The sequence below is a fragment of the Micromonospora marina genome, assembly GCF_900091565.1.
In the GTDB taxonomy this organism is placed as follows: Bacteria; Actinomycetota; Actinomycetes; order Mycobacteriales; family Micromonosporaceae; genus Micromonospora; species Micromonospora marina.
Window position 1 is genome coordinate 1 of the sequence record NZ_FMCV01000017.1, and the last position, 56,757, is coordinate 56,757.

53 protein-coding genes (1 of these 53 only partly in view) are annotated in these 56,757 nt (G+C 73.4%); 21 read left to right on the top strand and 32 right to left on the bottom strand.

The window, feature by feature from the left end; translation table 11 throughout:
- The 3 genes from GA0070215_RS18875 to GA0070215_RS18885 form a co-directional block, all read left to right on the top strand.
- The coding region (locus GA0070215_RS18875) for a glycosyltransferase family 4 protein (RefSeq protein WP_091048047.1) at positions 1-1,260 on the top strand (1,260 nt) is incomplete at its 5' end.
- A 70-nt stretch (positions 1,261-1,330) separates the two neighbouring features.
- A complete protein-coding gene (locus GA0070215_RS18880; RefSeq protein ID WP_091048051.1) occupies positions 1,331-3,694 on the top strand; it encodes a serine/threonine protein kinase in 2,364 nt (787 codons plus the stop codon).
- Between the two features lie 117 nt (positions 3,695-3,811).
- Positions 3,812-4,621 carry a metal-dependent hydrolase gene (locus GA0070215_RS18885; RefSeq protein ID WP_018788327.1) on the top strand — a complete coding sequence of 270 codons (810 nt, stop codon included), beginning with the start codon at positions 3,812-3,814 and terminating at the stop codon, positions 4,619-4,621.
- A gap of 1 nt (position 4,622) precedes the next feature.
- On the opposite strand, the gene GA0070215_RS29190 is transcribed toward GA0070215_RS18885, so the two are convergent.
- Positions 4,623-4,802 carry a hypothetical protein gene (locus GA0070215_RS29190; protein WP_244167049.1) on the bottom strand — a complete coding sequence of 60 codons (180 nt, stop codon included), beginning with the start codon at positions 4,800-4,802 and terminating at the stop codon, positions 4,623-4,625.
- Between the two features lie 533 nt (positions 4,803-5,335).
- Between GA0070215_RS29190 and GA0070215_RS18895 the strand changes: the two genes are divergently transcribed.
- The 7 genes from GA0070215_RS18895 to GA0070215_RS18925 are packed head-to-tail and all read left to right on the top strand — an operon-like array spanning position 5,336 to position 12,741.
- Positions 5,336-6,382 carry a LacI family DNA-binding transcriptional regulator gene (locus GA0070215_RS18895; RefSeq protein WP_091048053.1) on the top strand — a complete coding sequence of 349 codons (1,047 nt, stop codon included), beginning with the start codon at positions 5,336-5,338 and terminating at the stop codon, positions 6,380-6,382.
- A gap of 40 nt (positions 6,383-6,422) precedes the next feature.
- Positions 6,423-8,018, top strand: coding sequence for an FAD-dependent oxidoreductase (locus tag GA0070215_RS18900; protein ID WP_091048057.1), 1,596 nt, complete (start codon positions 6,423-6,425; stop codon positions 8,016-8,018).
- 21 nt (positions 8,019-8,039) lie between these two features.
- Positions 8,040-9,323 (top strand): ABC transporter substrate-binding protein, encoded by a 1,284-nt coding sequence (locus tag GA0070215_RS18905; RefSeq protein ID WP_026268588.1) that lies wholly within the window; start codon positions 8,040-8,042, stop codon positions 9,321-9,323.
- An 11-nt stretch (positions 9,324-9,334) separates the two neighbouring features.
- A complete protein-coding gene (locus GA0070215_RS18910) occupies positions 9,335-10,282 on the top strand; it encodes a carbohydrate ABC transporter permease (protein WP_018788332.1) in 948 nt (315 codons plus the stop codon).
- The gene (locus GA0070215_RS18915; RefSeq protein WP_018788333.1) at positions 10,272-11,114 is read left to right on the top strand and encodes a carbohydrate ABC transporter permease; all 843 of its coding nucleotides are present in this window, start codon (positions 10,272-10,274) and stop codon (positions 11,112-11,114) included. Before GA0070215_RS18910 ends, GA0070215_RS18915 begins: the two co-directional genes overlap by 11 nt.
- A complete protein-coding gene (locus GA0070215_RS18920; protein ID WP_091048060.1) occupies positions 11,111-12,031 on the top strand; it encodes an ROK family protein in 921 nt (306 codons plus the stop codon). The genes GA0070215_RS18915 and GA0070215_RS18920 overlap by 4 nt, the downstream gene beginning before the upstream one ends.
- Entirely contained in the window at positions 12,028-12,741 is a 714-nt protein-coding gene (locus tag GA0070215_RS18925; RefSeq protein WP_091048064.1) for an N-acetylmannosamine-6-phosphate 2-epimerase, read from the top strand. The genes GA0070215_RS18920 and GA0070215_RS18925 overlap by 4 nt, the downstream gene beginning before the upstream one ends.
- 148 nt (positions 12,742-12,889) lie before the next feature.
- On the opposite strand, the gene GA0070215_RS29730 is transcribed toward GA0070215_RS18925, so the two are convergent.
- From GA0070215_RS29730 to GA0070215_RS18970, 10 genes are all read right to left on the bottom strand, one after another.
- Positions 12,890-13,072, bottom strand: coding sequence for a VOC family protein (locus tag GA0070215_RS29730; RefSeq protein WP_341844999.1), 183 nt, complete (start codon positions 13,070-13,072; stop codon positions 12,890-12,892).
- Between the two features lie 15 nt (positions 13,073-13,087).
- Positions 13,088-13,606 carry a VOC family protein gene (locus GA0070215_RS18930; protein WP_341845000.1) on the bottom strand — a complete coding sequence of 173 codons (519 nt, stop codon included), beginning with the start codon at positions 13,604-13,606 and terminating at the stop codon, positions 13,088-13,090.
- Between the two features lie 123 nt (positions 13,607-13,729).
- Complete coding sequence (locus tag GA0070215_RS18935; protein WP_091048068.1) at positions 13,730-14,062, bottom strand: TfoX/Sxy family protein; 333 nt, start codon at positions 14,060-14,062, stop codon at positions 13,730-13,732.
- 39 nt (positions 14,063-14,101) lie between these two features.
- Positions 14,102-14,695 (bottom strand): nucleotidyltransferase family protein, encoded by a 594-nt coding sequence (locus GA0070215_RS18940; protein ID WP_091048071.1) that lies wholly within the window; start codon positions 14,693-14,695, stop codon positions 14,102-14,104.
- A 140-nt stretch (positions 14,696-14,835) separates the two neighbouring features.
- Positions 14,836-16,509 (bottom strand): bifunctional 3'-5' exonuclease/DNA polymerase, encoded by a 1,674-nt coding sequence (locus GA0070215_RS18945; RefSeq protein WP_091048074.1) that lies wholly within the window; start codon positions 16,507-16,509, stop codon positions 14,836-14,838.
- A 132-nt stretch (positions 16,510-16,641) separates the two neighbouring features.
- Positions 16,642-17,442, bottom strand: a complete 801-nt coding sequence (locus GA0070215_RS18950) for a carbohydrate ABC transporter permease (RefSeq protein WP_244167058.1) — start codon at positions 17,440-17,442, stop codon at positions 16,642-16,644.
- A 169-nt stretch (positions 17,443-17,611) separates the two neighbouring features.
- Entirely contained in the window at positions 17,612-18,553 is a 942-nt protein-coding gene (locus GA0070215_RS18955; protein WP_091048081.1) for a carbohydrate ABC transporter permease, read from the bottom strand.
- A 22-nt stretch (positions 18,554-18,575) separates the two neighbouring features.
- A complete protein-coding gene (gene ngcE / locus GA0070215_RS18960) occupies positions 18,576-19,988 on the bottom strand; it encodes an N-acetylglucosamine/diacetylchitobiose ABC transporter substrate-binding protein (protein ID WP_018788342.1) in 1,413 nt (470 codons plus the stop codon).
- A 23-nt stretch (positions 19,989-20,011) separates the two neighbouring features.
- Positions 20,012-20,761 (bottom strand): SIS domain-containing protein, encoded by a 750-nt coding sequence (locus tag GA0070215_RS18965; protein WP_018788343.1) that lies wholly within the window; start codon positions 20,759-20,761, stop codon positions 20,012-20,014.
- Positions 20,758-21,705 carry a MurR/RpiR family transcriptional regulator gene (locus tag GA0070215_RS18970; RefSeq protein WP_018788344.1) on the bottom strand — a complete coding sequence of 316 codons (948 nt, stop codon included), beginning with the start codon at positions 21,703-21,705 and terminating at the stop codon, positions 20,758-20,760. The genes GA0070215_RS18965 and GA0070215_RS18970 overlap by 4 nt, the downstream gene beginning before the upstream one ends.
- Positions 21,706-21,861: 156 nt before the next feature.
- Between GA0070215_RS18970 and GA0070215_RS18975 the strand changes: the two genes are divergently transcribed.
- Positions 21,862-22,851 (top strand): N-acetylglucosamine kinase, encoded by a 990-nt coding sequence (locus GA0070215_RS18975; protein ID WP_091048084.1) that lies wholly within the window; start codon positions 21,862-21,864, stop codon positions 22,849-22,851.
- A gap of 354 nt (positions 22,852-23,205) precedes the next feature.
- Here GA0070215_RS18975 and GA0070215_RS18980 read toward each other — a convergent pair whose 3' ends face one another.
- Positions 23,206-24,501, bottom strand: coding sequence for an aspartate aminotransferase family protein (locus GA0070215_RS18980; RefSeq protein WP_091048088.1), 1,296 nt, complete (start codon positions 24,499-24,501; stop codon positions 23,206-23,208).
- Positions 24,502-24,638: 137 nt separating this feature from the next.
- Here GA0070215_RS18980 and GA0070215_RS18985 point away from each other — a divergent pair, with 137 nt between their 5' ends.
- Positions 24,639-25,601, top strand: coding sequence for a hypothetical protein (locus GA0070215_RS18985; protein ID WP_091048255.1), 963 nt, complete (start codon positions 24,639-24,641; stop codon positions 25,599-25,601).
- A 26-nt stretch (positions 25,602-25,627) separates the two neighbouring features.
- On the opposite strand, the gene murD is transcribed toward GA0070215_RS18985, so the two are convergent.
- Entirely contained in the window at positions 25,628-26,974 is a 1,347-nt protein-coding gene (murD, locus tag GA0070215_RS18990; RefSeq protein ID WP_091048258.1) for a UDP-N-acetylmuramoyl-L-alanine--D-glutamate ligase, read from the bottom strand.
- A gap of 87 nt (positions 26,975-27,061) precedes the next feature.
- Here murD and GA0070215_RS18995 point away from each other — a divergent pair, with 87 nt between their 5' ends.
- Positions 27,062-28,411, top strand: coding sequence for a MurL-like N-terminal domain-containing (locus GA0070215_RS18995; protein ID WP_091048092.1), 1,350 nt, complete (start codon positions 27,062-27,064; stop codon positions 28,409-28,411).
- Positions 28,412-28,439: 28 nt separating this feature from the next.
- On the opposite strand, the gene GA0070215_RS19000 is transcribed toward GA0070215_RS18995, so the two are convergent.
- From GA0070215_RS19000 to GA0070215_RS19010, 3 genes are all read right to left on the bottom strand, one after another.
- Positions 28,440-30,236, bottom strand: a complete 1,797-nt coding sequence (locus tag GA0070215_RS19000) for a PucR family transcriptional regulator (RefSeq protein WP_446686008.1) — start codon at positions 30,234-30,236, stop codon at positions 28,440-28,442.
- A 131-nt stretch (positions 30,237-30,367) separates the two neighbouring features.
- Positions 30,368-31,819 carry an argininosuccinate synthase gene (gene argG / locus GA0070215_RS19005; protein WP_018788352.1) on the bottom strand — a complete coding sequence of 484 codons (1,452 nt, stop codon included), beginning with the start codon at positions 31,817-31,819 and terminating at the stop codon, positions 30,368-30,370.
- 44 nt (positions 31,820-31,863) lie between these two features.
- On the bottom strand, positions 31,864-32,793 hold the full coding sequence (locus GA0070215_RS19010) for a TrmH family RNA methyltransferase (RefSeq protein WP_377468075.1): 930 nt from the start codon (positions 32,791-32,793) through the stop codon (positions 31,864-31,866).
- Here GA0070215_RS19010 and GA0070215_RS19015 point away from each other — a divergent pair.
- A complete protein-coding gene (locus GA0070215_RS19015) occupies positions 32,779-34,611 on the top strand; it encodes a thiamine pyrophosphate-requiring protein (protein WP_091048262.1) in 1,833 nt (610 codons plus the stop codon). The two genes, GA0070215_RS19010 and GA0070215_RS19015, sit on opposite strands and share 15 nt — an antisense overlap.
- Positions 34,612-34,615: 4 nt before the next feature.
- Here GA0070215_RS19015 and GA0070215_RS19020 read toward each other — a convergent pair whose 3' ends face one another.
- The 5 genes from GA0070215_RS19020 to GA0070215_RS19040 form a co-directional block, all read right to left on the bottom strand.
- The gene (locus GA0070215_RS19020) at positions 34,616-35,176 is read right to left on the bottom strand and encodes a dihydrofolate reductase family protein (protein ID WP_091048103.1); all 561 of its coding nucleotides are present in this window, start codon (positions 35,174-35,176) and stop codon (positions 34,616-34,618) included.
- Between the two features lie 149 nt (positions 35,177-35,325).
- Positions 35,326-37,518, bottom strand: a complete 2,193-nt coding sequence (locus tag GA0070215_RS19025; protein WP_244167052.1) for a transglycosylase domain-containing protein — start codon at positions 37,516-37,518, stop codon at positions 35,326-35,328.
- A gap of 91 nt (positions 37,519-37,609) precedes the next feature.
- The gene (locus tag GA0070215_RS19030; protein ID WP_018788357.1) at positions 37,610-38,413 is read right to left on the bottom strand and encodes a hypothetical protein; all 804 of its coding nucleotides are present in this window, start codon (positions 38,411-38,413) and stop codon (positions 37,610-37,612) included.
- A 129-nt stretch (positions 38,414-38,542) separates the two neighbouring features.
- A complete protein-coding gene (locus GA0070215_RS19035; protein WP_018788358.1) occupies positions 38,543-39,649 on the bottom strand; it encodes an SPFH domain-containing protein in 1,107 nt (368 codons plus the stop codon).
- Positions 39,650-39,654: 5 nt separating this feature from the next.
- Positions 39,655-40,128: an NfeD family protein gene (locus GA0070215_RS19040; protein WP_018788359.1), complete on the bottom strand. Its 474-nt coding sequence runs from the start codon at positions 40,126-40,128 to the stop codon at positions 39,655-39,657.
- Between the two features lie 98 nt (positions 40,129-40,226).
- Here GA0070215_RS19040 and GA0070215_RS19045 point away from each other — a divergent pair, with 98 nt between their 5' ends.
- Positions 40,227-41,537 (top strand): serine hydrolase domain-containing protein, encoded by a 1,311-nt coding sequence (locus GA0070215_RS19045; protein WP_091048110.1) that lies wholly within the window; start codon positions 40,227-40,229, stop codon positions 41,535-41,537.
- 99 nt (positions 41,538-41,636) lie between these two features.
- Here the strand turns inward: GA0070215_RS19045 and GA0070215_RS19050 are convergent, their stop codons facing one another.
- Positions 41,637-42,449 (bottom strand): DUF3097 domain-containing protein, encoded by an 813-nt coding sequence (locus tag GA0070215_RS19050; RefSeq protein WP_091048113.1) that lies wholly within the window; start codon positions 42,447-42,449, stop codon positions 41,637-41,639.
- Positions 42,450-42,610: 161 nt separating this feature from the next.
- Between GA0070215_RS19050 and GA0070215_RS19055 the strand changes: the two genes are divergently transcribed.
- Positions 42,611-43,405, top strand: a complete 795-nt coding sequence (locus GA0070215_RS19055) for a hypothetical protein (RefSeq protein WP_018788362.1) — start codon at positions 42,611-42,613, stop codon at positions 43,403-43,405.
- A gap of 21 nt (positions 43,406-43,426) precedes the next feature.
- Here the strand turns inward: GA0070215_RS19055 and GA0070215_RS19060 are convergent, their stop codons facing one another.
- The 7 genes from GA0070215_RS19060 to GA0070215_RS19090 form a co-directional block, all read right to left on the bottom strand.
- Positions 43,427-44,206: an HAD-IIA family hydrolase gene (locus tag GA0070215_RS19060; protein WP_091048117.1), complete on the bottom strand. Its 780-nt coding sequence runs from the start codon at positions 44,204-44,206 to the stop codon at positions 43,427-43,429.
- A gap of 33 nt (positions 44,207-44,239) precedes the next feature.
- Positions 44,240-45,271 (bottom strand): ferrochelatase, encoded by a 1,032-nt coding sequence (locus tag GA0070215_RS19065; protein ID WP_091048120.1) that lies wholly within the window; start codon positions 45,269-45,271, stop codon positions 44,240-44,242.
- Positions 45,272-45,406: 135 nt separating this feature from the next.
- Entirely contained in the window at positions 45,407-46,174 is a 768-nt protein-coding gene (fabI, locus tag GA0070215_RS19070; RefSeq protein ID WP_018788365.1) for an enoyl-ACP reductase FabI, read from the bottom strand.
- A 23-nt stretch (positions 46,175-46,197) separates the two neighbouring features.
- Positions 46,198-46,953 carry a 3-oxoacyl-ACP reductase FabG gene (gene fabG / locus GA0070215_RS19075; RefSeq protein ID WP_018788366.1) on the bottom strand — a complete coding sequence of 252 codons (756 nt, stop codon included), beginning with the start codon at positions 46,951-46,953 and terminating at the stop codon, positions 46,198-46,200.
- Positions 46,954-47,511: 558 nt separating this feature from the next.
- Complete coding sequence (locus GA0070215_RS19080) at positions 47,512-48,462, bottom strand: VWA domain-containing protein (protein WP_018788367.1); 951 nt, start codon at positions 48,460-48,462, stop codon at positions 47,512-47,514.
- Positions 48,459-49,406, bottom strand: coding sequence for a DUF58 domain-containing protein (locus GA0070215_RS19085; protein WP_018788368.1), 948 nt, complete (start codon positions 49,404-49,406; stop codon positions 48,459-48,461). The genes GA0070215_RS19080 and GA0070215_RS19085 overlap by 4 nt, the downstream gene beginning before the upstream one ends.
- Complete coding sequence (locus GA0070215_RS19090; protein ID WP_018788369.1) at positions 49,385-50,488, bottom strand: AAA family ATPase; 1,104 nt, start codon at positions 50,486-50,488, stop codon at positions 49,385-49,387. Before GA0070215_RS19090 ends, GA0070215_RS19085 begins: the two co-directional genes overlap by 22 nt.
- Before the next feature lie 254 nt (positions 50,489-50,742).
- Here GA0070215_RS19090 and GA0070215_RS19095 point away from each other — a divergent pair, with 254 nt between their 5' ends.
- The 3 genes from GA0070215_RS19095 (at position 50,743) to GA0070215_RS19105 (ending at position 53,190) form a co-directional block, all read left to right on the top strand.
- Positions 50,743-50,952, top strand: coding sequence for a hypothetical protein (locus GA0070215_RS19095; protein ID WP_018788370.1), 210 nt, complete (start codon positions 50,743-50,745; stop codon positions 50,950-50,952).
- Positions 50,953-51,025: 73 nt separating this feature from the next.
- On the top strand, positions 51,026-51,553 hold the full coding sequence (locus GA0070215_RS19100) for a PH domain-containing protein (RefSeq protein ID WP_018788371.1): 528 nt from the start codon (positions 51,026-51,028) through the stop codon (positions 51,551-51,553).
- 206 nt (positions 51,554-51,759) lie between these two features.
- Complete coding sequence (locus GA0070215_RS19105; RefSeq protein ID WP_377468061.1) at positions 51,760-53,190, top strand: PH domain-containing protein; 1,431 nt, start codon at positions 51,760-51,762, stop codon at positions 53,188-53,190.
- 98 nt (positions 53,191-53,288) lie between these two features.
- Here the strand turns inward: GA0070215_RS19105 and GA0070215_RS19110 are convergent, their stop codons facing one another.
- Positions 53,289-54,359 carry a phosphatase PAP2 family protein gene (locus tag GA0070215_RS19110; protein WP_091048124.1) on the bottom strand — a complete coding sequence of 357 codons (1,071 nt, stop codon included), beginning with the start codon at positions 54,357-54,359 and terminating at the stop codon, positions 53,289-53,291.
- A 100-nt stretch (positions 54,360-54,459) separates the two neighbouring features.
- Between GA0070215_RS19110 and GA0070215_RS19115 the strand changes: the two genes are divergently transcribed.
- Both GA0070215_RS19115 and GA0070215_RS19120 read left to right on the top strand, forming a co-directional pair.
- The gene (locus GA0070215_RS19115; protein WP_018788374.1) at positions 54,460-54,864 is read left to right on the top strand and encodes a thioesterase family protein; all 405 of its coding nucleotides are present in this window, start codon (positions 54,460-54,462) and stop codon (positions 54,862-54,864) included.
- Positions 54,861-55,688: an MBL fold metallo-hydrolase gene (locus GA0070215_RS19120; RefSeq protein WP_091048128.1), complete on the top strand. Its 828-nt coding sequence runs from the start codon at positions 54,861-54,863 to the stop codon at positions 55,686-55,688. Before GA0070215_RS19115 ends, GA0070215_RS19120 begins: the two co-directional genes overlap by 4 nt.
- A gap of 13 nt (positions 55,689-55,701) precedes the next feature.
- Here GA0070215_RS19120 and GA0070215_RS19125 read toward each other — a convergent pair whose 3' ends face one another.
- Together GA0070215_RS19125 and GA0070215_RS19130 are read right to left on the bottom strand one after the other, a co-directional pair.
- Positions 55,702-56,604, bottom strand: a complete 903-nt coding sequence (locus GA0070215_RS19125) for an aminoglycoside phosphotransferase family protein (RefSeq protein WP_091048132.1) — start codon at positions 56,602-56,604, stop codon at positions 55,702-55,704.
- Positions 56,605-56,611: 7 nt separating this feature from the next.
- Positions 56,612-56,757, bottom strand: partial view of a MarR family winged helix-turn-helix transcriptional regulator gene (locus tag GA0070215_RS19130; RefSeq protein WP_091048136.1) — the end only. It continues 361 nt past the right edge of the window; 146 of the gene's 507 nt are visible here — the last part of the coding sequence; the start codon falls outside the window, past its right edge — the gene reads right to left on this strand; it ends in the stop codon at positions 56,612-56,614.

Sequence of the window (56,757 nt, forward strand, 5' to 3'; positions counted from 1 at the left end):
TGGGAGTACCCGCCGGTGCTCGTCGGTGGCCTCGGCCGCCACGTCCACGCCCTGTCGGTCGCCCTGGCCGCCGCCGGACACGAGGTCACAGTCGTCACCCGCCACGCCGAGGGCGCCCCCCTCGAGGAGTACGCCGACGGCGTCCGCATCGTCCGCGCCGCCGAGGACCCCGTCACGTTCCCCCTCGCCACCTCATCCCTGCTGGCCTGGACCATGGCGTTCAACCACACCCTCACCCGGGCCGCACTACGCGCCACCGAAACCGGCACCTACGACGTCATCCACGCCCACGACTGGCTCGTCGCACACACCGCGATGACACTGCGCGAACACCTGGACGTGCCACTGGTCACCACCATCCACGCCACCGAGGCAGGCCGGCACCAGGGCTGGCTGCCGGAAGAGATGAACCGCACCATCCACGGCGTCGAACACTGGCTCGCCAACGAGTCCGGCCGCGTGATCGCCTGCTCCGGCTACATGCGCGACCAGGTGGCCCGGCTGTTCGGCGTACCGGCCGGGCGCATCGACGTGGTCGCCAACGGCGTCGACGACCGGGCCTGGCGGGCGCGGCCGCACGCCGTCGCCTCCGCCCGGGCACGCTTCGCCGCGGGCGGGCCGCTCGTCGGGTACGCCGGCCGCCTGGTCTACGAGAAGGGCGTGCAGCACCTGGTGCACGCCGTGCCGCACCTGGCGAAGCGGCACCCCGGCCTGCGGGTGGTGATCGCCGGGGACGGGCCGTACCGCGACGAGTTGGTGGACCAGGCGCGGCGGCTGCACCTCGGGGACACGATCCGGTTCGCCGGTTTCATGGACGCCACCCAGCTGCCCGCGGTGCTCGCCGCCACCGACGCCACGGTGATCCCCAGCCTCTACGAGCCGTTCGGCATGATCGCACTGGAGGCGGCGGCGGCCGGTGCGCCGCTGGCGGTGGCGCGTACCGGCGGGCTGGCCGAGATCGTCGAGCCCGGCGTCACCGGGGTGACGTTCCCGCACGGCGACCCGGACGCGCTGGCCGGCGCCGTCGACCGGCTGCTCGGCGACGAGGTCTTCGCCCGGCGGGTGGCGCGCACGGCCCGGACCATGGTCAGCCGGCGGTACACCTGGTCCGCGATCGCCGCCCGGACCGCCGGCAGCTACGCCGCCGCCCGCCGCGACCACGACGCGTTCCAGGCCCGCCGGGCCGCCGCCCTGCTGGCCGGCGACCGGTCCCCGATCCCGGTTCCGGAGGGCAACCTGCTCGCCGGCGCGGCGAGTTAGCGCTGACATGCGATAGGTACCGTCCGATCCGTTGGCTATTGTGGACCACTGACCAGCGGTGAGGAGTGCGGTGCGGGAGGTAGTGATCGCGGGGCGGTACCGCCTGCTCGAACTGGTCGGCCGCGGCGGGATGGGCCAGGTCTGGCGGGCGCGCGACGAGGAGCTGCAACGCGAGGTCGCGGTGAAGCAGGTCGTGCCGCCGAACTGGCTCGCCGAGAACGAGCAGGACGAGCTGCGCGCCCGTACGCTGCGCGAGGCACGAACCTCCGCGCGGCTCAACCACCCCAACGTGGTCCGGGTCTACGACGTGGTCCGGGTTCAGGGCGAACCCTGGCTGATCATGGAGTACGTCCCGTCCCGCTCGCTCCAGGAGATCATCGAGACCGACGGGCCGCTGCCGCCCGGCCGGGCTGCCGAGATCGGCCTGTCGGTGCTCGCCGCGCTGCGCGCCGCGCACGACGCCGGGGTGCTGCACCGGGACGTGAAGCCCGCGAACGTGCTGCTGGCCCGCGACGGGCGGGTGCTGCTCACCGACTTCGGACTGGCCGTGTTCCAGGGCGGCGACGGCGCGATGACCCGGCCCGGCCTGGTCCTCGGCTCCCCCCAGTACGTGGCACCGGAGCGGGCCGCCGAGGGTGTGTCGAGCGTCGAGGCGGACATGTGGTCGCTGGGCGCCACGCTGCACGCTGCGGTGGAGGGCCGCTCGCCGTACGCCCGCAGCACCGCGATGGCCACGCTCGCCGCGCTCGCCACCCGGCCGCCCGACCCGGCCCCGCACGCCGGTCCGCTGATGCCGGTGCTGGCCGGACTGCTGCGGCGCGATCCGCGTGCCCGGCTCGGGCACCGCGAGACGGCCCGCCTGCTCGGCGTCGCAGCGGTGTCGGAGGCCGACGCGGAGGCCGCCGGTTCCGCGGGGCGGGCCACCGCCGTGTCGGCCGGCCGGCCGGCCGGGGGGCGCGACGCCGACGTGCCGGCGGGTGACGAGCCGGGGTCACCGGCGGCTGCGGGCGGCGTCTACCCGGACCTGATGCCGCCGGCCGCCGCGGCCCGCGCGTGGAGCCGGGCGGCGAAGCGCAACGAGTGGGCCCCGCCCGCCGAGGGCGACCGCGCGCCACCGTCCGGGGACACGGCCGGCGCCGCCGGTCCGGTCCGTCTGCCCGGCCCAGCCGGTCCTTCCGGTACGGCCGGCCGTTCCGTACCGGCCATCCGCGCGGAGGCAGGGAGTCGATCGTCCCCGGCCGGCCGCTCGGAGGCGGTCGGGCGCGTGGACGCAGGCCGCCCCTCGTCCCCCGCGGGCCGGTCGGATGCGACCCGCCGTCCGGACGCGGCCGGCGACTCGGGTGCTGTCATCGGTGGCCCGGCACCGGGCGGCGGCCCGAAGGCAGGCGGCGGCGCGACCGCCGCCGGCGGCCCGGCCGGGATCAGTGGCTCGGGTCCGGCCGGTCGTTCGGGTACGGCCGGTGGCTCGGGTACGGCCGGTGGCTCGGGTCCGGTCAGCCTCGGTCCGACTGTCCTCACCAGCTTCGTCGACCCGGGCAGCCCGACCGGCCCCGAGTCGGCCCCCCGCGCCGACGCCCTCAGCCCGGTGCACATCATCGGCCCCGGCGCCGCGCCGGTCACCAAGCCTCCCCCGGTCGCCCACAGCGGGCCGGTCGACGGCGGCGCGGTGCACCCCGCGCCGCCCCGGCCCGCCGGGGTCCCCCGTCCTGCCGACCCCCTGCTCACCTCCGGCGACGGCAACCCGCTGCAGCGCTGGGGGCTGATCCTGGGAGCCGTTCTGCTGGCCGTGGCGACGGGTGTGGGCACCGCGCTGGCGATCACCGGTGCTCGCGACGAGACGCCGCAGCCGGGCGGTTCCACCGAGGCCGTCGCCCGCCCTGGGGACCGCCCGCCCGGGCCGGGCGCGCCACCTCCGCCGTTCCCCTGCGTCCGGCCCGACGTGGCCGGCACACCGGTCCGCAAGGGGCCGCCCCCGGACGACCCGCCGGTGACCGTCCCGACCGGCTGGGTCTGGCCCGCCGACACCGGCGGCTTCCGCATCGCCCTGCCCGCCGGCTGGCTGCAACTGCGCTCCGGCGACACCACCTGCTTCCAGGACCCCGCGACGCGGCGGATCCTGGGCGTCGAGCCGTACCCGGGCGGTGATCCGGTGGGCCGGCTGAAGTCGTCCGAGCGGGACCTGACCTCGTCCGGCCGGCTGCTGGAATACCAGCAGGTCCGGCTGGAGTCCGACGGTCCGGGCGCGGTGTGGGAGTGCCGCTGGACCGCAGACCACGGGGAGCGGATGCGTGCGCTGCGCGTCCTGCCCGGTGAGCGGGCCGGCTGGACGCTCGGCTGGACCACCTCCGACGCCGACTGGCCCGCCGCCTCGAAGCAGTTCGCCGTCATCCGCGCGAGCCTCGGGCAGGTCCGGCCCACCCGTACCGCGGGCTGAACCGGGCCGTGCGGCAGCCCTTCCCCAGTGGACCGTCCGGCTGATGCCCCGCTGTCGTACGAGCTGACTACAGTGGCGTAGTTTGTGGATCAAGATCTTCGGGAAGGGCGAGCCGAGATGATGGGACCGTCCCACGCGCTCTCGGGCGCGGCGGCGTGGCTGACCGGCTCCTGGGCGATGGCCCAGTTCGCGGACTACCACCAGACACCGCTGGCCCTGGCGGTGGGCACCGCGGTCTGCGCCGGTGGGGCGCTCTTCCCCGACCTCGACCTGTCCGGGAAGGTCACCCGCAACCAGGGCGGCGCGACCGTGGCCCGCACGTTCGGTGTGGTCAGCCTGTTCGTCGCCGAGGTGATGGAGAAGATCTCGCTCGGCGTCTACTACGCCACCAAGCTCAGCAAGGATCCCCGCCGCAGCAACGGGCACCGCACGCTGACCCACACCATCCCGTTCACCGTGCTCGTCGGGTGGGGCACCACCGCGCTCTGCGCCCACTACGGCAAGTGGGCGGTGGTCGGCATCCTCTTCTTCATGATCGGCCTGGCGCTGCGCGGGCTGTTCGACAAGTGGGCCGAGCGGGCCGGCTGGGTGGTGGTCACGCTGGTGTCCGCCGCCGCGGCCTGGTTCACGTTCGCGAACCTGCCCGGCGACCGGGGCTATCCGATGATCGGGCTCGCGGTCGGCGTGGGCTGTTTCGTGCACATCCTCGGCGACATGATCACCCGGGCCGGGGTGCCGATCCTGTGGCCCATCCCGATCAGACGCCGGATGTGGACGATGGTCGGCCTGCCCAACAAGATCGCCCTGCGCACCGGCAGCAAGACCGAGACGGTGGTGCTGCGCACCGCGATGACGGTCCTGGCCGTGCTGGCCGCGGTGGGCCTGGTCGCGCCCTCGGTGCTGCAACGCTTCGACATCCAGGTGTAGGTCAGCCCGCCTCCGCGCGCACCGCACGGGTGCCGGCCACCCGGTGCCGGATCAGCCGGGCCGGCCACCCCACGCCGCGGGCGGTGGACGCGTACGCCACGGTCGGCGGGAGGACCAGCAGCGCGGCGATCCCGGACACCAGCGGCACCCGGGTGCCAGGTACGTCAGTGGCGGCCGCCACCGTGGCGGCGTATCCGGTGGCCAGCGGGCCGCCCGGGTCGGCACCGGTGACCAGCGCGTACGCCAGCAGGCCGAGGTAGCCGACGCCCGCCTCCGCGACGACGACGAGCCAGGCGGCAGCGGCTCCCGCGAGATGATGCCCACGTTGTCCCCTCCCCGTGTGGACGACGCCACGACCGTCCTGTCGGAACGGTAGCGCCTCGCGTCGTCGGGGCGGCGGCGGGCAGAGCCGAGACCGGGCGTCACTGTCGGTAGGGAACTAGGTGTCGTCACTGGCCGGGGCAGGCGAGCCACTACCCGCTAATGCGCATTAGCGCCGCGACTCGCCTACTGTCGCGCGCCTCTGGTCGCCTTGTCAAGATCCCGCGAGCAGTGACTGGCAAGGACTGGCGCAATCGGCGGCTAATGCGCATTACTCCAGGGAGTTCATCGAACGGAAATCTTCCGTCCACCCCTTGACAGGAGGTCGGGGAAGAAGCGAGGCTCCTTGCCAACCGATCGCTAATACGCATTAGCGGCAGCGGAAGGACCGACGTGACCCCTCCCCCCAGGCGAGTCACCCAGCGTGACATCGCACGAATGGCCGGCGTCAGCCAGGCGACCGTCTCACTGGTGCTCAACAACCGCACCGACGCCGACGTCCGGATCGCGCCGGAGACACGGGACCGGGTGTTGCAGGTCATCGCCGAGACGGGATACGCCGCCGACCCGGCCGCCCGCCGCCTCGCCTCCGGGTTCAACCGGATCATCGGCGTCTTCACCTACGAGCCGGCCTTCCCCAGCGGCAGCCGGGACTTCTTCCACCCCTTCCTGCTCGGCATCGAGGAGTACGCCGAACGGGTCGGCTGCGACCTGCTGCTGTTCACCAGCGCCCCGGTGGTGGACGGCCGGCGGCGCATCTTCCACCAGGACAACCGGCTGCGCCTGGCCGACGGATGCATCCTGCTCGGCCGGGAGATCGACGGCGCGGAGCTGCTCCGGCTCAACCGCGACAGATTCCCCTACGTCGCCGTCGGGCGCCGCGACGACGCCGGCGGGCCGGTGCCCTACGTCGGCGCCGACTACGCCAGCGCGGTCCACCGGCTGGCGGAACGGGCGCTGGACCTGGGGCACCGGCGCCTGACGTACGTCGGCATGGGCACCGCGGCCGAGTCCTCGCACGACCGGCGCAGGGGCTTCCACGCCGGCACGGCCGGTGCGGAGAGCGCCCGCCAGATCACCGCGACGGCCCTTACCGCCGACGCCACCGTGGACGACCTGCGGGCCGACGGCAGCACCGTCGTCTTCGTGGAGGACTTCGCCACCGCTGTCGCGTTGGAGTCGGCCGCCCGGCGCAGCGGGCTGACGGTGCCCGGGGGCCTGTCCGTCGTGACCCTCGGCGACCCGACCGTCCCGGTGCCCACCGACATCACGTTCACCGGGTTCCGCATCCCGCGCGAGGAGATGGGCCGCCAGGCCGTCGAGGTGCTCACCGGCGTCATCGACGGCAGCGCCGGCGGCCTACAGCAACGGCTTCTGCCCTGCGAACTCGTCGAGGGCGACACCCTCGGCGTCCCTGGATCGGCGGTCGACCGGCGCTGACGCGCCCGGCCGCGCAACTGGAAGGAAGCAAGTGGTACTAATGCGTGCGGACGTCCTCGTCGTCGGGGGCGGACTGGGCGGTGTCGCAGCGGCGCTGGCCGCGGCCCGTGCCGGGCGGTCCGTCATTTTGAGCGAGGAGTTCGACTGGCTCGGCGGGCAACTCACCAGCCAGGCGGTCCCGCCGGACGAGCACTCCTGGATCGAGCAGTTCGGCGCCACCGCGAGCTACCGGGAACTGCGCAACGGCATCCGTGACTACTACCGCCGCCACTACCCGCTGACCGAGCGGTCCCGGGCGTGGACCGACCTTAACCCCGGCGCCGGCTGGGTGAGCCGGCTCTGCCACGAGCCCCGGGTCGCGGTCGCCGTCCTGGAGCAGATGCTCGCGCCGTACCGGGGGTCCGGGCGGCTGACGGTGCTCCAGCCGTACCGGCCGGTCGCGGCCGAGACCGACGGCGACCGGGTCACCGGCGTCACGCTCGCCCACCGGGACCGCGACGAGCGGATCGAGGTCGAGGCGCCGTACGTCCTGGACGCCACCGAGACCGGCGAACTGCTGCCGCTGACCGGCACCGAGTACGTAACCGGATTCGAGTCGCAGGCGCAGACCGGTGAGCCGAGCGCGCCCGCCGAGGCGCAGCCGCTGAACATGCAGGCGGTGTCCGTCTGCTTCGCGCTGGACCACGTCGACGGCGACCACACCATCGACCGGCCCGCCGGTTACGACTTCTGGCGCGACTACAAGCCGGACTTCTGGGGCGACCGGCTGCTGTCCTGGCGGTCGCCGCACCCGCGCACGCTGGAGATCGTCGAGCGCAGTTTCACGCCGAACCCGGACGACGACCCGCTGGGCGTCAACGCCGACCAGCGACTCAACCCGGGCGACGGCAACCTGTGGACGTTCCGGCGCATCGCGGCGCGGCGCAACTTCGTCGACGGGGCGTACGGCAGTGACATCACCCTCGTCAACTGGCCGATGATCGACTACTTCGAGGGTCCGGTCATCGACGTACCCAACGCGTCCTGGCACCTGTCCCAGGCGCGCGAGCTGTCGTACTCCGTCCTGTACTGGCTCCAGACCGAGGCGCCGCGCCCCGACGGCGGCACCGGCTTCCCCGGGCTGCGGCTGCGCGGCGACGTGACCGGCAGCACCGACGGGCTGGCGCAGGCGCCCTACATCCGGGAGTCGCGCCGCATCCGCGCCGAGTACACGGTGGTCGAGCAGGACCTCTCCCTGGCGGTACGCGGCGAGCACGGCGCGGTGAACTACCGCGACTCGATCGGCGTGGGCATGTACCGCATCGACCTGCACCCGTCGACCGGCGGCGACAACTACATCGACGTCGGCTCCTGCCCGTTCGAGATCCCGCTCGGTGCGCTCATCCCGCAGCGGATGGAGAACCTGCTGCCGGCCGGCAAGAACATCGGCACCACGCACATCACGAACGGCAGCTACCGGCTGCACCCGGTCGAGTGGAACGTCGGTGAGGTCGCCGGCCTGCTGGCCGACTTCTGCCTTGCGCGGGGCGAGTCCCCGCGCGCGGTCCGCGGCAACCCCCGCCTGCTGGCCGAATTCACGGACCGCATCTCGGCCGCCGGCGTGGAACGCCGCTGGCCGCAGATCGCGGGCTACTGAACCCCTGGTGAGGAGAAGAAAGTGAGATACGGAAGACTGTCCGGCCTGCTCGCGGCGACCATGACCGGTGTGCTCGCCCTGACCGCGTGCGGCGGTGGCGGCGATGCAGAGAACGACGGTCCGGCGAGCCTGCGGATGACCGTCTGGTCGGCCAACGAGGCGCACCTGAAGCTGTTCAACGAGATCGCCGACGAGTACCGCAAGAACAACCCGGACGTCGCGGAGATCAAGTTCGATCCGCTGCCGTTCGAGAACTACACCACGACGCTGACCACGCAGATCGCCGGCGGCAACGCGCCGGACCTCGCATGGATCTTCGAGAACTCGGCTCCGGACTTCGTCGCCTCCGGCGCGCTGAGCCCGCTCGACGACACGCTCAAGGAGACCGACGGCTACCAGTACGACGACCTCTCCCCCGCCACGCTGAAGCTCTGGCGCAACGACGGCGAGCTCTTCGCGTACCCGTTCTCGACCTCGCCGTTCGGCGTGTTCGTCAACAACGACATGCTCAAGCAGGCCGGGCAGAAGACCCCGGCCGAGCTGATCGCGGCCGGGCAGTGGAACTGGGACACCGCGCTCGCCGTGGCCGGCGCGGCAGCGGCGGAGTCGGGCAAGGCCGGGCTCGTGGTCCGCGACTTCGACTACAAGGGCTGGGACAACCTGGCCACGTTCTGGACCGGCTGGGGCGCCCAGGCGTGGAGCGAGGACGGCCGCAGCTGCGGGTTCAACAGCCCGGAGATGGTCGAGGCGATGACCACGCTGCACAAGGCGATCTTCACCGGCAAGGCGCTGCCCGGCCCGGGTACGACCGCCGACTTCTTCGCCGGTGACGCGGCCATGACCGTCACCCAGATCTCCCGTGCCTCGCTGCTGAAGGAGAACGGCTTCGACTGGGATCTGGTCCCGCTGCCGGCCGGCCCGAAGGGCCCGTACGCGGTGGTCGGCCAGGCCGGCCTCGGCGTGATGAAGAAGAGCCCGCACGCCGAGCAGGCCGCCGACTTCCTGGCCTTCTTCACCAACCCCGCCAACTCGGCGAAGCTGGCCCAGTTCTTCCCGCCGCCACGGCAGTCCCAGCTGACCGCCGAGACGCTGGCGAAGACGAACCCGAAGCTCAAGCCGGAGCAACTGCAGAAGGTCGTCATCGACGGCATCACGAACGGCACGGTCAAGCCCAGCCACGCCGGGCAGGCCGAGCTGAGCCAGCAGGTGCGCGCCGCGCTCGACCCGCTGTGGAAGGCGGACGCGGACGTCAAGGGCGTACTCGACGGCGTCTGCTCCAAGATCCAGCCGCTGCTGGCGAAGTAGGGCCGAGGATCATGACCCAGACGGACACCAGGGTGGGCCCGGCCGCTGCCGGGCCCACCCCGGGCCGGGCCCGGCCGTTCTGGACCACCCGCCGCCGGGACCAGCTCACCGGATACCTGTTCATCACCCCGCAGTTGCTCGGCAGCGCGGTCTTCGTGATCCTGCCGCTGGTCCTCGTGGTCTGGTACAGCCTGCACGAGTGGAACGTGCTGGCCGGCAGCTTCGACTTCATCGGCGCCGACAACTACGCCGCGCTCGCCGACGACCCCAACCTGGGCCCGGTGCTGCGGTCGACCGGCCTGTTCTCGATCGGCCTGGTGGTGCTCAACCTCGGCCTGGCGTTGCTGCTGGCCGTCCTGCTCAACCAGAAGCTGCGCGGGACCATCGTCTTCCGCACCCTGTTCTTCTCCCCCGTGGTGGTCTCGCTCGTCGCGTGGACCATCGTCTGGGGCTTCCTGCTGCAGGACAACGGCGGCGTCAACGGCCTGCTCGACACGCTCGGCGTGGACGGCCCCAACTGGTTGCGCGGCGAGGGCACGGCGATGCTGTCGGTGATCGTCGTGCAGGTGTTCAAGAACGTCGGCCTGAACATGGTGCTGTTCCTGGCCGCCCTCCAGGGCGTGCCCACCGACCTGTACGAGGCCGCCGAGGTGGACGGCGCGAGCCGGATGCGCCAGTTCTGGCGCATCACCGTGCCCCTGATCAGCCCGACGATCATGCTCACGTCGATCATCACGGTGGTCGGCTCGTTGCAGGTCTTCGCGCAGATCGCGGTGCTGACCCAGGGCGGGCCCGGCACCTCGACCACGGTGCTCGTCTACTACCTCTACCAGCAGGCCTTCCAGTTCCATCACTTCGGCTACGGCGCGACGCTGTCGATCCTACTGTTCGTCATCGTGCTCGCGCTGACCGTGCTGCAGTGGCAGATGCGCAAGAGGTGGGTCTTCCATGAGTCGTGACCTGTCCCGGCGGACCAAGCTGGTGCTCTACGGGGTGCTGATGGTCCTGGCCGTTCCGTTCGTGTTCCCCACCTGGTGGATGGTCACCTCGTCGCTGAAGCCGGTGGCGGACATCTTCTCCTTCCCGCCGCAGTTGCTGCCGACCGATCCACGGCTGGACGCGTACCAGCGGGTGTTCGAGCTGCAGCCGTTCGGGCAGCAGTACCTCAACAGCCTCTACATCGCGCTGCTGGTCACCGTCGGCACGCTGGCCGTGGCGTCGCTGGCCGGGTACGCGTTCGCTCGCATCCGGTTCCGGGGGCAGAACGTGCTGTTCCTGGTCGTCCTCGCGGGCCTGCTCATCCCGAGCGAGGTGACGATCGTGCCGCTGTTCCAGATGTTCTTCAAGCTCGACCTGATCGACACGCACTGGCCGCTGATCCTGGTGCCGATCTTCGGGGCGCCGAGCGTGCTGGCGACGTTCATCATGCGGCAGTTCTTCATCAGCCTCCCCGGTGAGCTGGAGGAGGCGGCCCGGGTGGACGGGCTGGGACGCTTCGCCACCTTCTGGAAGATCGCGCTGCCGCTGTCCCGACCCGCGCTCGGCGCGGTGGCCATCTTCACGTTCCTGCACAGCTGGAATCTCTACCTGGAACCGATCGTGTTCCTGTCCTCGCCGGACAAGTTCACCCTGCCGCAGGCGCTCACCCAGTTCGTCGACGCGTACGGCGGTCCGATGTGGGACGTCCAGCTCGCGGCGGCGTCGATGACCGCGCTGCCGGTGCTGGCGGTGTTCGTCATCGCGCAGAAGCAGTTCGTCGAGGGTCTCGCACACACCGGCCTGAAGGGATGACCGCGCCGGTCGTCGGGATCGACATCGGCGGCACCAAGACCGCCGCCGCTCTCGTCGATCCCGGCGCGCGGGTGCTCGGCCGCCGCGAGGCGCCCACCCCCGCGCGCGGCGGGCCGGCCGCGGTGCTGGACACCGCCGCCGGCCTGGCCGCCGGCCTGCTCGCCGCAGCCGGCCCCGGGCCGGTCGGGGTGGGCACCGCGGGCACCGTCGACCCGGTCACCGGCGCCATCCGGTACGCGACCGGCAGCCTGCCCGGATGGGCCGGCACCCCGGTGGCCGACGAGCTGGCCGCGCGGCTGGCCCGGCCGGTACGCGTCACGAACGACGTCGCCGCGGCGGCGCTCGGTGAGTGCTGGGCCGGCGCCGGACGGGGCCTGGGGCACGTGCTGCTCACTGCCGTCGGCACCGGGCTGGGTGGCGCTGTCGCCCGCGACGGACGGATCGCCGGTGGCGCCCGGGGCGCGGCCGGTCAGCTCGGGCACCTGCCGGCACCGGGGGCGAACCGGCTGCGCTGCGGCTGCGGCCGGTACGGGCACCTGGAGGCGATCGCCTCCGGCACCGGCCTGGCCGCCGCGTACGCGCTCACCGGCGGAGAGCCGGTCACCGGCCGGGAGGTGGCGCGGCGCGCGGCGGCCGGTGACGCGACCGCCCGGCAGGTCGTCGAGCGGGCCGGTACTGCGCTCGGCGCGTCCCTGGCCGGGCTGGTCGCCCTGCTCGACCCCGAGGCGGTGGTGGTCGCCGGTGGCGCCGCCGGCACCCTGCTCCCCGCCGCGACGACCGCCTACCGGGCGGAACTACCAGGCGGCTGGGCGCACGTGCCACTGCTTCCGGCGGCCCTGGGCGCCGACGCGGTAGTGGTCGGCGCCGCCCGGCTCGCCACCGCACCGATCCACCACGACGGAGGAACAAGCACGTGAGTGTCCTGGACGAACTCGCAGGCGGGCTGGTCGTGTCCTGCCAGCCCCTGCCCGACGACCCGGACGACCCGATGCGCGACCCGTACGTCCAGGCCCACGTGGCGGCCGCCGTGGTGCGCGGCGGCGCGGTGGCGGTCCGGGTCAACGGCCCCGACGACGTGCGGGCGGTACGCGCCGCCGTCGGCGTGCCGGTGATCGGGTTGTACAAGCACGGCACGCAGGGCGTGTTCATCACCCCGACCGCCGGGCACGCCCTCGAAGCGGCGCGCGCCGGGTCGCACGTCGTCGCGGCGGACGCCACCGACCGCCCCCGGCCCGACGGCCGGAGCTTCGCCGACACCGTCCGCGCGGTCCACGAGCAGACCGGCGCGCTGGTCCTGGCCGACGTCTCCACTGTGGCCGAGGGCGTCGCCGCCGTCGAGGCCGGCGCGGACGCGGTCGCCACCACACTGTCCGGCTACACCCCGGCCAGCCCACAGATCGACGGGCCCGACCTCGGGCTCGTGGCGCGACTCGCCGCGCTGCTGCCCGTGCCGGTGATCGCCGAAGGGCGCTACCGGACCACGGAGCAGATCAGCCGGGCCTTCGAGGCGGGCGCCCACGCGGTGGTGATGGGCAACGCCGTCACCTCACCGCTGTGGATCACCCGCCGACTGGTTCCGGCCACCCCCCGGGCGGCGAGCGCGCCGGAGAAGAAGGAGCATCGATGAGAGGACGCGAGACGTTCACCGCGACGCTGGACCGGGTCACCGCGGTACGGGTCGAGGTTTCGTGGGACCGGCTGTTCGAGGTCACGCTGGAGCCGAGCCTGCGGCTGCGTTGACCGGTGCGGGTGCGGTCCCGGGGGCCGCACCCGCCTCAGCGGGGCGTCAGCAGGCAGAACCCGGTGCCGTCCGGGTCGGCGAGCACCACGTCGTCGGCGGTGTGCCGGCCCGCACCGGCCCGGGTCGCGCCGAGCGCGAGCAGCCGGTCGATCTCCGCGTCCCGGTCACCGTCCGCGACCAGATCCAGGTGTACGCGGTCCCCGTCGCCGCGGTCCATCAGCGGCGGGCCGCTTCAGGTGACCTTCGCGCCTCCGCGCGGCGACTGGATCGCGGTCTCCTCGCCCTGGTCCCAGACCAGCGGCCAGCCCAGCGCCTCGCTCCAGAAGCAGCCGGCCGCCCGCGTACCGTCGCAGTTCACCGCGCCGACCGGGCCGCAGCCGGCGAGGAATTTGTTGCCCGCCTCGATGACGCAGAACTCGTTGCCCTCCGGGTCGGCGAGCACCACCTGGTCGTCGTCCGGGCCCTGACCGATGTCGATGTGCCGTCCGCCCAGCGCCAGCGCCCGGGAGACGGTGTCCCGCTGGGCCTGCGGCGACGCGCTGGTCAGGTCGAAGTGGATCCGGTTCTGCACCGTCTTCGGCGCGTCGCTGGGCAGGAACCGGATACGGAAGTCGCTGTGGACGTCGCCGCCCAGCGCCACGCCCTCGTGCGGGTCGTCGATGACCTCCCGGCTCAGCACGCCGGACCAGAACCGCGCGAGCCGGCGTGGGTCGTCCGCGTCGAGGCTGACCGCGTAGAGGTGAACCGCCATCCGCCCGTCTCCGATCCCCGCCGCCGACCGTCGGCAGGTCCGGAGCGTAGGCCGGGCCGGTCCGGCCGCGCAGCCGGATTTCCCCACGTCCGGGCAGGCCGCCCGCAACGCCGCGCTGTCGCGTTACTTCGCCGGTAGGGTGCGCGCGAAGCGGACGCCCCGGTCGACCCAGCGGGTCAGGTCCGGGTCGCGCTCGCAGGCATCGGGCGACACGGTGACCCAGCCCCGCATCTCCCGGCCCCACATGACCGTCGCCTCGGCGCCGGGCTCGGCCAGCACGCGTCCGGCCTCGGCCGGGTCGACCCGGACCATCAGGCCGCCCGCGCCACCCACGACCGCCGCCATGTTGCCGGGCAGCATCATCGCCAGACCACCGAACATGCGTCGTTCGGTGATGCCGGGCTCGCGCCCGAGGCGTTCCCGGGCCCGGTTCCCCAGATTCTCGTCGTAGGCCATGACGGCATCGTGGCATCCGGGTCCGACAGCGGGCGCGCGTCAGGCGCCGACGCGCTGTTCGGGGATGGACAGGCCGTAGAGCACCATCAGCTCGGGACTGTCGATCCGGCTGCCGTCGGCCACCGAGTCGCAGGCGATGTCGACGATCTGGTCCTTGTGCGCCAGCAGGTACGGCCGAGCCCCCACGTCCGCGCTGGCCAGGGTGGCGATGCCGGACCAGTGGCGGCGGCCGAACAGCATCGGGTAGCCGCGCAGCCCGTCGTAGGTGGCGCAGACCAGCACGTCCGGGTACGGCAGCGCGGTGACCCGGCGGACCGCTGTCGCGGTGAGCCCGGGCATGTCCACCGGCACCACGACGACCGCCTCGATGTCGTCGTCGGTCAGCGCGGCGAGCCCGGCCCGGATAGAGGAGCCGACGCCGGTGCCCCAGGCACGGTTGACCACGACTGTGGCGCCGCTCAGGTCGGTGGTCTGCCGCACCTGCTCGGCCGCCGCGCCCAGGACGACCACGACCTGCGCGCAGCCCGCCTCGGCCATCGTGTCGATCATCTGGCTGACCAGTGGCTTCTCCCCCTGGTGCAGCAGCGCTTCGGGTCCGCCGATGCGGCGGCCGCCACCGGCGGCGATGATCATTGCAGCGATCCGGTTCAGCGGTGCCCCCTCGATCAGGGGACGGACCGGGCACAGCCGCCCGGTCCGTCCCGTCGTACGCACACCGGGCCCAACGAGCGCGACCGAGAGCGGGTAGCGGGGCAAAACGGAAAATTGCGTGACTATGCCGCGTCCGCGTAGCAGTCCACTGCGGACAGGTCGAGCGGGAACCGCACCGGCGTGTCGCCGAACAGCAGCCGGGTGGCCCGCGCGCCGGCGGCGGTGATCGCCTCGCCGACGGCCGCTGCCTGCCCGGCCGGGCAGTGCACCATCACCTCGTCGTGCTGGAAGAACACCAGCTCCGCCTCCGTACCGGCCAGCTCGGTCCGCAGCGTGGCCAGCAGCGTGGAGGCCCACTCGGCGGCGGTGGCCTGGATGACGAAGTTGCGGGTGAAGCGCCCCCGCGAGCGGGCCGCCCGAGCCGACGGGCTGTGCGGATCGGCCCCGCCGTCCGGCATCGGCTCCTCGCCCTCGGCGAACCCCGCCGACCCGGGCGGGCAGGTGCGGCCCAGCCACGACCGGACCAGCCCGCCCGCCTCACCGGTGCGCGCCGCCGCCTCCACGTAGGCGAACGCGGTCGGATAGTTCTTCCGCAGCACCGCAAGCGCCGGCACCGCCGCCCCGCCGGTCTGCCCGTACATCGCCCCGAGCAGGGCCACCTTGGCCTTCGCCCGGTCGCCGGCGAACGCATCCCGGGCCAGCGCCGCGTACAGGTCACCGGCGCCGCCCGCCGCGGCAAGCCGCTCGTCGCCGGAGACCGCCGCGAGCACGCGCGGTTCGAGCTGACCCGCGTCGGCCACCACGAACGTCCAGCCCGGGTCCGCCACCACCGCCCGCCGGATCACCTTCGGGATCTGCAGCGCCCCGCCCCCGCGCGTCGCCCAGCGGCCCGAGACCACACCGCCTGGTACGTACTCCGGGTGGAACCGGCCGCCCGAGACCCAGGCGTCGCGCCAGGCCCAGCCGTGGGCCGTCCAGATCCGGTACAGCTCCTTGTATTCCAGGACCAGCGGCGCCGCCGGGTGCTCCACCCCGCGCAGCACCCAGGCGCGCGTGTTGGGCAGGTCCACGCCGGCACGGGCGAACGCCCGCAACAGCTCCGCGGGCGAGTCGGCGTGCACCTGGCGTACGCCGAACGCCTCAGCGATGCGGGCCTGCAACTCGGCCAGCCGGCGCGGCGGCCCGCCGACCGGCGACGGCTCGCCGAGCAGTCCGGCCAGGATCGCGTCGTGCACGTCGGCGCGCCACGGCAGCCCGGCCGCGCCCATCTCGGCGGCCACCAGCGCGCCCGCCGACTCGGCGGCCACCAGCAGCCGGAACCGGCCGGGGTGGGTGGTCGCGGCGATCCGGGCGAGCTGGTCGGCGTACACCCGGGTCAACGCCGTGATGCCCGGACCGGGCGGGCCGGACGGCGGCGCGAACAGCGCGGCCTGGGCGTGGCCCGGCGGCTCGGGCGCACGGGGCGCCGGGTCCGGCGGGACCGGCGCGCCCGTCACGCGGGCCCAGGCGGCCGGCAATGCGCGGGGCTCACCCCACCGGCCCGCGTGCCCGAGCAGCAGCGCCTCGGTCAGCTCGACGTCGTAACAGCGGTCGAGGCGCACCCCGGCACGCAGCAGCGCCGGGTAGACGCCCGCCCAGGCGGCCCACAGCCAGCGGGGGTGCCCAGCGGCCTCCCGGGCGGCCACCGCGGCGGCCAGGTCGGCCGCCTCCTCGGCCGGGCCGGACGGGGTGCCGTCGGGGTGCAGCGATTGCAGCACGCCGCCGCCCCGCTCGTCCGCCTCCACCGCCACCAGCACGGACTCGATTCTGCCCGGTGCCCCTGACACGCTCCGCGTGGAAGGAAGGGCCCCCTGTTAACGCCTGCGGTAGAGGAAGGGCCCCTTGTTAACGCTGGGCGTTAACAAGGGGCCCTTCCTTGCATCCGGGGGTTATTTGCTGACGCCGGCGGTGAGGCCGGACTGCACCTGGCGCTGGAAGACGATGTACACGATCAGCACCGGAAGCATCGCCATGGTGACGCCGGCGAACAGTCCGGACCAGTCGGACTTGTAGCCCTGGTTGACCGACAGCTCGATCAGCCCCTGGGCGATCACCTGGTTCTTCGGCTCGCCGGAGACCGACTGCATGAGCAGCGTCGGCAGGTACCACTGGTTCCACTGGCCGAGCACGTTGAAGATGCCGATGCTGATCAGGCCCGGCTTGGCCATCGGCAGCATCACACTGAAGAACGTGCGGGTGTGCGAGGCACCGTCGACCTGGGCGGCCTCGGCGATCGAGTCGGGCAGCGTCCGGAAGAACGAGTGCATGAAGAAGATCGTGAACGACAGCGACCAGGCCACGTAGACCAGGATCAGCATGAGGTGCTTGTTCGGGCCGAGCAGCGGGAGGCTCACCCCGGTGTTGTAGACGCCCTTGAACAGCGGTACCGCGGCCAGGTAGATCGGCAGCGTCAGCCCGGACAGGAACATCCAGTAGATCAGGCGGTTGCCGCGGAACTCGTAGCGCGCCAGGGCGTACGCGGCCATCGAGCCCAGCAGCATCGTCAGCGTCACGCTGAACACGAGCACGAGCAGCGTGTTCAGGAAGAAGCTGTCGATCCCGGCGGTCCAGGCGCGGGCGAAGTTGTCCCACTGCAAGGCGTCGGGGAGCAGCGACAGCGGCTCGCGGATCACCTCGGAGTCGGTCTTGAGCGCCGACATCACCACCCACAGCAGCGGGTAGACCACCATGATCGCCCAGACCGCGAGGAACAGGTGTGAGAAGCCGTTGAAGATCCGGCCGCCGAAGCCGTTGCCGACGTCCTTCGCGCTCCGATCCGTCGGCGGCCGGTCCGGCGGCGCCGTGTCGGACCGGGCCGGGCCGGAGGTGTGGGTCACCGTGCTCATCGTCCAGACCTCCTCAGAACTCGATCCGCTCACGGCGGGTGATCCTCAGCTGGAGCGCGGCCAGCAGGATGGTGAAGATGGCCAGCGCGACGGCGATCGCGCAGGCGTAACCGAACTGGCCCTTCTGGAAGGCGTTGAACTGGATCACCGAGGCGAAGATCTCGCTGGCGTGGTTCGGTCCGCCCTGACTCGGCGTCATGACGAAGACCAGCGCGTACATGTCCAGCGCGATGAAGCCCAGATAGACCCAGGCGACCGAGACGCTGTCCCGCAGCAGCGGCAGGGTCACCTTGAAGAACGTGTGGAACCGGCCCGCGCCGTCGAGGATCGCGGCCTCGTAGATGTCCTTCGGGATCGACTGCATCGCGGCGGAGAACAGCACCATGTAGAAACCGGCGCCGCTCCACACCGCGATGAACAGCAGCCACCAGAGCACCGCCGGCACGCCGAGGAACGGCTCCGGGTCGGCGGTGAAGGCGATCGGGTTGTCCGCGTCGACCAGCCCGATCTTGATGAGCAGGCCGTTGATCAGGCCCTGCCCGTCGGTGCGGTAGATCTGCTGCCACATGACGGCGATGACCACCAGCGACAGCACCTGCGGGAAGAAGAAGATGACCTTGTACATCCCGGAGCCGAACACCCCGCGGATGCCGGCCCTGTCCTCGCGTCCGCCCACGTTGAGCAGGAACGCGAGGAACAGGGCCAGCGCGATCGTGAACAGCGGCACGGTGACCAGGAAGAACACGTTGTGCCAGAACGCCTTCCGGATCAGCTCGTCGGAGAACAGCCGGACGTAGTTGTCCAGCCCGACGAAGCGCTGGGAATCGGAGTACCCGCCCCAGTCGGTCAGCGAGTATCCCGCCGCCTGGGCGAACGGCCACACCACGTAGAACAGGTACAGCGCGACGGGCAGGGCCAGGAAGCCCGTGACGAAACGCGCGACTCCGTGCCGCATTGGACTCACTTCCTCGCGGTGATCAGGCGGTGCGGGTCTGCTTCTTGATCGACGAGTCCTTGGCGACCTTGTCGGCGGCCGCCTGCATCTTGTCGACGAACTGCTGCGCGGTCAGGCGGCCGGCCATCAGCTCCTCGGAGAGGTTCTGGCTCTCCTTGTCCAGGTCGGCGTAGAAGTCCGGGAACTTCACCGAGATCAGGTCCGAGCTGCCGTTCTTCATCAGCGAGTTCGCCGACGCCAGCGCGCTGTCCTGGACGTTGTCACCGGAGCCCTTGGTGGAGGCCAGCGACTTGGTCAGCTCGGCGAACTTCGCCGAACCGGCCTTGGACAGGATGGCCCGCAGGAACTCCTTCGCGGCCTCCTTGTTCGGCGCCTTGCTCGGCACCACGAAGCCCTCGCCGGAGGAGGCGAAGACGTCCTTGGCCGCCTTGTCCCCGCTCTTGCTCCAGTAGTCGGAGATGGTCATCTCGAAGCCCGGCGGGATGGTCGCGGCCATCTCGTTCTTCAGCCAGGTACCGACCTGGATGAAGGCCGCCTTGCCGTCCAGGAACGCCTGCTGCGACTGGGTGTGGTCGAGCTTGCCCGGCAGCAGCAGCCTGTCCTTGACCAGCTTCTCCCACGGCTCCAGCGCCGCGACGATGCCGTCGGCCTTCCAGGCACCGTCCTTCAGGTTGTCGATGTCGACGACGGCCTGCTTGCCGACCGCCTTCCAGATGCTGGCGAACAGCGCCCAGCGCGGGTAGTAGCCGTGCACCGCGTCGTGCACGTACGGCGCCATGCCCTTGGCCTTGATCTTCGGCGCGAGCGCGAAGAAATCGTCCCAGGTGGTCGGCGCCGTCCACCCCTCCTTGGAGAACAGCGCGGCGTTGTACCAGTTGCCCCAGACCGTGTACGCGACGTTGACCACGTAGAACTTGCCGTTCTGCGTACCGTCGGCGACGGTACCCGGCAGCAGGCTGTCGGCGACCGTCCCCTCGCTGTCCCAGGCCGGCGCGGTGAGCAGGTCGTCCAGCGACTCGATCGCGCCCTCGTTGATCAGCGTGCTGCGGTCCATCATGTCGGCGCCCGAGTTCATCACCAGGTCGCTCGGCTGCGTCGCCATCTTGGGCTGCTCTTCGGTCTTGATCTTCTGGGTCGAAGACATGTTGACCGTGACGTTCGGGTGCTTGGCGTTGAAGATGACCTTGTCTTCCTTGGCCCACTGGTCGCCCAGGCCACCGTTGAAGACGACCACCTTGACCGCGCTGCCGTCCTTGACGCCGAACGGGTTGTCCTTGCTCTTGGCCGCGCCGCCGCCGTCGGACTTGCTCGGCTCGCTGCCGGCGCACGCGCTCAGCAGACCCGCCGCCGGTGCGGCCAGCAGACCGGCCGCGGCGGCGCGCCGCAGCAGGGTCCGCCGGCTGACGTCGCCGAACTTCTCGGGGGAAACCGACATCTTGTCTCTCCTTGTGGGTCGGGTCAGGCGGTCCGCCGGAGACGCCCGGCGTACCGCGACTCGAGGGCGAGGTTGTGCTCGTCCCCACCGGGGACGTTGGCGGAGAGGTAGACAGGGGGTACCTCACCGGCCTGGTGGAACCGTCGTACGACCTCGGCGGTCAGCAGCTGCGCCAGCAGCGCCGCGGTGACCGACGAGACCGCACAGACCGCGCCGCCGCCCTCGAGCGGCAGCAGTGCGTCGCCGTACGGCGCGCCGTTGTCCAGCACGACGTCGGCGAGGTCGGCGAGCCGGTGCCCGGAGGGGTGCCGAGGAGCTACCCGGGCGGTGTGCTCGACCGAGGTGACCGCGATCAGCGGATGGCCGCCGCGCTTGACCAGCGTCGCCAGCTCGACCACCGAGCCGTTGATGCCGGACTGCGAGGCGACCACGAACACGTCCTCCGGCTGTGGCGCCGCCAGGGCGTAGAGCTGGTGCGCCACGGCCGGGTCGCGTTCCAGCTTCGGGTCGGCGAGCACGTCGCGGGGCGCGTCGCCGTGCAGCACGAGGTCGTGCAGGGAGAGCCGGTTGGCCGGGACCAGGCCGCCGGCCCGGGCGACCAGCTCGGCGGCGAACGCCTCCGAGTGGCCGGCGCCGAACGCCTGGAGGACGCCGCCCGCGCGCAGGCCGGAGGCGATCAGGTCGGCCGCCCGGTCCACCGCCACGGCCTGGCTGTCCACCAGCCGGTCGAGCACCGGGCGGACCGCGTCGGCGTACCGCTGGGCACTGATCATGAGAGGGCCCCCTTGGCGGCCTTGTGCCCGTCGACGGCCTGGGCGGTACGCCGGAAGGCCGCGTGGGCGCGGTCGTGGGTGCGCTGCGCCACCGCGATGTAGAGCAGGTCGAGCACGACGAGCTGGGGGTGCCGGGCGGAGAGCGCGTCCGGCCGGAACGTGGTGGCCTGGCTGGCGGTGACCAGGACGATGTCGGCCAGCTCGGCCAGCGGCGAGCGGGGGAAGCCGGTCAGCGCGACCGTGGTGGCCCCGCGGCTGCCGGCCTCGGCGAGCAGCTCGATCGTCTCCCGGGTCTGCCCGGTGTGCGAGATGCCGAGCGCGACGTCCCCGGCGCCGAGCAGCGCGGCGCTGGCCAGTCCCTCGTGCACGTCGCTCCAGGCCCACGCGGCGACGCCGATGCGGTGCAGGCTGAACTGCATCTCCTCGCCGACGAGCGCGCTGCCGCTGGCGCCGAAGATGTTCACCCGGCTGGCCCCGGCGATGGCGACCGCAGCCCGTTCCACCTCGGTCAGGTCCAGCAGCGCGGCGGTGTCGTGCATGGCCCGCGTGTCGGCGGCCATGATCTGGTCGAGCACCCGGGACAGCGGGTCGCCGGGCTGGATTTCCCGTCCGATGTCGACGGTCCAGCCGGCCGAGCGGGCCCGCCCGGTCTCGGCGGCGATGCCGAGCCGCAGGTCCGCGTACCCTTCGAAGCCCATGGCCCGGCAGAACCGGGTGATGGTCGCCGGCGACGTGCCGCTGCGCTCGGCCAGCTCGACGATGGTCGCCCGGGCGGCTGCCTCCGGGTCGCTGAGCACGTGCTCGGCGACCCGGCGCAGCGCGCCGGTCAACTCCCCCGTACCGGCCCGCACCCGGGCCAGCACCCCGTCGGCGCCCAGCCGGTCGGCCGGAACGGCATCGACCACCGCGGTCGCCGCGGAAGTCTCCACCTCGTGCTCGGCCATCGGCGGAAGCCTTTCGGAAAGAGTGTTAACTGTTAGTGGTAAAAGTTCTTACTGAAGGCCCCTCCGTGTCAAGGGCATGGGCGAAGTTTTCAAACTGTTACCTGGCGCACCGGCGCGATCTTGCGCCTGGCGACGCGGCCGACCAGCATGAGAACCATGTCGGACACCGTCGTGCTCGGCCTCGATGTCGGGGGCACGTCCACCCGCGCGACCGCGCTGAGCCTCGACGGCACGCGCCTGGGCGCCGGTCGGGCCGGCGGCGGCAACCCCACCAGCCACGGTGCCGAGCGGGCCGCCGCCGAGCTGCTCGCCGCCCTGCGCGCGGCGCTCGCCGACGTCGACCCGGGTCGGGTACGCACCGGCGTCATCGGCCTCGCCGGGGCCGGCCGCCTCCTGGCCGACCCGCACGGCCGCGACGCGTTCGACAGCGCGTGGGCGCAGGCGGGGCTGCGGTGCCCGTACGCGGTGCACGGCGACGCGCTCGTCGCCTACGCCTCCGGCACCGCCGCCCCGGACGGCACGGTGCTCGTCGCCGGCACCGGCGCGATCGCCGCCCAGGTACGCGACCTGCGGCTGGACCGCACCGCCGACGGCCACGGCTGGCTGCTCGGCGACGCGGGCTCCGGGTTCTGGCTCGGCCGGGAGGCGGTCCGCCGGTTGCTGACCGACCTGGACCGCGCGGACACCCCCGGTGAGCTGGGACGCCTGGTGCTGGCGGAGCTGACCGGCACGACCGAGGTGCACGCTCGGCCGCGCGCCACCGCGGGAGCCGTGGTGCAGGCGGTGACGCGTCGGCAGCCGGTGGAACTGGCCCGGCTCGCCCCGCTCGTGGTGTCGGCGGCCCGCGAGGGGGAACCGACGGCAGTCGCGCTGATCGCCGAGGCCGCTGCGCTGCTGGCGGAGAGCGTCTGCCGCATCCGCCCGCCCGGCGCGACCGATCCGGTGGTGCTCGGCGGCGGGCTGCTCACCGGCGACACCCCGCTGGCCGGGGCGGTCCGCGCGGAACTGGCCGAACGGTGGCCGGGCGCACCGTTGCACGGCGCCGGAGACGGGGCGGCCGCCGCGGCCTGGCTGGCCGCCCGGGACCTGCCCGAGGTGACCGACCCGGCGGCCTTGCACGCCCGCCTGGTCCCCCCACCCACCTGACCCGACCGCCGCGCCGCCCCGGCCGCGCCGCTCGCCCGCCCTGCGCAGTGCTGCGGCGCTCGGCCGTTGGGTGGAACGCCATGGGTGTCAGAACGCCGGTTTGACACCCATGACGTTCCACCCGCCGCTGCCGGGCGCTGTTGGCGTGCGCTCGGGCTCACCCCGGGTCAGCTCGACCCTTCCCACTGCCCCATGAGCAGCCCGGCGGCGGGGGTGGCCAGCAGACCAGCGGCGGTGAGCACCCTGTCGCCTGTCTTCACAAGACGCATTTCTAATGAAGAATTTCTACGACAGCGCGACGGGGACCACAAGACCTCTCGACCGATCCGTTATCCGTACCGGCCGGGTCGACGCTCACGCCAGGATCGAGGCGCGGATCGCCTCGACCGTGATCGCCAGGCCCTCCCGGGCCTCGTCCTCGGTGAGCGTCAGCGGCGGGCCCATCCGGATCACGTTGCCGTAGAGGCCGCCCCTGCCCACCAGCAGGCCACCGGCCCGGCACGCCTCGAAGACGCGGGTGGTCAGCGCCGCGTCCGGTTCCACGGTTCCCGGGTGGACGAACTCGACGGCGAGCATCAGGCCCTTGCCGCGTACCTCGGCGACCTGGTCCAGCCCGGCGGTGGCCGCGCGCAGGCCGTCGCCCAGGATCGCGCCGACCCGGGCGGCGTTGCCCTGGAGGTCGTGGTCGAGCAGGTAGTCGAGCACCGCGTTGCCGGCGGCGGTGGAGACCGGGTTGCCGCCGAACGTGGAGAAGCTGATCGCCGGCACCGACTCCAGCACCTCGGCCCGGCCGACCACCCCGGCCAGGGCGAAGCCGTTTCCGACGCCCTTGGCGAAGGTGAGCAGATCCGGCGTCACGCCGTGCGCCTGGTAGCCCCAGAAGTGCTCACCGGTACGGCCCCACCCGGTCTGCACCTCGTCGCTGATCAGCAGGATGCCGTGCTCGTCGAGCACCTTCTTCCAGGCGGCGAAGAGCCCGTCCGGGCCGTGCACGAAGCCACCCACGCCCTGCACCGGCTCGGCGATCAGGCAGGCCACGTCGCCGGCGGTCTGGGTGGCGAGCACCTCGCGCAGGTCCTCGACCGCCGCGTCGACCCGGTCGGCGGCGTCGAGCCGGGCCAGCAGCCCGCGCAGCCGTTCGCCGGAGTGCAGCCAGGCCACCTGCAACGGGTTGAGCGCGCTGGCCGACCAGCCGCGGTTGCCGGTGACCCCCATCGTCGCGTACGACCGGCCGTGATAGCTGTTGCGGACCGCGAGGATCTGGTGTGAGCGCCGGTGGTTCGTGGCGACCAGCAGCGCGGCCTCGTTCGCCTCGGTGCCGGAGTTGGTGAAGAAGACGCGGGCGTCCGGAATGCCGGAGAGCCGGGCGACCCTCTCGGCCAGCTCGACCTGCCCGCGGATCAGGTAGAGCGTGGAGGTGTGCACGAGGCCCGTCCGCAGTTGCCGTTCGACCGCCTCCCGGATCTCCGGGATGTCGTGACCGACCATCGTGGTCAGCACCCCGCCGAAGAAGTCCAGATAGGTCCGGCCGGCCGCGTCGGTGACCCGGCGGCCGGAACCGGCGACCAGTTCCAGCGGTTCGGCGTAGTAGAGCGGCATCCAGGACGGGAGCACGGCCCGGTGCCGGGCCAGCAGGTCGTCGGAGGTCATCGGCGCACCCTTCAGCGGAGGTGGATCCCCGCACGTTCCCACCACGGCCGGGGCGGGGACAAGACCCGCCGTGAGCCGCGTCCCGCCAGGTCCGGCCGGCGACCGGCGGTAACATCCGCCCCGTGCGGACGGATCAGGTGCGGCTGCCGGACGGCGCGGCGGGGACGACGCGGGAGCGACTCCTGGCCGGGATCAGGTCCTGGGTGGAGTCGCCGCCGGTGCGGCGCCTCGTGGCGCACTTCGGCGGCGACTGGCCCGGCGGCGACCTGGCGGCGGTACTGGCAGGGCTGGACGCGTTCTCCGCCCGCCGCTGGGACTTCCGGCAGGGGCGGGAACGCCCGGACGCCCGGGAGCCGGCCTTCGACCCGGCCACAGCCGGGCTGGTGCGCAGCGCCGCCGCCGCGCTGGGCCTGGTCCGCGCCGTCGCGCCGGCCCGATCCAGGTACGCGCACCTGCTGGTGCTCGGCGGACTGGCGCACGCCTGCCTGCGGCGTACCGCGTACGCGGCGGCGCTGACCCGCACGGCGGCCGAGGTGACCGGCGAGGTGGCCGTGCTGGGCAGTTTCCGGCCGCTCTCCGCGGCCGAGTGCCGCACGCTCGACGCGGCCGGCCTGCCCGGCTGCGCCACCGAGGTGGACGTCCTCGACGCCGGGGTGCGGCTGGCGTTCGGGGTGGACGAGCCGGACGACGAGCGTGGCGACCCGGCCGGCCATCCGCACCGGGCCTGGTCCTCGCGCACCTACCGGCCGGACGGGCTGCCCCCGGTACGGGTGCTCGCCGCGCCGTCCGGCGAACCGGACCGCCGTCGCGCGCACACCGCCGACACGCAGCGGTTCTGGGCCGAGCACGTGCGGCTGCGCGCGGACGACCCGGTGCTGATGGTGACCGCCCCGATCTACGTACCGTTCCAGCACTGCGACGCGCTGCGGACACTCGCCGTGCCGTACGGCTGCGGCATCGAGACGGTCGGGGTGGACCCGGCCGCGCGCGCCGCGGTCGCCGTACCGGAGCCCACCCTGACGCCGGGCCGCTACCTCCAGGAGATCCGGTCGGCGCTGCGGTCGATGCGCGCGCTGCACGCGACGCTGACGGCCGGCTGAAACCGGCGTGCGGTGCCGAAGCTGACTCAGCGGGCGGTATCCGCGACCGCCTGCGCGAACACCTCGGAGCGGTGCTCGAAGTTGCGGAACCGGCCGTAGCTCGGCGCGGCCGGGGACAGCAGCACCACCCCGCCGGCCGGGGTGAGCTTGCGGGACAGCCCGACGGCGGCGACCAGGTCGTCGGCCAGCTCGGTACGCACCGACGGCAGCCCGGACAGCGCCTCCACGATGCGAGGGCCGCTGTCCGGCACGCCGATCACGGTGATCTCCCGGCCGGCCAGGTGCGCGCGCAGCGGGCTGTAGTCCAGCCCCCGGTCGGCGCCGCCGACGATCACGGTCAGCGGCCGTCCCTCGTACGCGTCGATCGCGTGGATGGCCGCGTACGGGCTGGTGGCGAGCGTGTCGTCGACGAACGTGAGCCCGGACGGGTCGGCGATCTCGGTGAGCCGGTGCGCCAGACCCTGGAACTCGGCGACCGCCACGGCGAGGCTGTCCCTGCGCGTCACCACGTCGACGCCGAGCGCGTCCAGCACGGCGAGCGCGACGCAGAGGTTGCCCTCGTTGTGCCGCCCGACCAGCGGCAGCACGGCACGCGGGAACAGCGGCGTGTCCCGCAGGTGGAACCACTGCGTGCCGTCCGGCCCGGTGGCCACGTGCGTGGTGTCCGGCGAGCCGGCCCGGACCGCCGCCCGGTCGCCCAGCTCCGCCGCCAGGCGCGGGTCGGCACCGTTGACCACGACGGCGTGCGGGCCGTGGGCGATCAGGTTCAGCTTGTCCCGGTAGTACTCCCGCTCGCCGCCGTGCGCGTCCAGGTGCTCGGGGAACAGCGCGGTCACCACCGCCACCCGGGGCGAGTCGGTCAGGTCGGAGCACTGGTAGCTGGACAGCTCCAGCACGTACAGCTCCGCCTCGGGCAGGTCCAGCAGCGGCACCCCGATGTTGCCGCCGAACACGTTCGGCCGGTCCATCGCGGTGAGCAGGTGACTGATCAGGCTGGACGTGGTGCTCTTGCCCTTGCTGCCGGTCACCCCGACGGTCCGGTCCGCGTGGTCGGCCATCCACAGCGCGCTGCCCTGCGTGACCGGCACCGACCGGCGGCGCAGTTCCACCATCCACGGGTGGGTGTTCGGCACACCCGGCGAGCGGACCACCACGTCGGCGGCGGCGAGGCGCTCGAAGCCCTCCTCGCCGGTGACCAGTGTCGCCGCGGCGGCGAGCGGACCGTCCCAGGGCAGCGTGAGGAAGTTCGCGCTGTCGTCGACCACCACCAGGCCGGCCGGCCCGTGCGCGGCGATCGCTGTCACCGCGGCCCGGCCCTCGCGGCCGGCGCCCCAGACGGCGACATGACGTCCGCGCAGATCAGACAGGCGCACGGGCACTCCTCGGACTCGGTCGACGCACGGCGGGCAGGGTCCGGCCCAGCCGGACACGGACGGACGAACCAGGGCCTAGTATGGCGTGTGCCCAACGAGCAGCTGCGGCGGATGGACGCCTTCACCTTCCCGTCCTACTCGATCGACTTCGCCACCGGCGAGGTCCTGTTCGACTACGCCCTGACCGGTCCCGACTGCGAACAGCGGTTCACCGAGGTGATCACGCTTCCGCTGCCGGCCGAGCCGGTCCCCGACGCCACCGCGGCCACCCTGGCCCGGGTGCTGGAGCTGCTGCACGTGGTCGCCGGTGTCAGCTACTACAAGGCCGCCGCGCCGTCCCGGCTGGTGCTGCCCGCACCGCTGGGCGCAGCCGCCGTCGAGCTGGTCACCGCCGTCTACACCAAGGGCCTCGCCGAGTACGCGTACCGCAACGAGCTGCCGCACGTGCTGGAACTGCGTCCCGAGGTGCCGTCCGGCACCGTGGACCCGGCGGCGCCGGTGGACAACTCCGACCGCCGTCCGCTGTCGGCGGTGGGTGGCGGCAAGGACTCCATCGTCACGCTGGAGGCGCTGCGCCGCGCCGGCCTCGACCCGGTGCCGTTCTCGGTCAACCCGAACCACGTGATCGTGTCGGTGAACGAGGCGTCCGACCTGGTGCCGCTGGCCGCCCGCCGACGGCTGGACCCGGTGCTGTTCGAGCTGAACGCCGCCGGCGCGCGCAACGGGCACATCCCGGTCACCGCGATCAACTCGCTGATCGCCGTGGCCACCGCCGTCCTGCACGGGCTCGGCCCGGTGGTGATGTCGAACGAGCGCTCCGCGTCCGACCCGAACCTGATCTGGAACGGCCACGAGATCAACCATCAGTGGTCGAAGGGTGTCGAGGCCGAAGGGCTGCTGCGCGCGGCGCTGGCCGAGCACGCCGGGCTCACCGAGCCGTACTTCTCGTTGCTGCGCTCCCTGTCCGAGCTGCACATCGCCCGGCTGTTCGCCGAGATCGACCGGTACGACGCGGTGGTGACCAGCTGCAACGCCGCGTTCAAGCTGCGCGACGCGAGCGAGCGCTGGTGCCGCGACTGCCCGAAGTGCCGGTTCGTGTTCCTGGCGATGGCGCCGTTCATGCCGCGGGCGCGGCTGACCGGCATCTTCGGCGGTGACCTGCTGGCCGACGAGTCCCAGATCCCCGGCTACCGGGAGCTGCTCGGCATCGACGGCCACAAGCCGTTCGAGTGCGTGGGCGAGGTGGAGGAGTCGGTGGTCGCGCTGAGCCTGCTCGCCCAGCAGGAGCAGTGGCGGGACGCCCCTGTGGTACGCGCCCTGGTGGCGGCGCTGCCCGACACCGCCTGGCAGGCGGCGGCGACCTCCGACGTGTTCACCCCCGGCGGTGACAACCACGTCCCCGCCCCCTACGCCAAAGCCCTCACCGCCCTGACCTGACCCCCTCCCCCGCCCGCCCCGGCTCCCATCAGGGGGTGCGGATGGCGTCCAGGGCCAGCAGGGCCACGTGCAGGGACAGGCACCTGTCGACCGAGTCGAGGTCGGCGTCGAGGATGCGGCCGATCCGGGCCAGCCGCTCGTAGAACGCCGGCCGGGACAGGTGCGCGGCGGCGGCACCGGCCGACTTGTTCCGCCCCTGCTCCAGGTAGGCCCGCAGCGTGCCGAGCAACTGCTCCCGCGGGTGCTGTGCGTCATAGGCGAGCAGCGGCCCGAGTTCACGCTCGACGAACGTCTGCAACCGGGGCTCGTCGCGCAACAGGTGCAGCAGCCCGGCCAGCCCCACGTGCGGCAACCGGTAGCAGGGCAGATCCCGGGGATCCCGCCGGGCCGCCTCGGCGACCTGCCGCGCCTCGATCAGCGACCGGCGCGCCTCGCGCAGGCTGCCGACGCCGGACCCGGCCGCCACCACGATCGCGGCCCGGGGCGGCGCGTCGGCCGGTCGCGCGCTCACCGACGCCACGGCCCGTCCGGCGGGACGGTCAGGCGGCTCCGACAGGCGGGACGCCGACGGGCGGGCGGGGGCGGCGTCGAGGCGTACCCGGCGCAACGCCGCGGCGAACGCGGCCAGCGCCTTCTCCTCGGCGGCCGGGTCGGGAAGCGCGAGCAGCGCGCCCACGGCCTGGTCGTCGAGCGGGCTGGTCAGCGCGGTGAGCTTGGCGTCGCGGACGGCCTGGCTGACCGCTTCGGCGAGGTCCCGCAGCCGGGCCGGTCCGGCTTCCGGGCCCTCGGCGTCGGCCTCGCGGTGTCCGCCGCGCCGGGCGGCGGGCTCGTCGTCGGGGGCGCCCGCGTCACCGGACGGCTCGTCGGCGCGGTACCGGACCACCACACCGACCAGGTGCCGGCGGTCCAGGACGACGCCGAGCGCCTTGGCGCGCAGCGCCACCTCGTCCACCGGGCGGGTGTGGTCGATCAGGGCGGTCAGCAGCGTACGGTGGATCTGCCGTTCCAGGCCCTCGGCGTCGCGGCGGATCAGCCGGCCCAGGGCGAGCGTGGAGGCGGCCCGTTCGACCAGGATGGTCAGCCGGGTCGGCGGGGTGGACTCGGTCGCCGGCCAGCGCAGCAGCAGCCGTCCCCAGTCCTGTCCCCGCGCGCCCACGGTGGTGACGAGCCATCCGCTGTCCGGGTCGTACGCGGTGCGCCCGGCGGGGCGGATCTGCCGCGAGTGCCGCTCCCAGCCGTCCAGCAGCAGTTGGGCGTTCTCCCCCGCCGGCTCGTACGCGAGCACCTGCCGGGACAGGTTCTCCAGCACCATCGGGCAGCCGGCCAGCTCGGCGGCCTGCCGCAGCACCTCGCCGGGTTCGGCGCCCTCCACCGACAGCTCGGTGAACCGCTGGTGGATCTCCTCGGTGGCGCGCAGCTCGGTGAGCTGGGCGTCCACGATCAGCGCGTGCACCGCCTCGGTGATGCGGACGAACGGGGTTCCCCGGCGCAGCTCGATCAGGGGCAGGCCGCGGCGTTCGGCGGCGGCGACCATCACCCGGGGCACTCCGCTGACGTAGCGGCGGCCCAGTTCCACCGCCAGCCCGGAGACGCCGACGTCGGCCAGGGCGCCGATGAACTCGCGGAGCCCGGCGTCGTCGCCCGGCAGGCCGATGCCGGTGGTGAGGACCAGTTCCCCGCCGCCGAGCAGGGTGGCGATGTCGGGCACCTCGGCGATGTGCACCCAGCGCACCGGCCGGTCCAGCCCGGCGGTCCCGGCGACCAGGCGCGGCGCGCCGTTGCGCACGGGCACCAGGTCCAGCACCTCACGCACGGTAGGGAACACGGGCGACACGCTACCCTGCGTCACCACCGTTGCCGAAGCCCGGACCGCCCGCGCCACGGGGCCGGCGGACGAGCCGCGGACCGCCGCCCGGAGGGCCGGCGGTCCGCGGACGTCCAGGCGGGAGGCGGCTGTCAGTCGACGCCGAACTCCATCGCGGCCCGGTCGAGTGCCTCGTCCTCGGCGGTGGGTACGCCCCGCGACGCGATGGCCTCCGCGCCGCCCTGCGGCATGGCGCCGATGAGCCCGGTCGAGGCCGCCTGGGCGGCGCCGACGACCCGCTGCGGTACGCCGCCGCCGACCATGCCGACGGAGGCGTACTGCTCCAGCTTGGCCCGGGAGTCGGCGATGTCGAGGTTGCGCATGGTGAGCTGGCCGATCCGGTCGGCCGGGCCGAACGCCGAGTCCTGGGTGCGCTCCATCGACAACTTGTCCGGGTGGTAGCTGAACGCCGGGCCGGTGGTGTCGAGGATCGAGTAGTCCTCGCCCCGGCGCAGCCGCAGCGTGACCTCGCCGGTGACCGCCGTGCCGACCCAGCGCTGCAGCGACTCGCGCAGCATCAGCGCCTGCGGGTCCAGCCAGCGGCCCTCGTACATGAGGCGGCCGAGGCGGCGGCCCTCGTTGTGGTAGTTCGCGAGCGTGTCCTCGTTGTGGATGGCGTTGACGAGCCGCTCGTAGGCGGCGTGCAGCAGCGCCATGCCGGGGGCCTCGTAGATGCCCCGGCTCTTGGCCTCGATGATCCGGTTCTCGATCTGGTCGGACATGCCCAGGCCGTGCCGACCGCCGATGGCGTTCGCCTCCAGCACCAGGTCGACGGCGCTGCCGAACTCCTTGCCGTTGATCGTCACCGGGCGGCCCTGGTCGAAGCCGATGGTGACGTCCTCGGCGGGGATCTCCACGGACGGGTCCCAGAACTTGACGCCCATGATCGGCTCGACCGTCTCGATGCCGGTGTCCAGGTGTTCGAGCGTCTTGGCCTCGTGGGTGGCGCCCCAGATGTTGGCGTCGGTGGAGTACGCCTTCTCGGTGCTGTCCCGGTAGGGCAGGCCGCGTTCGAGCAGCCACTGCGACATCTCGGTGCGGCCGCCCAGCTCGGTGACGAAGTCGGTGTCCAGCCACGGCTTGTAGATCCGCAGCTGCGGGTTGGCCAGCAGGCCGTACCGGTAGAACCGCTCGATGTCGTTGCCCTTGAACGTCGAGCCGTCGCCCCAGATCTGCACGTCGTCGGCGATCATCGCGCGGACGAGCAGCGTGCCGGTGACGGCGCGGCCCAGCGGCGTGGTGTTGAAGTAGGCCCGTCCGCCGGAGCGGATGTGGAAGGCGCCGCAGGTCAGCGCCGCCAGCCCTTCCTCGACCAGCGCGGCGCGACAGTCGACGAGGCGGGCGACCTCGGCGCCGTAGCTGAGCGCGCGGCCGGGCACCGAGGCGATGTCGGGCTCGTCGTACTGGCCGATGTCGGCGGTGTAGGCGCAGGGGACGGCGCCCTTGTCGCGCATCCACGCGACGGCCACCGAGGTGTCGAGGCCGCCGGAGAAGGCGATGCCGACACGTTCGCCGATGGGCAGGGAGGTGAGAACCTTGGACACAAGAAAGATTATGCACGGCATCGCATGGTCATGCAAGCCGCTCGTCAGATCAAATCCTCCCGCCCCAGCTCCCAGAACGCCACCGCCGCGGCGGCGGCCACGTTCAGCGAGTCCACGCCGCGCCGCATCGGGATCACCACCCGCACGTCGCTGGCCGCCTGCGCCGCCGCGGTCAGGCCCGGCCCCTCCGCACCCAGCAGCAACGCCGCCCGCTCCCGCTGCGCCGGGGCCAGCCGCTGCATCGGTACGGCATCCGGCGCGGGCGTCATCGCGAGCACGGTGAACCCGGCCGCCCGAACCTGGTCCAGCCCTTCCGGCCAGCGGTCGAGCTTGGCGTACGGCACCGCGAACACCTCGCCCATGCTGACCCGTACGCTGCGCCGGTACAGCGGGTCGGCGCAGGTGGGCGACAGCAGCACCGCGTCGAGGCCGAGCGCGGCCGCGCCCCGGAAGATCGCCCCCAGATTGGTGTGGTTGTTGACGTCCTCCAGGATCACCACCCGCCGGGCCGCCGCCAGCACCTCGTCGGCGGAGCGCAGCGGCTTGCGGTGGAACGACGCGAGCACGCCCCGGTGCACGTGGAAGCCGGTGGCGCGCTGCAGCACGTCGGGCGTGGCCGCGTACACCGGCGCGTCACCGGTGTCCAGGTCGGCGAGCTGGTCGACCCGCTTGGCGTCGACCAGGTACGACCGCGCCGGGTAGCCGGCCCGCAGCGCCCGCCGCAGCACCAGCTCCCCCTCGGCGATGAACAGCCCGTGCGGCGGTTCCCAGCGGGTACGCAGCTCCACGTCGGTGAGCGCGCGGTAGTCGGCGATCCGGTCGTCGTCGGGGTCGGTGATCTCGTGGACGGGCACCAGGCGATTCTGCCCGGCCCGCCCGGCCGCTCCGGCGCGGGCCGGGTTTCCGCCGCCCCGCGCGGGGAACGGAGCCGGAAGGCCGACGGCGACGGAGGGACCACCATGGGCGCGGATCACGACGGCAACCTCCCCCGCGACGCCACAGTCGCCGACTACCTGGTGGCCCGGCTCGCCGAGTGGGGCGTGCACCGCTACTACGGCTATCCCGGCGACGGGATCAACGGCATGACCTCGGCGTTGCAACGCGCCCAGGGGCGGGCCCGATTCATCCAGGTACGGCACGAGGAAACCGCCGGTTTCGCGGCCGGCGCCCACGTCAAGTACGGCGGCGGCCCGCTCGGCTGCGTGGTGGTGACCAGCGGTCCGGGCGCGATCCACGCGCTGAACGGCCTCTACGACGCCAAGCTCGACCACCAGCCGGTGGTGGCGCTGCTCGGGCACACCGCGCTGCCCGCCGAGGGCGGCGGCTACTACCAGGAGGTGGACCTGCTCTCGCTCTACAAGGACGTGGCGTCGGCCTTCCTGGCCCAGCTCGACGACCCGTCCCAGGCCCGGCACCTGGTCGACCGCGCCTGCCGCACGGCGCTGGCCCGGCGTACGGTGACCGCCCTGGTCCTGCCGTCGGACGTGCAGGACCTGCCGGCGGTGCCGCACCCGCCGCACGCCCACGGCTACTACCACACCAGCGCGGTGCCGAGCAGCGAGCCGACCGTGCCGCCGGAGGCCGACGTGCGCCGCGCCGCCGAGGTGCTGCGCGGTGGCGAGCGGGTGGCGATGCTCGTCGGGCAGGGCGCGCTGGGCGCCGAGGACGAGGTTCGCCGGATCGCCGACCGGCTCGGCGCCGGGGTCGCCACCGCGCTGCTCGGCTTCACCGCCGTCGACCACCGCCAGCCCTGGGTGACGGGCGCGATCGGCCTGCTCGGCAGCCGCCCGAGCTGGCAGCTCATGCGCGAGTGCGACCGGCTGCTGATCGTCGGCAGCCAGATGCCGTACTCGGAGTTCTACCCGCCGGAGGGCCAGGCCCGGGCGGTGCAGATCGACATCGACGGCACCCGGATGGGGTTGCGCTACCCGACCGAGGTGAACCTGACCGGCGACGCCGGGCCGACGCTGCGCGCCCTGCTCGATGAGCTGGGCCCGGGGCCGGGCCCGACCGCCTGGCGGGCCACCCTCGCCGACGCCACCGGCAAGTGGCGGGCCTCGCAACGGGAGGTCGCCGCCCAGCCCGCCGAGCCGGTCAACCCGCAGTCGCTGTTCACCACGCTCGACGACGCGCTGCCGGACGACGCCATGCTCGCGGTGGACTGCGGCACCGCCACCGCCTGGTACGCCCGGCACGTCCGGGTCCGCCCCGGCATGCTGGCCAGCCTCTCCGGCACGCTGCTCTCCATGGGCGGCGGCATGCCGTACGCGCTGGCGGCGAAGTTCGCCCACCCCGATCGGCCGGTGATCGCGTTGCTCGGCGACGGCGCGATGCAGATGAACGGCGTCAACGAGCTGATCACGGTGGCGAAGTACTGGCGGGAGTGGCCCGACCCCCGGTTCGTGGTGCTGGTGCTCAACAACCGGGACCTGGCGTTCGTCAGCTGGGAACAGCGCTCCGGCGAGGGCACGCCGATGTTCCCGGACAGCCAGGACCTGCCGGACGTGGCGTACCACAGGTGGGCCGAGGTGCTGGGCCTCGGCGGTGAGCTGGTCGACTCCCCGGACCGGGTGGACGGCCTGTGGCAGCGGGTGCTCGACGCGGACCGCCCGGTGGTGGTCAACGCGGTGGTGGACCCGGCCGAGCTGATGCTGCCGCCGCACTTCACCGTCGAGCAGGCCCGCAAGACCGCCGCCGCGGTGCTGCGCGGCGACAGCGACCGGGCCGGCATCGTGCGGCGCGGCGTACCGGCCGCGCTCGCCACGTACCGGCCCCGCCGCCGGGGCCGCTGAGGCGTCAGGCCCGCGCGTACCGCAGCAGCACCGACCGTCCGTCGAACGTGCGCGTCTCGACCAGCCGCAGCTGCTGCCGGGCCAGGTCGGGCAGCACCTGCCGGCCGCCGCCGAGCACCACCGGGTGCACGATCACCTCGTAGGTGTCGACGAGCCCGAGCGCGGCCAGCGCCGTCGCCGCGCCGGTGCCGCCGGTGACCAGCAGGCCGCCGGGGAACCGATCGCGGATCCCGGCGAACTCCTTCGCCAGGTCGCCGCCGCCGACCACCAGGGCGCCGTGGGAGGCCTCGGCGAGCGTGCGGGACACCACGACCTTCGGGGTACGCCGCCAGATCGGCGCGAACGCCAGGTCGTGCGGATGATCGGAGATCGACTCGGCCTGCGGCCAGTACGAGGACATCAGCTCCCACACCCGCCGTCCGTAGACGAAGGCGTCGGCCCGCTCGGCCAGGCCGATCGAGTACGCGGACAGCTCCTCCCCCATCTCCGGCCAGTCGAACTCGCCGTTCGGCCCCTCGATGAAACCGTCGACCGACGTGTGCACCCCGTAGACGACAGTGCCCATGCGCTGCTCCTCCGCGTCGCGGCGCGTCCCGGCCGGACGCGCTCACCGCTGGGTCGGAGCCGCCGTCCCGGATCCGACAGTTCGTTGTCCGGGTGCGGCGTTAAAAAGGGGCCCTTCCTCTACCTGAGGCGTTAAGAAGGGGCCCTTCCTTAACCGCGCCCGCGCAGCCAGCGGAGCACGTCGGAGGGCAGCTCGCTCTCCTCGCGCTGCTCCGGCTCGGTCCGGCGGGGCGGCTGCGGGCGCTGCGGGTCGCCGACCAGCGCCCGGCTCGGCGCGGTGAACTCGGCCACCGGCTCGCCGGTGAGCGCCGTCTTGATGGTCCGGGCCACCGCGTCGATCACCTTCGCCTGCACGGCGGAGCCGACCAGGTCGGTGACGTCGTCCGGGTTGGCGGCGATGCCGGCGACCGCGATCTGCGGGGTGTACCCGACGAACGTCTCGGTGGCGTTGCGCTCCGAGCTGCCGGTCTTGCCGGCCACCGGACGGCCGACGATCGAGTCGACGGCGGTGGCGGTGCCGCCGTTGCACTGCCCGAACGCCGACTGCTGGCCGACCGGGCACCGGGCCGCGTCGGTGGCGGCGCGGGCCACGTCCGGTTCGAGCACCCGGTTGCAGGACGGCTGCGCCACGTCGACGGCGTCGCCGTCGGGCGCGGTCACCGAGACCACCGGCAGCGGCGTGCAGTACGTGCCCTCGGCGGCCACCGTCGCGTACGCGTTCGCCAGGTCCAGCGGGGTCGTGGCGGCCACCCCGAGCGTGAATGCGCCCCAGTTCGCGGCGTCGTCGCGGGCGAACGCGGCGTCGGAGTCGGCCCGGAAGGTGATGCCGAGACGCTGGGCCATCTCCACCACCTTGTCCTCGCCGACCTGCTCGGCCAGCCAGACGAAGTACGTGTTGACGGAGCGGCCGAAGCCGTCCCACATCATCCGGTAGCCGTCCATCCACTGCGGGTTGGCGTTCGCCGGGCACCACGTGCCGTCGCAGTTACCCTCGTCGTCCGAGGCGTACCGGGTGGGCAGCCGGCTGGGGGCGTCGAAGCCGGTGGCCAGCGGCTTGCCGGCCTCCAGCGCGGCCAGCATGGTGAACATCTTGAACGTCGAGCCGGCCTGGTAGCCGTCGACGCTGGCGCCGCCGGAGATCAGCGGGTTGACCGTGTTCGGGTGGTTGGCCTGCCCGTCCGGGTTGTCGTCGAGGCTGTAGTGCCGGTTCACCGCCATGGCGAGCACCCGGCCGGTGCCGGGCTCGACCGCCGCGATCGGCAACGCCCGCTTGTTGCCGTACCCGTAGACCTCGGTGGCCTGCTCCTGCGCGGTCTGCTGGATCTTCGGATCGAGCGTGGTGACGACCCGGTAGCCGCCCCGGCGCAGCGCCTGCTCCCGCTCCTCGGGCGTGCTGCCGAAGGCCGGCTGGGTGAGCCACCAGCGGCGCAGGTAGTCACAGAAGAAGCCCCAGCCGTCGTGGTCCCGGGCGGTGGCGGTGCAGCCGTTGGGCTGGGCGGTCGGGCGAAGCGTGAGCGCCTCGGCCTTCGCCGCGGCGGCCTGTTGCGCGGTGATCGCGCCGGTCTCGGCCATCGCGTCGAGCACGTACCCGCGCCGGGCCAGCGCCTGGTCCTTGTCGCCGTCGATCGGGCTGTACGCGTCGGGCGACTGGACCAGACCGGCGAGCAGCGCCGCCTCGCCCAGCGTCAGGTCCGCCGGGGCCTTGCCGAAGTAGCGCTGGCTCGCGGCGGCGACGCCGTACGCGCCGGAGCCGAAGTACGCGATGTTGAGGTAGCGGTTGAGGATCTCGTCCTTGGACAGCGACTGCTCCAGCGCGTTCGCGTACCGGATCTCCTGGAGCTTGCGCCCGACGGTCTGCTCGGTGGCGGCCTGCCGCTCCTCGGGGGTGCGGTTCGGGTCGGTCTTGAGCACGTTGCGGACGTACTGCATGGTCAGCGTGGAGCCGCCCTGCTCGGTGCCGCCTCCCTTGACGTTCGCCACCAGCGCGCGGGCGATGCCGCGCAGGTCCGTGCCGCCGTGCGAGTAGAACCGCCGGTCCTCGGCCGCGATGATCGCCTGCCGCATCACCGGGGCGATCTCGTCCAGCGACACGTCGGTGCGGTTCACGTCGTAGAACGTGGTGATCAGCGTCTTGCCGTCGTTGGCGTAGAGGTAGGAGCGCTGCGGCTGCACCGGGGTGCGCAGCGCGTCGGGCAGGTCCGCGTACGCGCCGAGCGCGGCCCGGGCGGCGAACCCGCCGAGCAGGCCGCCGGGAAGCGCGGCGAGCGCGAGGACGAGCCCGGCGAGCAGGCCGGCCAGCAGCACGGTGAACAGCCGCGACAGCGGCGACCTGGGAGACGGCATGGACGCAAGGATTGCCACTGAAGCCGCCTGACGGCCACCTCGTCAGGCAACTGTCAGTTACTTCACGGCAACCGCCCAGCTGAGGAAACGGTCAGCCGGCCCCGAGTGGGCCCTTCGGTGACGCGGGCGGCAGGGGTGCGGCGGCGACGCTGGCGGCGGCCGCGTCCCGGGCGATCGTCTCGGGCACCAGGCGGCCACTGCGGTAGCCGATGCCGATGCCGGCGACCAGCACGAAGAGCGCGCCGAACGTCTGCAGCGAGCCGATCAGCGCGCCTCCGAGGCCGAGCAGTGGGGCGGCGATCATCAGCATCGTCCCGTCGCCGTAGGAGAACATGCCGGACCGGGCGACCGACCAGCCGGTCAGGAACCAGCCCGCGCTGTAGAGGGTGGCGCCGAACAGCACGATGCCGCGGGCGGTCACGCCGAACACCGGCGTCTGCTCGGCCAGCCCGGCGAACGGCAGCATCAGCACCATCCCGCCGATGCTCGCGAGCAGCCCGGCCAGCGCGACGCGGCGGCAGCGGGTGGCGGCGAGCAGGCCGGTGAGGGCGAGCAGGGCGAGCAGGCCGAGCCACACCGAGGCGACCCAGCCGACCAGGTAGAGCGGCCGGCCGTCGGCCGGGTACGGGTCGTTGCCCACCCCGCCGTCGCTGGCCATCGCCACCACGCCGTAGAGGACCGCGTACGCCGGAAGCAGCCAGACCGCCGCGCGGGCGAACCGGCGGATCGACCAGGCCCAGGTGGCGTCGGTCGCGGGCGCTCCCCGGCCGGGTTCGGAGACGAACGGCAGGACCCCGAAACCCCCGCCGGCACGCCGGGATCCGATCGGCCCGGCGGGGTCGTGCGCGCCGGGGACCGGGGTACGGGAGAACAGCCGGTTCGCCGAGTCCTTCATGCCTCACCTCGTTCGCGCCGCGGGCGGCCCGGGACGCGCAACGGCGCTCCGGCCCTGCTCACCACCCGTCCTCAAGACCGATGGTGGCAGCCGCCGGAGCGCCGTATGAGGGATTCTCGGATTTGCCGGTCAGCCCCGCTCGCGCTGGTCCGCCGGGTCGTTCACCAGGCTGGCCGGTGACACCGGCTCCGGCGCGGGCAGCCCCTTCGGGTTGTTCCCGCCGGTGGCCTGCGCCTCCGCCACGCGTACCTCGTCGTGGATCTCCCGGGCCGCGGTGGCCGCGGCCTGGGCGGCCTCGGCGGCCTCCCGCTCGACCTCGCCGGCGCTCTTGGACGCCTCCGGCGACGGCTGGTCGCCGGCCATGTTGGCCAGCCCGCCCAGCGCGCCACCCATGCCCTCCAGGGCCTTGGTCAGCTCGGTCGGGACGATCCAGACCTTGTTGGCCGAGCCGTTGGCGATCTGCGGCAGCGCCTGGAGGTACTGGTAGGCCAGCACCTTCTGGCTCGGGTTGGCGGTGTGGATCGCGTCGAAGACGGTACGGATCGCCTTGGCCTGGCCCTCTGCCTGGAGGATCCGGGCCTGCCGGTCACCGTCGGCGCGCAGCACGGCGGCCTGCTTCTCGCCCTCGGCGGTGAGGATCTGCGACTGCTTGTGCCCCTCGGCGTTGAGGATCGCGGCACGACGGTCCCGCTCGGCGCGCATCTGCTTCTCCATCGAGTCGCGGATGCTCGGCGGCGGCTCGATCGCCTTGATCTCGACCCGGGTCACCTTGATGCCCCAGCGGCCGGTGGTCTCGTCCAGCACGCCGGACAGGTGCCGGTTGATCTCCTCGCGGCTGGTCAGCGCGCGCTCCAGGTCGAGCGAGCCGATCACGTTACGCAGCGTGGTGACGGTGAGCTGCTCGATGGCCTGGAGGAAGTTGGAGATCTCGTAGGTGGCGCGAACCGAGTCGACCACCTTGAAGTAGAGGACCGTGTCGATCGAGACGACCAGGTTGTCCGAGGTGATCACCGGCTGGGGCGGGAAGCTGACCACCTGCTCGCGCATGTCGACCTTGGTGCGCACCGCGTCGACGAACGGCACCAGCAGGTTGAGGCCCGGGTTCAGGGTGCGCTTGTACCGTCCCAGTCGCTCCACCACGTCCTGACGCTGCTGCGGCACGATCCGCACCGCCTTGAACAGCGTCACCACAGCGATCAACGCCACCGCGATCATCAGGATCGCCAGAAACTCCATACCGTTCACCTTTTCGCTTCGGGCAGCTCGCCCGGGGTGGAAATGTCGTCCTGCCACACCAGGGCGGTAGCGCCCCGGACCTTGATCACCTGCACGTGCTCACCCTCGGCGTACGTGCGCGTCACGTCGTACGAGCGGGCCGTCCACAGCTCACCACCGATTTTGACCATGCCCCGGTCGGCGTCGACCGGCTCCAGGACCACAGCCGTGGCCCCCTCCAGCGCCTCGACCCCGAACGGCTGCTCACCGGTCTCCAGCGACGGCCGGGCGTGCCGCCGGACCACCGGACGGACCACCGCCACCGACAGCGCCGACACCACCGCGAAGACCACGGCCTGGAGCGCCACCGGCGCACCGAGCGCGGCGGCGCCGGCGGCGGCGAACGCCCCGACCCCGAACATGATCAGGAAAAGCGTCGTCGTGAAGATCTCGGCGACCGCCAATACCACACCCAGAACGATCCAGAACACGGCGTCCACGAGAACAATCCTGACACGTCGGCGCAACTGTCATCGAACTGTCATGATCGCTAGGCTCGGCACGGCGTACCGCGCCGCCCGCCGACGAGGAGGACGACATGCCCCTGCTGCCCGAGACCGCGCGTCAGGTGGACCTGCTGGTCGCCCGGGCCCAGGCCGAAGGGCGCGGTCCCTCGCTCGCCCTCGGCGTGGTCCGCGACGCCCGGCCGGCGCACCTGGCGGTCGCCGGGGAGACGCCCCGCCCGGACGGCGACCTCCAGTACCGGGTCGGCTCGATCACCAAGACCATGACCGCGGTGCTGGTGATGCAGCAGCGCGACGCCGGCCGGCTGGCGCTCGACGACCCGTTGGACGCCCACCTGCCCGGCACCCCGGTCGGCGCGGTGACCGTGCGCCAGCTACTCGGCCACGTCAGCGGCCTGCAACGCGAGCCGGACGGCGACTGGTGGGAGCGCGCCGAGGGCACGGACCTGGCCACGCTGCTGGCCGGGCTGACCCCGGACAAGATCGCCCACCCGCCGCACTTCGTCTACCACTACTCGAACCTGGCGTACGGGCTGCTCGGCGCCGTGCTGGAACGGACCACCGGCACCCCGTGGGCGGACCTGCTGACCGAGCGGCTGCTGACGCCGCTGGGCATGCGCCGCACCACGTACCACCCGGCCCAGCCGTACGCCCGCGGCTACGTCGTGCACCCCTGGGACGAGACGCTGCGGGAGGAGCCGCGTACCGACACCGGCGCGATGGCACCGGCCGGGCAGCTCTGGTCGACCGTCGAGGACCTGGGCCGCTGGGCGGCGTTCCTGGCCGACCCGGACCCGGCGCTGCTCTCCCCCGCCACGCTCACCGAGATGTGCGCGCCCATGGTGATCAACGACCTGGACTCGTGGACCGGCGGGCACGGCCTCGGCATCGAACTCTACCGGGTGGGCGACCGGGTGTACGCCGGCCACGGCGGCTCCATGCCGGGGTACGTCGCCGGCCTGGCCGTGCACCGGCCCACCCGCACCGCCGTGGTCACCTTCGCCAACTCGTACGGGCTGCGCGGCCACCACATCGGCGCGCTCGGGCGGGAGGCGCTCACGCTGGTGCTGGACGCCGAACCGGCCGCGCCCGCACCCTGGCGCCCGGCCGACCCGCCCGCCGCCGACGTGGCTGCGCTGACCGGCCGCTGGTGGTGGATGGGCGGCGAGTACGAGTTCCGCGTCGACGCCTCCGGTGACCTGGTCGGCGGCCTGGCGGGCAAGCCGTTGCTCCGGTTCACTCCCGAGGGACCGGACCGGTGGCGGGGCCGCTCCGGCCCCCAGGACGGCGAGATCCTGACGGTGATCCGCGACGGCTCCGGCACCCCGGCAGCCCTCGACATGGCCACCTTCGTCCTGACCCGCTCCCCCGACCAGACCCCCTGACCCCCTTCGCCCCGCCCCGAAGGAAGCCTCGGGGCGGGCAGGGTGGGCGGAGCCGGCGCACGACGGGGCCGGGGGCGACCACTACCGCGGCCCAACCAGTCAGACCGGCTCGGTGACGAAATCGATCAGCCGCTCCATCGCGTTGATCAGCGGCGTCTCCACGTCGGCGAAGCTGTCCACCCGGGACAGGATGCGCCGCCACATGTCGGCCGGCTCGGCCACCCCCAGCGCCGCGCAGACGCCCTCCTTCCAGGGCTGCCCGGGAGTCACCACGGGCCACGCCGCGATCCCGAGCGCCGCCGGGCGTACCGCCTGCCACACGTCGACGTACGGGTGCCCGGTGACCAGCACGTGCGGCGAGGTGACCCGGGCCACGATGCGGCTCTCCTTCGAACCGGGCACGAGATGGTCGACGAGCACGCCGAGCCGGCGACCCGGGCCGGGCGCGAACGCGCGAACCTCGTCGGCGAGCGCATCGATACCGTCCAGCGGTTCCACCACCACGCCCTCGATGCGCAGGTCGTCGCCCCAGATCCGCTCGACCAGCGCGGCGTCGTGCACGCCTTCGACCCAGATCCGGCTGGCCTTGGCGACCTGCGCCCGTACGCCGTCCACAGCGATCGAGCCGGACGCGGTACGGCGGCGCGCGGCGGGCACCGGGGCGCGGGCCGGCCGCCGCAGCGTGACCGGCTGGCCGTCGAGCAGGAACGCGGCGGGCAGCAGCGGGAAGTTGCGTCGCCGCCCGTGCCGGTCCTCCAGCACGACCGCGCCGGAGTCGAAGCCGACCACGGCGCCGCAGAACCCGGAGTCGGCGTCCTCGACCACCAGGTCGGGTTCGGCGTCGACCTCGGGGGTCACCTTCCGTCGTCGCCAGTCGCCGGTCAGCACGTCCCCGTCGTATCGCCTCGCCATGCCGCTGACGCTAACCAGCGCCCCGGCGTGTCGCCCGGCGACGCGCCGACCGGGCCGTCATCCGTCGGCACGAACCGGTGCGAAGGGGGTAGTTGGGGCCAGGTCGCGCCGCCGGAGCGGCAGCCGAGACAGCAGCGGCGCGGAGCACGTACCCTTTCCGCATGTCCTCCCCCGCAACGGGCGCGGCCACGCTGGCTCCGCGCCGGTCGAGCCGGTTCGTCGCCTGGGTGCGTGCCTGGCGAGCCGGTCTCGTGCCGTTCGACGAGGTGGCCGACGCCGTCGCCGGCGACGAGGAGCACCTCGTCGCCGACGCCCCCGGCACCTGGACCGACGTGTCGCTGCGGGAGGCGCTGCCCAGCCTCGCCAGGCACTCACCCGACGACATCCGCCTGGTCCTCCCGGCGCCCGGCGACCCGCGCGGCCTGCCCGGTCCGGGCGCGTTCGCCGGGGCGGCGCTGGTGGCGGGCGAGGCGGTGGTGGCGAGCGGGATGGGGCTGGTGCCCGAGGTCCGTACCCACACCTCCGGTTCCGGGATGACCTGGGAGACCGTGCTCTGGCGGGTTCATCCGCTGCCGGCGGACGCGCCGAAGGCGTCACTGGCCACGCCGGGTGCGGCGGAGGCCGAGGCCGAACTCGCCGCCGTGCTGGCCGAGACCACCGCGACGCTGACCCGGCTGGACGTCGCGCAGTGGCGGCCGGAGCTGGCCGGTGCGCTCGCCGCGCTGCGCCGCCCGGACGGCGCCACCGACCTGCCGCCCGGCTTCGATCCACGGGCCCGCCGCCTGTTCGCCCGCGCCGCGGTGCTGGACCGGGTGCTCGCGCTGGCCGGGGAGAGCGCGCCGGGCGGCGCGGTGAACACCTACGAGGCGCAGCAGCGGGACGCGGCGCTGCGCCCGCTCACCACCGCGTGCCGGCAGGCCCTGGTGGCCGCCTGCAACGCGCCGCTGCGGCTCTAGCGGGCCCGGCAGCGCCCCGGCTCATACCTCGTCGATCAGGTCGGCCACCGAGTCGACGATCCGCGACGGACGGTACGGGTACCGCTCCGCCTCGGTCCGGCTGCTGATCCCGGTGAGCACGAGGATCGTCTCCAGCCCGGCCTCCAAACCGCACAGGATGTCGGTGTCCATCCGGTCGCCGATCATCGCGGTCGACTCGGAGTGCGCGTCGATGGTGTTCAGCGCCGAGCGCATCATCATCGGGTTGGGCTTGCCGACGAAGTACGGGTCGACACCGGTCGCCTTCGAGATCATCGCCGCCACCGAACCGGCCGCCGGCAACGCGCCCTCCATCGACGGGCCGGTGGCGTCCGGGTTGGTGCAGATGAACCGGGCGCCGTCGTTGATCAGCCGGATCGCCTTGGTGATCGCCTCGAAGCTGTAGGTCCGCGTCTCCCCCAGCACCACGTAGTCCGGGGCGAAGTCGCTGAGCACGTACCCCACCGCGTGCAGCGCCGTGGTCAGGCCGGCCTCACCGATGACGTACGCGGTCCCGCCCGGCCGCTGGTCGGCCAGGAACTGGGCGGTCGCCAGCGCCGAGGACCAGATCGCCTCCTCCGGCACGTCCAGCCCCATCCGGGCCAGCCGGGCCTGGAGGTCGCGCGGGGTGTAGATGGAGTTGTTCGTCAGCACCAGGAACGGCTTGCCGGAGGCGCGCAGCTTCTTGACGAACTCCGGGGCGCCGGGCACCGGCTGACCCTCGTGCACCAGCACGCCGTCCATGTCGGTGAGCCAGCTCTGCACCGGCTTGCGGTCAAGCATCGTGTCGTCCCCAGGGGTGTCGTCGGGTCGGGCTCAGGGCCGGCGGGCCGGGGGCACGCAGCACACCGCCGGGCAGGTGTCCCAGGCCGGCAGCTCGCCGAGCCGGCGGCGCAGCCGCTCGCCGTCCGGGGCGGTGCGCTCTGCGACCAGCTCGCGGACCATCGCCACGAACCGCGGGTCGACCCCGGGTGTGCCGGCGCGGACGAAGTCCAGGCCGAGCTGCTTGGCCGTCTCCAGCGCCTCGGTGTCCAGGTCCCACACCACCTCCAGGTGGTCGGAGACGAAGCCGATCGGGCTGACCACCACGCTGGTGACGCCCTGCTCGGGCAGGGTGGCCAGGTGGTCGTTGACGTCCGGCTCCAGCCACGGCACCTGCGGCGGCCCGGACCGGCTCTGCCACACCAGGTCGTACGCCAGATCGGGCGCGGCCGCGGCGTGCACCAGCCGGGCGGCCTCCTCCATCTGGGCGGTGTAGCGGCCGCCGTGCGGGCCGGCGGTGGCGGCCGCCGACATCGGCACCGAGTGCGCGGTGAAGACCAGCCGGGTGCTGTCCCGCTTCGCCGGGTCGAGCTGGGCCAGCGCGGCACGGACCGCGTCGGCGTGCGGCTCGATGAAGCCGGGGTGGTCCCAGAACTGGCGCAGCTTCTCGATCAGCGGGGCGTCCGGGCCGACCGCGGCGCGGGCCGAGGCGATGTCCTCCTGGTACTGGCGGCAGGACGAGTAGCCACCGTACGCGCTGGTGACGAATGCCAGCGCCCGGGTGATCCCGTCGTCGCGCATCCGCGCGACGGTGTCGGCGAGCATCGGATCCCAGTTGCGGTTGCCCCAGTAGACCGGCAGGTCGACACCGTTGGCGGCGAAGTCCTCGCGGATCGCCGCGAGCAGGTCGCGGCACTGCTGGTTGATCGGCGACACCCCGCCGAAGTGCATGTAGTGCTCGGCGACCTCGGCCAGCCGCTCCGGGGGCACCCCCCGCCCCCGGGTCACGTTCTGCAGGAACGGGAGAACGTCCTCGGGCCGTTCCGGGCCACCGAAGGAGACCAGCACCAACGCGTCGTACACCATGGGGCCATTGTTCCTCGCCCGCCGTCACGGCGTGGCGACGCCCCCCTGGTCGGCGCGGTGACCCCCGGGCCGCGGCGTGTTAACAAGGGCCCCTTCCGCTGCACGAGGCGTTAAGAAGGGGCCCTTCCTTACATCTCAGGCGCCGATGGCGTGGTAGCCGCCGTCGACGTGGACGATCTCGCCGGTGGTGGCCGGGAACCAGTCGGACAGCAGCGCCAGGCAGGCCCGGGCGGCGGGCTCGGAGTCGGTCAGGTTCCAGCCCAGCGGGGCCCGCTCGGTCCAGGCGGTCTCGAACTGCTCGAAGCCGGGGATGGACTTGGCCGCGATGGTCCGCAGCGGGCCGGCCGCGACGAGGTTGCTGCGGATGCCCTGCTCGCCCAGGTGCAGCGCCAGGTAGCGGGAGGCGGACTCCAGCCCGGCCTTGGCCACGCCCATCCAGTCGTAGACCGGCCACGCCTTGGTGGCGTCGAACGTGAGACCCACCACGGCACCGCCGGCGGACATCAGCGGCAGCGCCGCCATGGCGAGGGACTTGTACGAGTAGGTGGAGACCTGGAGCGCGGTCGCCACGTCCGCCCAGGGGGCGTCGAGGAAACCGCCGCCGAGGCAGCTCTGCGGGGCGAACCCGATCGAGTGCACGACACCGTCCAGGCCGTCGACGTGCTCGCGTACCTTGTCGGCCAGCCCGGCCAGGTGCTCCTCGTTCGTGACGTCCAACTCGATCACGGGTGCCGGCTCGGGCAGCCGCTTGGCGATCCGCTCCACCAGGGAGAGCCGACCGAAGCCGGTGAGCACGACCTGCGCGCCGTTCTCCTGGGCGAGCTTCGCCACCGAGAAGGCGATCGACGCGTCGGTGATGACGCCGGTGACCAGCAGCCGCTTACCGGCGAGAAGTCCGGACATTGCGTGTCTCCTCCGTGCTCTGCTCAGTGACCCATGCCGAGGCCGCCGTCGACCGGGATGACGGCGCCGGTGACGTATCCGGCCGCGTCCGAGGCGAGCCAGGTGACGACGCCCGCGACCTCGTCCGGGGTGGCCATCCGGCCGGCCGGGATCGACTTGCGGATCTCCGCCTTGCGCTCCTCGGACAGGCCCGCGGTCATGTCGGTGTCGATGAAGCCGGGCGCCACCACGTTCGCGGTGATGTTGCGGGTGCCCAGCTCGCGGGTGATCGAGCGGGCCACGCCGACCAGACCGGCCTTGCTGGCGGCGTAGTTGACCTGACCCGCGCCGCCGGCCAGACCGACCACCGAGGAAATGAAGATCATCCGACCCCAGCGGCCGCGGAGCATCTTCGTCGAGGCCCGCTTGGCGACCCGGAACGAACCGGTCAGGTTGGTGTCGAGAACGCGGGCGAACTGCTCCTCGGACATCCGCATGATCAGCGTGTCGTCGGTGATCCCGGCGTTGGCGACCAGCACCTCCACCGGGCCGAGCTCGGCCTCGATGGCGGTGAACGCGGCATCGACCGACTCGGCGTCGGTAACGTCGCACCGCACCCCGAACAGGCCGTTCTGACGGTCGGCTCCGCCTGCGCCGAACCCCGGCTCGGCTGCGCCGGCACCGGGGACTCCGCCACTGCGGTACGTGACGGCCACCCGGTCGCCCTGCTTGGCGAACGCCTGCGCGATGGCCAGGCCGATCCCCCGGTTCCCGCCGGTCACCAGCACGGTTCGGGCCACGGATCCCCCTCTGCTCCAGTGATCTCTCGGTCGGTCGGAGCCTAGGGGTTACCGACAGGTAAGCGCTAACCCGCGCAGGTCACAGAGCCACCGCGGCCGGGGTCCGCGGGACCGGCAGCCGCGCGTGCGACACGCACACCCCCCGGGTGTACGATCATCGCGTCTGCGGGCCGCTCCGTGCCCGCTCCGGGCTCCGCCGACCGCAGGAGGTGATCGCTGTGCGAGATAGCGATCCTCCCAGTCGTGGCCGGGCCCACCGTCAGCCCCGCTGAGCCACCGCTCGGTCGACGCGGCTGACCCGCTTCCCGCCCTCCGCACCGCATCCGCTCTCCGGCTGACACGCCGGGGCGTGGCCTGCCGCGCGGCGGAGCACCCGGTCACGACTTCGTGCGCGTACGTCCCGACCCCCCACGGCCCCGCACGGGCCGACCGTCGCCACGGAGCACACCCATGAGCCGTTACGTCGCCCCGCTGGGCTTCACCCTCGCCGCCGTCTGGGTGGCGGTCCTGTTCGTGCTGGCCGGCGGCGGTCACTGACCACCGCCGGCCGGTTCCGGCTCAGACCAGCCGGGACGTCCAGAGCAGACTCAGCGCGCCCGCGCACAGCGCCAGCAGCAGCGCGATCCCCGCGTACCACTGGGTGATCTCACGCGGCTCGGTGCGGTAGCCGATCGAGCTGCCCATGTCCTGGTAGACCTGCTTCAGCTCGCTGGCCGACGCGGCCTCGTAGAAGAAGCCCTGGGTGGTCTCCGCGAGCTGGGACAGCGCGGTGCGGTCCACCGGCACCCGCTGGAGCTGCCCGCCGATGTCCACCTGCCCCGAGTCGGTGCCGAACGCGATGGTGGACACCGGCACGTTCGCCGCCTGCGCCGCCGCGGCTGCCTCCTCCACCGAGCGGCCCGACGTGCGGTAGCCGTCGGACAGCAGCACGATCCGGGCCGGCGGGATACCGGCAGCACCGTCGGCCGGCACCGAGCGGATCGCCTCCAGGCAGGTGAAGACCGCCTCGCCGGTGGCGGTCGCCTCGGCCAGCACCAGACCGTCGATCGCTGTGGTGACGGCGGCCCGGTCCTTGGTCGGCGACACCAGCACGTTCGCCGCCTTGGCGAACGAGACGAGCCCCAGGTTGTAGCTCTCCGGCAGCTCGCCGACGAACTGCTTGGCCGCCTCCTGCGCCGCCTCCAGGCGGTTCGGTGACACGTCGTCGGCCTGCATCGACAACGACACGTCGATGGCGAGCATCACGGTGGCCCGTTCCAGCGGCTCCCGGGTGTCGATCGCCGGCCGGGCCAGCCCGGTCGCCAGCACCAGCAGGCAGAGCAGGAACGCGGTGGCCGCGATGTGCCGCCGCCAGCCCAGTCCCTTCGGCGCGACGGTACGCAGCAGGTCGACGTTCGTGAACCGCAGCGCGTACTGCCGGCGGTGCAGTTGCCGCCAGACGTACGCGGCGGCGAGAGCGAGCACCGGCAGCACGGCGAGCAGCCACCACGGTTGCAGAAAACGGATCATCGAGTCGTCCCTCTGGTGCGGGCGTGCCGCTGCGCGGCGACGAAACGCACCATGTCCAGCAGCCAGTCTCGGTCGGTACGCAGGCGCAGGTGGGCCGCGCCCGCGGCGCGCAGCTCGGCGGCGATCGCACCACGCTGGGCGGCCGCCGCCTCGGCGTACCGGCGGCGCAGGCCCGGGTCGGCGGTCTGCACCTCGTGCAGTTCACCGCTCTCCGGGTCGACCACCGGCAGCACCCCCACGTCGGGCAGTTCCAGTTCCCGCGGATCGACCACCTCGACGGCCAGCACGTCGTGGCGGACCCGCAGCTTACGCAGCGGCCGGCCCCACTGCTGCGGCGGCGCGAGGAAGTCGGAGATCACCACCGCCACGCCGCGCCGCCGGGGCGGCCGGTTGAGCATGTCGACGAGCGCGCCGAGGTCGCTGCGGCCGGGCCGGATCTCGGCGCCGGCGACCGCCCGCAGCAGCCCCTGGGCCTCCTTGCGGCCGGAGCGGGCGGGCAGCCGCAGCATCGTCCCCGGCCCGCCGGTGCCGACGACCGCGCCGATCCGGTTGCCGCCCCGCACGGTCAGGTGGGCCAGCGCGGCGACCGCGGCGACCGCCACGTCCCGCTTGAGCCACCGTCCGGAGCCGAAGTCCAGGCTGGCCGACATGTCGACGGCCAGCCAGGTCTCCAGTTCGCGGTCGGCCACGGTACGCCGCACGTGCGGCATCGTGGTGCGGGCGGTGACCGGCCAGTCCATCCGGCGTACGTCGTCGCCGGGCCGGTACTCCCGGGACTCCCCCGCCTCGCTGCCCGGTCCGGGCAGCAGCCCGGCGTAGTCGCCCTGCAGCAGCCCGTCCAGCTTGCGGGTGACCATGAGCTGGAGCCGGGCCAGCACCGCCCCCGAGCGGTCGCCGGCGGCGCTGAGCGGGGCGGGCGGGATCACGGCCGCTGCCCGGGCCATCCGTTGTGCGGGACCGCCGGGGGTGGGGTGGCCTGCTGGCGGGGCGCGACGGCGGGCAGCGGGATGGTCGACATCACCCGGTGCACGATGTGGTCGGCCGGTACGTCGTCGGCGAGCGCGTCGTAGCTGAGCACCAGCCGGTGGCGCAGGATGTCCGGCGCGATGTCCTGCACGTCCTGCGGCAGCGCGTAGTCCCGGCCGCGTAGCAGCGCCAGCGCGCGGGTGGCCCGGACCAGGCCGAGCGACGCGCGCGGGCTGGCCCCGTACTGGATGAGCTGGGCGACGTCGGGCATGCCGTGCTCGGCCGGCGCCCGGGTGGCGAGCACCAGCCGGACCGCGTAGTCGACGAGCGCGTTGTGCACGAACACCTGGTCGGCCTTGTGCTGGAGGGCGACCAGGTCCGGGGTGTCGAACACCCGGGCCGGCTCGGGCGGGGCCACACCCATCCGGTAGACGATCTCGCGCTCCTCGGCGTCGGTCGGGTAGCCCACGACGATCTTCATGAGGAACCGGTCCCGCTGCGCCTCCGGCAGCGGGTAGACGCCCTCCTGCTCGATCGGGTTCTGGGTCGCCATGACCAGGAACGGGTCCGGTACCCGGTGACTCTCGCCGCCGATGGAGACCTGCCGCTCGCTCATCACCTCCAGCAGCGCCGACTGCACCTTGGCCGGCGCGCGGTTGATCTCGTCGGCGAGCAGGAAGTTGACGAAGACCGGGCCCAGCTCGACGTCGAACTTCTCGCTGGACTGCCGGTAGATCCGGGTGCCCATGATGTCTGCGGGCACCAGGTCGGGGGTGAACTGGACCCGGGCGAACGAGCCGCCGACGACGCGGGCCAGGGTCTCCACGGCCAGCGTCTTGGCCACGCCCGGGACGCCCTCCAGCAGGCAGTGACCGCGCGCCAGCAGCGCGACGAACATCCGCTCGACCATCCGGTCCTGGCCGACGATCACCCGCTTGGTCTCGAACAGCGCCCGCTCCAGCAGCGTGGCGTCCTGTGCCGGGGTGGTGCCCACCGGGGGCGGTGCGTCCGGCGCCACCTCGGTCGGGTTCGGCACGTCGGGTGTGGTCGGCTGGGCCACCGGTCCTCCACAGCAGGGTCGTCGTCGCGGCGTGGTGCGTATCAAGACTGTCATGCCTTGCTGAGAGCCGAGGGTGGGAGAGGCACGATTTTCGCCGCGCCGTCCGGCCACGCCGTTCCGCCGCGCAGGAAACGCTGAACACGGGTGGACAACAAGGGGTACGCGGTGTGTACGATTCACCCCGTCGCCGGGCGGCTCCCCCCGTGGCCGCCCGGCGCTAAAACTCCCGGCGTGCGGCCTCTAGACTCGCCCCGGTGACGACTCCCACCACCCCGGACGAGACGCTGATCTGCTCGGCGCGGGGGTGTCGCGCACCCGCCGCGTACCAGCTCCGCTGGCACAATCCCCGCCTGCACGCGCCCGACCGGCGCAAGACCTGGCTGGCCTGCCCGGACCACCGCGGCTCGCTCGGTGACTTCCTCGACGCACGCGGCTTCCTCCGCGAGGTGGTCCCGCTTCCCTGATCGCCTACGCTCGAAGCGTGAGCGAGCAGACGAACCGAGCCCGTACCGGCGGCGAGCACGGCGGGTCCTCCCGGTGAGCGGTGACGGCCCCGCCGGCCTCCCGCCCGCCTCGCGCAGCGCGTTGGAGCCCTGGCCCGACACGGTCCGCTGGCAGCCGATCTCCCGTGACCTGATCTGGGTGGAGCTGATCCGGCTCGGCATCGGGCTGGCGGTGGCGCTCGTGGTGCTCGGCGTGGCCTGGGCGCTGGCCGGGCACTGGCTGCTCGGCGCCGCCGTGGGCGGGGCGCTGCTGCTGGGCGTCTGGCGGGCGATCACCATCGTGCGGGCGGTCCGCGCCTGGGGGTACGCCGAGCGCGACGACGACCTGCTCGTGCGGCACGGCCTGCTGGTGCGGCGGCTGTCCATCGTGCCGTACTCGCGGATGCAGTTCGTCGACGTGAGCGCGGGTCCGCTGGAGCGCGCCTTCGACCTCGCGACCGTGCAGCTGCACACGGCGGCCGCCGCGAGTGACGCCCGTGTGCCGGGGCTGCGTCCGGCCGAGGCGTCCCGGCTGCGCGACCGGCTGACCGCGCTGGGCGAGGACCGGGCGGAGGGCCTGTGAGCGATCGGAGCGACTCCGGCGCCCCGCCGCCCTCCGAGGACCGGCCCGGCCCGGCGCAGTCTCCTGCTCCGGAACAGTCACCGGTTCAGGGGCAGCCCGGACCGGGACAGCCCGGACCGGGGCAGCCGGCGAACGGGCATCCGTGGCCGCCGGCGCCGGGTTACGGCCCGCCCGCCGCGCCGCCCGTCCCCGGCCCGCTCGGATACGTGCCGGCACCCGGATACGGGCCGCCGCCCGGCCCCGACGCGGCGCCCGGGCCGTGGCCCGCGCCGCTGCCGCCGTACCCGGGTCCGTGGGGTCCGGCGGCCGGGCCACCCCCCGGTGGTGCGGAACCCCGGCAGCGGCTGCATCCGCTCAGCCCGGCGCTGCACGGCGCGAAGTCGCTGGTCGTGGTGATCGCCGGGCTCTCCTGGTCGACGCTGTCGCGGGTCGGGTTCGGCTGGTTCGCGGTGCTGGTCACGGTCTTCGTGCTCGGCGCCACCGTGCTGTCGGTGGTGAGCTGGTGGAACACCGGCTACCACCTGGTGGGCCGCGAGCTGCGCGTGTACGAGGGCCTGCTGTGGCGGCGCACCCGGGCCATCCCGCTGGAGCGGTTGCAGGCGGTGGAGGTGGTCCGGCCCCTGCTGGCCCAGCTCACCGGCCTGGCCGAGCTGCGGCTGGAGGTGGTCGGCGGGGGCAAGACCGAGGCGCCGCTGGCCTACCTCAGCGTGGCCGAGGCCACCGCGCTGCGGCAGCGGCTGCTCGCGGTCGCCGGTCGTTGCGCCCCGGGGCCGGCTCCGTCGGCCGAGCCCGGCGCGCCGGCCGCGCCCGTGCCGGAAGGTCGCCGGGTGCACGCCGTGCGCAACCAGGACCTGCTGGTCAGCCAGTTGCTCACGCCGCAGGCGTTCCTGCTGCCGGTCGGCCTGGTGTTCGTCGGCGCACAGTTCCTGTCCGAGGGCTCGTGGTCGTTCATCGCGGTGGCCAGCACGCTCACCGCGATGGCCGGCGTGGTTCTGCAACCGATCCGTCGCGTGCTCGACGACTGGAGCTTCCGGCTCGACCGGGACGACGGCACGCTGCGCGTGCACAACGGGCTGCTGGAGACGCGGATGCAGACCGTGCCGCTGCACCGGGTGCAGACCGTACGGGCGACCTGGCCGCTGCTGTGGCGGATGAAGGGGTGGCTGCGGCTGCGGCTGGAGGTTGCCGGCTACTCGGCCGGTGAGGTCGAGGACCGCAACCGCCCGGACCGGCTGCTACCGGTCGGCGACGCGGAGACCGGCGTGCTGGTCGTGGCGGAGGTGCTGCCCGGCGTACGGCTGGACGCGCTGCCCGCCACTGCGCCCCCGTCCCGGGCCCGGTGGCTGCGCCCGCTGAGCCGCAAGGTCGTCGGTGCCGGTCTCGACGAGCAGGTCTTCGTGGCCCGGTCCGGGCTGCTGACCAGGCAGGTGACGCTGGTGCCGTACGCCCGGATCCAGAGCGTGCGCGTCACCCGCGGTCCGGTGCAACGACTGCTGCGGCTGGCCACCGTGCACGCGGACACCGCCGGTGGGGCCGGGGCGGCGGCCGTCCACCGGGACCTGGCCGACGCGTGGGAGCTGGCCGCGGAGCTGACCGAGCGGTCGCGGGCCGCACGCCGGACCGACGACGACAGCTGACCGCCGGACCGAACCGGGGCAGGTCGGGCCAGGCCGGAACACGGCCGTGGTGACGGTGACGGCACGGTCCGCCGGGAATCGGTGGACCGTGCCGGGTGCTACCGGCGCTCGGCGGGCACCGCCTCCCGGTCGCCGGCCGCCCGGTCCGGGGTGTCGCCGGCGGTGTCGCCGTCGGCGGGCGGGGCGCCGGCCGCGACGGCGGGCTCGCCGGGCCGCCGGGCCTGCCGCGCCGCCCACCAGCGCTCGGCCAGGCCGACCACCAGGAACGTCATGCCCACGTACGCCCAGCCGACCAGCACGTCGATCAGGTAGTGCTCGCCGCTGTACATCAGCGTGAACGTCATGGCCAGCGGATACGAGAGCATCAGCGGCCACCAGCGCTTACGTGCCGACCGCATGAAGAACAGCACCACGAACAGCGCGAACGCGGTGTGCAGCGACGGCATCGCGGCCACCGGGTTGGAGGCGATCTGCCCGGCGTTGAGCAGGTTGCCCGCGCCGTGCATGCCGACTTCCTTCCAGCCCCGGGTGGAGATCCGCGCGACCTCGGTCAGCAGGCCGTTCTGCGCCGCCCACCACGGCGGCGCGGCCGGGTAGGCGAAGTAGGTGACCAGTCCGGCCGCGCACAGGAAGCCCCAGCGGGCCATGTACGCGATCCAGCGCCGGCGGTTACGCATCCACAGCACGGCCGCGGCGGCGAACGTCGCCACGAAGTGCGAGAAGTAGATCCAGCTCACCAGCACGTCCCACCAGCGCACCTCGGCCGGGTCGTACAGGCGCTCCTGGAGCCAGATCGTCGGCACCTCGCCGCCGGTGAGCCAGCCGGTGAGGAAGCGGTCGGCGACGATCAGTTCCATCGCGTGCGGGGTGGCGCCGTTGTCGGCGAACCCCCGGGACAGGTTGTACGCGGCGAGCAGCAGCACCACCGGGATCCAGTCCCGGGCGAACCGCAGGTGGCTGCGCCACGGGCGGGCCGAGTTCCACGCGATCGTGCCGGCCCAGATCCACAGGAACGCGTACGCCGGGTCGGTGGGCAGCCCGATGGCGAGCCACGCGACGACGAACGCGACACCCCACACGGTCATCGCGATCACACGGCGGCGCCCGCCGTCGGGCGACTCGGTGGTCGCGGCGGGGGCGGGGGTCGGAGATTGTGTCTGCTCGGCCATCGCGGACAAGGTTAACGGCGGGCAACCAGCGGGCATGCGGGCGGGCGGTGGCGGCCCGGACGCCGGACGGCCGCGGGCCGGCTGCACTAGGCTCGGCCGCATGCAGGAGCAGCCGGAGCCGCCCTTCGCGCCGGGCCTGACCGCCCGGGTCGAGCTGACAGTGACCGACGCCGACACCGCGCAGGCGGTCGGCTCCGGGGACGTGCCGGTGCTCGGCACCCCCCGGGTGCTGGCGCTGGCCGAGGCGGCGACGGTGGCCGCCACCGCGACCCGGATGCCGTCCGGGTCCACCACCGTCGGCGTGCGGGTCGAGCTTGAGCACCGCGCGGCCACCCCGGTGGGGCGTACCGTGACGGCCCACGCCGAGCTGGTGAAGGTCGACGGGAAGCGGCTCGTCTTCGACGTCACAGTCACCGACGGCCCCACCGTTGCGGCGCAGGGTCGCGTCGAACGGGCGCTGGTCGACCGGCAGCGCTTCGTCGAGCGGGCCGTGCGCCAGTCATGACCGCCGGGTTCGCGGAGGTCGCCGCCGGGGTGCACGTACGACGCGAGCCGGTGCTCGCGGTGAACGTCGTGCTGGTGGTCGGTGACGGCGCGGCGCTGCTCGTCGACACCCTCTCCACCGCCGGTCAGGCCCGGGAGCTGGCGGAGGCGGCGCGGGCGGTCACGCCGTACCCGTGGACGATCGTGAACACGCACCACCACTTCGACCACTGCTTCGGCAACGCCACGCTGGCCGGGCCGGAGACCGCGATCTACGCGCAGGCCCAGGCCGCGGCGGCGCTGCGGGACCGGTCCGACGCGGTACGCCGGGCCGCGTACGAGGAGATGCGCGCCGGGCATCCGGCGCTGGCCGAGGAGCTGGCGCGCACCGAGCTGCGGGCGCCGACGCACGAGGTACGCGAGGAGACGGTGCTCGACGTGGGCGGCCGGCGGGTGGTGCTGCGCCATCCCGGGCACGGGCACACCGACAGCGACCTGGTGGTGCACGTGCCGGACGCGGACGTGGTGGTCGCGGGTGACCTGGTGGAGCAGAGCGGGCCACCGGCGTTCGAGGAGTCGTACCCCCTGCGGTGGCCGGACGCGCTGGCCGACCTGCTGCGGATGACCACGCCCGCGACGGTGGTGGTGCCCGGTCACGGCGAGCCGGTCGGTGTGGACTTCGTCCGCGAACAGCACGCGCAGCTCGCGCGGCAGGCGTGGCTGATCCGCGCCGGGCACACCGGCAGCGCACCGCCGGAGCGGGTGGCGGCCGAGTCGCCGTTCGGCGCCCGGCCGGGCCTGATCGCCGCCCGCCGCGGCTACGCGGAGCTGGACGGAACGGCCTGACCGGCGGCCGGGCTCAGCCGGGGTCGGCCAGGATCTCGCGGAGGCGGTTGCGGCACTCGGCGACGAACGCCGGGAACGTGTCCCAGTAGTACGAGACGCCGCTGGCCGCCACGCCGAGCGCCCAGGCACGGGCCCGCGCCCAGGTCACGTCGTTCACACCGAGCGCCTCCCGGTAGGCGTGCCGGGCCTGCGGCGGGAGGTCCCAGATCGGCGCGTGTTCGGCGTCGGGGTGGCCGACGGTCAGGCCGCCGAAGTCGATGACCGCGCACAGCCGACCCTCGTGCACGAGCAGGTTGGTGGGCTTGAGGTCGCCGTGCAGCCAGACGTGCGGGCCCGCGGGTTCGGGCAGGGTGAGGGCGTCCCGCCAGAGCCGGACCAGGGTGTCGACGTCCGTCTCGTCGCCGATGTGCCTCCGGCAGTCCTCCAGCGCCGCCGAGATCCAGGTGTCGCAGGGGTGGAGGCTGCCACCGCGGTACCCGTTCAGCGCGCCCGCGCGGGTCGCACCGAGCAGGTCGGCCGCGTGCAGGCGCCGGACGAACACGGCCAGGTCGGCGCCGAGGGCGGCCCAGTCCGCGACCGTGCCGGGCCGTACCTCGTCGCCCGGTATCCACCGCTGCACCGACCACGGCAGCGGGAAGGCGTCGGCCGGGACGCCGGCGTACACCGGTTCGGGCACCCGGTACGGCAGCAGCGGCGCGAGCCGGGGCAGCCACTGCTGTTCCTTGCGCAGGGCACCGGCCTTCTCCGCGGTGCGGGGCAGCCGGACGAGCAGGTCGTCGCCGAGCCGGTACATCGTGTTGTCGGTCCCGGCGCCGGCCGGCGTCAGCGGCAGCGCGGCCCACTCGGGGCGCTGGCCGGTCAGCAACGCCCGGACGATCTCCTCGTCCACGGGTACCTCGTCCTGGTGCAACGCCATCCGGTGATCATGCGGGGCGGGACGCCGCGGCGGCCACCGGGTTTCCGGCGGGCCGCCCGGGCGGTTCCGGCCGGGCGGCCCGCAGGGCGCCGAGCAGCGCGTCGAGGTGCGGGGCGGCGGCCAGGATCGCCGCCCGTGCGGCCGGGTCCAGCT

Coding starts and splice junctions, on each gene's coding strand:
- GA0070215_RS18885 (WP_018788327.1), top strand. CDS start 3,812: ATGATGGGACCGTCCCACGCGCTCTCGGGCGCGGCGGCGTGGCTGACC.
- GA0070215_RS18900 (WP_091048057.1), top strand. CDS start 6,423: ATGCGTGCGGACGTCCTCGTCGTCGGGGGCGGACTGGGCGGTGTCGCA.
- GA0070215_RS18910 (WP_018788332.1), top strand. CDS start 9,335: ATGACCCAGACGGACACCAGGGTGGGCCCGGCCGCTGCCGGGCCCACC.
- GA0070215_RS18915 (WP_018788333.1), top strand. CDS start 10,272: ATGAGTCGTGACCTGTCCCGGCGGACCAAGCTGGTGCTCTACGGGGTG.
- GA0070215_RS18920 (WP_091048060.1), top strand. CDS start 11,111: ATGACCGCGCCGGTCGTCGGGATCGACATCGGCGGCACCAAGACCGCC.
- GA0070215_RS29730 (WP_341844999.1), bottom strand. CDS start 13,072: ATGGACCGCGGCGACGGGGACCGCGTACACCTGGATCTGGTCGCGGAC.
- GA0070215_RS18930 (WP_341845000.1), bottom strand. CDS start 13,606: ATGGCGGTTCACCTCTACGCGGTCAGCCTCGACGCGGACGACCCACGC.
- GA0070215_RS18935 (WP_091048068.1), bottom strand. CDS start 14,062: ATGGCCTACGACGAGAATCTGGGGAACCGGGCCCGGGAACGCCTCGGG.
- GA0070215_RS18940 (WP_091048071.1), bottom strand. CDS start 14,695: ATGATCATCGCCGCCGGTGGCGGCCGCCGCATCGGCGGACCCGAAGCG.
- GA0070215_RS18950 (WP_244167058.1), bottom strand. CDS start 17,442: ATGGTGGTCTACCCGCTGCTGTGGGTGGTGATGTCGGCGCTCAAGACC.
- GA0070215_RS18955 (WP_091048081.1), bottom strand. CDS start 18,553: ATGCGGCACGGAGTCGCGCGTTTCGTCACGGGCTTCCTGGCCCTGCCC.
- ngcE (WP_018788342.1), bottom strand. CDS start 19,988: ATGTCGGTTTCCCCCGAGAAGTTCGGCGACGTCAGCCGGCGGACCCTG.
- GA0070215_RS18965 (WP_018788343.1), bottom strand. CDS start 20,761: ATGATCAGTGCCCAGCGGTACGCCGACGCGGTCCGCCCGGTGCTCGAC.
- GA0070215_RS18970 (WP_018788344.1), bottom strand. CDS start 21,705: ATGGCCGAGCACGAGGTGGAGACTTCCGCGGCGACCGCGGTGGTCGAT.
- GA0070215_RS18975 (WP_091048084.1), top strand. CDS start 21,862: ATGTCGGACACCGTCGTGCTCGGCCTCGATGTCGGGGGCACGTCCACC.
- GA0070215_RS18980 (WP_091048088.1), bottom strand. CDS start 24,501: ATGACCTCCGACGACCTGCTGGCCCGGCACCGGGCCGTGCTCCCGTCC.
- GA0070215_RS19015 (WP_091048262.1), top strand. CDS start 32,779: ATGGGCGCGGATCACGACGGCAACCTCCCCCGCGACGCCACAGTCGCC.
- GA0070215_RS19020 (WP_091048103.1), bottom strand. CDS start 35,176: ATGGGCACTGTCGTCTACGGGGTGCACACGTCGGTCGACGGTTTCATC.
- GA0070215_RS19025 (WP_244167052.1), bottom strand. CDS start 37,518: ATGCCGTCTCCCAGGTCGCCGCTGTCGCGGCTGTTCACCGTGCTGCTG.
- GA0070215_RS19030 (WP_018788357.1), bottom strand. CDS start 38,413: ATGAAGGACTCGGCGAACCGGCTGTTCTCCCGTACCCCGGTCCCCGGC.
- GA0070215_RS19035 (WP_018788358.1), bottom strand. CDS start 39,649: ATGGAGTTTCTGGCGATCCTGATGATCGCGGTGGCGTTGATCGCTGTG.
- GA0070215_RS19045 (WP_091048110.1), top strand. CDS start 40,227: ATGCCCCTGCTGCCCGAGACCGCGCGTCAGGTGGACCTGCTGGTCGCC.
- GA0070215_RS19050 (WP_091048113.1), bottom strand. CDS start 42,449: ATGGCGAGGCGATACGACGGGGACGTGCTGACCGGCGACTGGCGACGA.
- GA0070215_RS19055 (WP_018788362.1), top strand. CDS start 42,611: ATGTCCTCCCCCGCAACGGGCGCGGCCACGCTGGCTCCGCGCCGGTCG.
- GA0070215_RS19060 (WP_091048117.1), bottom strand. CDS start 44,206: ATGCTTGACCGCAAGCCGGTGCAGAGCTGGCTCACCGACATGGACGGC.
- GA0070215_RS19065 (WP_091048120.1), bottom strand. CDS start 45,271: ATGGTGTACGACGCGTTGGTGCTGGTCTCCTTCGGTGGCCCGGAACGG.
- fabI (WP_018788365.1), bottom strand. CDS start 46,174: ATGTCCGGACTTCTCGCCGGTAAGCGGCTGCTGGTCACCGGCGTCATC.
- GA0070215_RS19080 (WP_018788367.1), bottom strand. CDS start 48,462: ATGATCCGTTTTCTGCAACCGTGGTGGCTGCTCGCCGTGCTGCCGGTG.
- GA0070215_RS19085 (WP_018788368.1), bottom strand. CDS start 49,406: ATGGCCCGGGCAGCGGCCGTGATCCCGCCCGCCCCGCTCAGCGCCGCC.
- GA0070215_RS19110 (WP_091048124.1), bottom strand. CDS start 54,359: ATGGCCGAGCAGACACAATCTCCGACCCCCGCCCCCGCCGCGACCACC.
- GA0070215_RS19115 (WP_018788374.1), top strand. CDS start 54,460: ATGCAGGAGCAGCCGGAGCCGCCCTTCGCGCCGGGCCTGACCGCCCGG.
- GA0070215_RS19120 (WP_091048128.1), top strand. CDS start 54,861: ATGACCGCCGGGTTCGCGGAGGTCGCCGCCGGGGTGCACGTACGACGC.
- GA0070215_RS19125 (WP_091048132.1), bottom strand. CDS start 56,604: ATGGCGTTGCACCAGGACGAGGTACCCGTGGACGAGGAGATCGTCCGG.